Consider the following 57,671-nt stretch of genomic DNA (forward strand, 5'->3'; position numbering starts at 1 on the left):
GAATCTGAGTTCATCGATTGAACCATTTCTCCAGTTAACACTCCTGCAGCGGAAACACCGATAAAGACATCTGCCCCGACTATCACATCTGAAAGCTTTCCTTGAAGCTTTTCTTTGTTCGTCATTTTAGAAACAGATTCTTTAATTGAATTCATCCCTTCTTGTCGGCCTTCAAAAATCGCGCCCTTTGTATCACACATAATGATATTGGTTACACCCATGTTCAGCAAAAGCTTAATAATTGCGACTCCGGCAGCACCAGCGCCATTGATAACGACTTTAATTTCATTCATCTTTTTATCCACAAGCTTCAAGGCATTGACTAGACCCGCTGCGGTCACGATTGCCGTTCCATGTTGATCGTCATGAAAGACAGGGATATTCATTTCCTTTTTCAAAACTTCTTCAATGTAAAAACAATTTGGTGCCGCAATATCCTCTAAATTAATGCCGCCAAACGTTGGTTGAAGCAGCTTTACGGTTTTAATAATTTCATCAGGATCCTTCGTGTCAAGGCAAATCGGAACCGCATCAATTCCCGCAAATGCTTTAAAGAGCGCTGCCTTTCCTTCCATTACCGGCATAGAAGCCTCTGGACCAATATCTCCTAACCCCAATACAGAGGTCCCATCCGTAACAATCGCGAGTAAGTTTCCTTTAATCGTATAATCATAGACTTTTTCAGGATGTTGATGAATTTGCGAACAAGGTTCTGCGACCCCTGGCGAATAGGCTAAACTTAAATCCTTCATGCTATTTAATGGCATTTTTACCTCAACCGATAATTTCCCTTTGTGTTTTTCATGTAACAATAGAGACTCTTTTTGCAAATCACTCATTCTTAACAGCTCCTTTTCCATTTGGCTCAAAATAAAGCGTACTGAATTTTCAGTATTTTATTTCAACAATCCCTCATTTAATTTGATTTCATTATATAATGAAGGAAGGACATAAAGAAAATACATATAATCTATATCCTTTATTCCTTTTGGTTATAAGGGAAACTTATCTACTTACATAAGCAATTGTGATAAGAAAGCAAAAAAGAGTCTGAAGCCTGTATTACATAGGATAGAAACGATATGATAAAATGAAAGAATATTATGAATAAAAAACCTATAATAGAAAGTTCGCGTAACATTTGTTCATTTTAATTGGAGGGAAATTGGTTTGGATATACGTCATTTAGAATACTTTTCAGAGGTGGCTGAGCATTTAAGTTTTACGAAAGCATCACAAACACTACATGTCACACAGCCTTCAATCAGTAAAGCCGTGAAAAATTTAGAAGATCAATTAGGGGTGCCTTTATTTTACCGTTCATCTAAACAGTTAGAATTAACAGATGCGGGGAAAGCCGTTCTAATCAATGCAAGAAAGGTGTTAGAGGCCTTCAACAGCCTGACATGGGAATTAACAGATATCATGGAACTTAAAAGTGGTGAAATCAGAATTGGTATTCCCCCTATTGTTGGGGCTGCTTTCTTTTCCAAAATGATCAGCCTTTTTAAAGAGAAGTATCCACTCGTAAAAATTACCTTAACAGAAGTAGGCACAAAAAAGATTAAACAAGGGGTGGATGATGGGTCCTTAGATATAGGCTTGATCTGTACTTTTCCCACTCAGAACAGTAATTTTGAAATCATTAAAGTGCTAAAAGATCCTTTAAGGTTAATCGTCCATAAGGACCACCCTTTAGCTTCCCAAAAAAAGGTCCATTTTTCTGACCTTGCGAACGAGCCCTTCATTTTATATCGAAAAGACTTTTCTCTCTATGACCTAATTATTGAGGAATGCTCGAGGAATGATTTTCAGCCTAACATCGTATGTGAAAGTTCCCAGAAGGATTTCTTATTAGGAATGGTTGAAGGAAAACTTGGCGTTGCATTGTTGCCTAGTAAGATTTGCGATGCTATTAATAGTTCCGAAGTTGCTGTTCTCCCTTTCTATGAATCAGTGGTCAATTTGGAGTTAGGGATGATTTGGAAGAAGAATAAATATCTTTCCTTTGCGGTCAGAGAGTTTATTACAACTTCTGAGGAGTATCTTGAGGGGCAAGAAAAAGTCCTGATTAATGGGGAAAAGTAAAGCGCTTTATGAAAGGTGGTGATGTTCATTTCTTTTCATTCATTGCATTCTCTGCATTAGTTATTGCCATTGTGTCAGTTTTTTTCGCAATTAAAGGGACATACCAATTTTACTTTGTTTCTGCGCTCGGAATATACCTTTTCAGTTTTATAGCTGGTTTTTCAATCGGTCAATTGACGGTTGGATTTACGTTCATCCCCTTAACTTTGGCAATTGGATATACGTTAGGCTGGATAAAAACGAAAAAGCATAGCATGACTTTCGTAAGTTTAGGTGTTTTCATTGGGATTCTCATGGTTGTGTTTGTGGATGATGCTTGGTTATTCTTCCCATTTTGGTTTTTGATTTAATTGTGTCAAATTCTTTATAAAACTTAATTGAAACCAACAAAAAACAGCCTTATGACTGTTTTTTTGTTTGCCCTGAGTTCATTTTACTTAAAATTCTTACTGAACTCTCAATATTCGCTATGCTTACTATACAAAATTTAGCTTCTATCTAAATAGCTTGAGTTTCTATCTACAAACTAAGCAGTTCTATTTACAAATTAAGCAAGTTTATCTACACGATTTCAGCTTCTATCTACAAAATAAACAGATCAATCTACATAATTTAGCTGATTAAATCTTCAGCGGTCAATTCTATAGAAGAAATCGATAGTTTAGGAAGAGTTTATCAGAGTAAACATGGGGATTCATTCACAATAGAGTTGGAAGATATTTCTAATATAGTAAGGGGTTTTTGTAGCGGTTGGAAACGGATTCAAACAACAATTATCCTATGATAAGGATTATACCTTGTGCAACCTTTTTGTTTTTAACAAAACTGTAAAGAAGCGCAACCTCCTTATTAAATCAAGGTTTCAACCTACATCGCATAAGTAAATTTGAATAATAATACCAATGAGAAATACTACTCTCTCATCTCTATGTAACACTATGTAAACAAACTGTAATACTATTCTATTTTAACCCCTCATAGTAATAGATTTAGATACAAGCTTAACAAAGCAAATTTAAATCAACTAGGAGGACTAGAATTTTGAAAAAACTAATGACTGTATTCATAGTACTAGCATCATTCGCATTCGCTTCACCTGCTCTCGGTTACACGGTTAAATCTGGCGATACCATGAGTAAGATTGCCCGAGACCACGGATTAAGTTTAAAAGAACTGGCAGGAGCTAATCCACAAATTAAAAACCTTGATTATATTGTTGTCGGTGAAACTGTTCATACAGATGTACAACCAGTAACCGCTACTAAATCCGTTAGCACTACCGCAGTCCCTGCGGACAATGCCGATCCTGAAAAATTGACCAAACAAAGAATGGAAAACAACCAATCTGAAAAAGTTGAAGTCGGCCTTTCAGATGCTGAGATAGATTTACTAGCAAGAATTGTTCGAGCAGAAGCGCAAACAGAACCGTTTGAAGGAAAAGTAGCAGTCGCTGATGTTGTCTTAAACAGAGTGGAAAGCAGTAGATTTCCGAACACTGTGAAAGAAGTCATTTATGCACCTGGACAATTTCAACCTGTTGTAAATGGGGAGATCCATAAGCCTGCGGATGAGGAGTCCATCGAAGCTGTCTTTACCGCATTAACCGACAATGGAGATATCGCCCAGGACGCTTTATTCTTCTACAATCCTACCATTGCTACGAATCGTTGGCTAGATTCGAGAGAAACAGTTGTTGTCATTGGACAACATGTATTTAAAAATTAGTGCATCTATCAAATCTATTGGCGTTTATCGCTGGTTGATTTGATTTTACATAGATAGGTGGGAAGGAATATCGCTTCCCTCAGATGGAACCCCCAGTGAAAAAAGCACTGGGGGTAAAGTTTTTATTCTAGCTATAGGACTACATATTAAAACAGCTCTCGAGCCAACAAACGGTATACATTTAAGCGTTTTTCCTGGGAATGAGGAATGCTGCAGATCATCGCCTCATCAAACCCATATTGTTCTTGCTCTTCTTTTAATATTTGAGCAATTTCTTTTACGTCTCCAACTAAATGTAGCTTGCGGTTTTCTTTAATGGTCATTCTGTCCATTTCCGTTAATGGATAATTCTGCGCCTCTTCGGGTGTGAGTGCTTGACCAATCCGCCCCTTCATTAAGTGTAATCTTGCGATATCTTGTGGTCCGGCTTCGAATTCAGCTTCTTCCTTGGTTTCCGCTGTGGTGACCATATAGGTGACCGTAATTTCAGGTTTTTCCATAAAAGCAGAAGCCTGAAAATTAAACCTGTATGCATCTAGAATTTCAGCGCTCATTTCTCCATTAAAAAACTGAGCAAATGAATAGCCGACACCCATCTGGCCGGCGCGGACAGCACTGTTGCCACTAGAACCCAACAGCCATGCTTCTGGTAAAACAATACGTGCTGGTGTGGCAGTTGTTTTATTATATAAGCTATCCTCAGGAACCTCATCATTGATCAACTTTAAGGCAGTCTCAAATTTTTCATACATATTATGAATCATCGGTTGGCGTCCCTCAGATAAAGCATAAATGGAATGATTATCGCCTCCTGGAGCCCGGCCAACACCAAAATCAATTCTTCCGGGTGAAAATGCACTTAAGGTTTTAAACACCTCCGCTAATTTCAATGGTGAATAATGCATCATCATGACTCCACCCGTACCGATGCGAAGCTTCTCCGTTTTCGCAGCCAAATGCGACGCTGTTATTTCAGGTGCAGAGCTAGCAAAAGCTTCCGTTCCATGATGCTCAGCCATCCACATACGATAGTAACCTAGTTCGTCCGCTAGTATGGCTAGTTCTTCAGCATTTTTTAATGCACCCTCTGCTGTATTTCCTTTTGTAATGGGTGCTTGATCGAGCACACTTAATCTCATCTCTTTTACTTCCCTTCCCCAATTTAAATAGCGTTCAAATGGTTTTTGTTTCATTTACTGACGAGTTTCTTCTATATAAAATTAAGATTTTTAGGCTTAGACTACCTTTCATCATTATAATCCTTCCCTAACTGAATTTCTAAAATCCTGTTCAAAGAACCAGTCCCTTAAATCTCCAGATAATAGCTAAGTGACTGCGATTCCTATATATCCCATCTATGGGTTTGTCCTCCTAATGCTTCTTTCTGATGCTCATGGTATATTAATACACGTAGCAAATGAACAACCAAAACATGAAATGGTGAGTAATCGCGGCTCATGTTCACATGAGTTGAGGAAAGTCCAGGCTCGCCCGGTGCTGAGATGCCCGGAGTGTTCGTGCCATCTGCAAAGGTGGGCAGCAGACTTCTTGTCTGTTGACGGCGGAGAAATCATGCTAAGTCCTTTGGATATGCTGAGAGTAACCTGAAAGTGCCACAGTGACGAGTTCTTCTGGAAACGGAAGAAATGGAACGGGTAAACCCCACGAGCGAGCAACCCAAACTTTGGTAGGGGCACCATCCTGAGGGAATTGAACCAAATGGATGGATCGGTCAACATGACCGATAGTCATATGATTACACCTGTTGTGCGAGAGTGGCATCGCATGGAGCACGCAGGAACAAAACCTGGCTTACAGCCATTTCATGAGCCGATTCATTTGTTTCAGGTTTATTTTTACAAATTCACATAGAACATTTGTCTAGTAGATACATACCGTGCTAGACGGGGAGTTGGCGGTGCCCTGTTACCCGCAATCCGCCATAGCGGGGTTGAATTCCTACTTGAGGTAGCGACATGTAAGGTCTGCCTTGTGAAAAGTGGTGTTGACAATTGGGTCCTACGCAATGGAAACCTATGAAATTGGTCAGATCCGGAAGGAAGCAGCCATAAGTAGAATTTTCTATGTGCCGTAGGGTAGCCTAGTTCGAGCTAAAGTTCACAAGTAACGCTTGGTTGTTTCTATCGATAGTAGGTGCACGGTGTTACATAATGATGAAAAAGGCTAGTGTTGCGATAAAAACGCATCACTAGCCTTTTTTCGATGCAATAACAACCTTCCTGTAATTTTTAGCACATTTGGGTTTGTCTTCGTACAAGAAAGGCGAATTCTTGTGTGAATTCGCCTTGAAACTTCTTGTATTAATCTAATACTCCCCATTTACCGATCTACTTTTCAAGTACTTTATTAACACGTGGGTACTCTTTTTCTGTCTCAACAATGTTAGAGTGCTGATAGTTATATTGAGATCGATCAACGGGAACAAAAGAATCCGGAGTATAAAAGCGGAGTAAGTCCCCATTTACAACTTTATCAGAGTAATCTAGTTTTTGTTTCGCAATTTCCTGGTATCGCCTCGCCTCTTCTAGTTGCTCTTCTTCAAGAAGCATCCCTGTCTGTGAATCATAGTATTTCCCTCCTGCTAACGTATACTTCGGGCTGACGAAGTCTCCGTTACGAAATGGAATTAGACTATCATGGTCTTCAGATAATATGTCTGTTCCAAAATGAACATACTCTTTAGATTCGATGCCAAGCAGGTGAAGAAGGGTTGGAAGCAAGTCGATTTGCCCAGCATATTCGTGGTTCACTCCGCCTTCCATGCCCGGTACACGTATAAACAATGGAGTCCGCTGTAAACCAGCACTTTCAAAAGGCGTTACTTCTTTGTCGATCACCTCGGCCATTGCTTTATTGTGATTTGTTGAAATACCGTAATGATCTCCATACATAATGATAATCGTATTCTCATATAACCCTGATTCATTCAAGTATGCAAAAAATTCTTCTAATGCTTCATCTGCATATCTAGCTGTTTGAAAATAATTATCCACAGTATTATTCCCCGTCGTATGCCGGTCAAGAGTTGCCTCTTCTTGGTTGATGGTAAATGGATAATGGTGGGTAACTGTTATAAAGTTTGCATAAAACGGCTGTTCTAATGATTCCAACATAGGCATGGATTGCTGGAAAAACGGTTTGTCATGCAATCCATAATCCGCAAGATTATCAGCATCCATTTCATAATAGCTAGAATCAAAGAAATGATCGTATCCAAAGGATTTATAGATTTCATCACGGTTCCAAAAACTTCCTGTGTTTCCATGTAAGACAGCCGATGTGTACCCAAGTGGCTTTAAGATGGTCGGTGCACTATGATAGGTATTTAGGCCCTTTGTAGTAAATGCTGCACCTTGCGGCAGACCATATAACGAATTCCCTACCATAAACTCAGCATCTGCGGTCTTACCTTGTGCTGTTTGGTGGAAGAAATTATCAAAATACAAGGTGTTTTCTTCCTTTGTCAATGAATTCAAAAACGGTGTTACTTCTTCCCCATGTAATTCATAATCAATCAGGAAGTTTTGAATAGATTCCATATGAACGTAAATGACGTTCATCCCTTCCCCGACACCAAAATAATCTGGATTTGGCTCAGCAGAATTGGAGCTCGTATAGTTAATAACCTCCGTAATGTCATCACTGTTTGCAAGGACCCTTTGCGCAGAAGCTTTCGTACTTTGAACCGCATCATAGATGGTATAATTGTACATCCCCAAATATTTGACAATGTAGTTTCGGTCAAAGCCTCTTGTCAATAGTTCAGGCCTGTCTGCTTCTGCTAAAGCAAGATTCATAGTTGAGATTCCTAAACCAAGACAAAATAAAGCAATAGCCCTTCTTTTAGCAAAATTCCCAGCCTCAATCCGAACGATTTTAAAGACTAGGAGACTGATCAACACGAACACATCAAAGAAGAACAAAAAGTCATATGGCTTTAATAATGAAGCGATACTGCCACTTACATCGCCAAAGTTTTGAGTCTGTGTCAATGTAGGAAGCGTGATAAAATCGTTAAAAAAGCGATAGTATAATACATTGGCAAATACGAGAAAAGAAAGAAGAAAATATGCCACAATAAGCGAGATATACTTTTTCCTCCCCTTAAACAATAAAGCAACTCCTAAAAATAATAGGGATGAACCTAATGGATTCAAAAATAATAAAAACTTTTGCATTGTATTTTCTATCCCTAAGTTGAACTGTGTAACCTGTACGAAATAAGTTTTCAGCCACAACAAGACAACAGCAAGGATGAAAAACACAATAAATTTCTGGAGTAAAGGATGTTCTTGATTATAGGTTTCTTTCATTTTTACCCTACTTTCTTCGTAATCTTAAAATCTGTTTCATATTTGTTCAATAAACGCAAACAGATGACTTATTTCTCTCTTTTCACCCAAAAGAACGGAATTTCAAGCTCATAAAGTAGAGTTTACCACGACCATTCCCAAAAAGGAACCATTTTGATACCGTCAAATACTTCCTTCTTTAGACATAAAACGGCAGTCACCCTGAAAAAAATGACCTTCAACGTGAAAACTCATAAAAATAGCACAGAGTATGATTTCAGTCTCCTTAGAAGGACCGCGAAAAAGCCCACTACTGTATATACGTATTTATTCAAAAATAGTTTCTTTTATGTTGAAGGTAGTTTTGAATCGGTGTAGGGTAAATCAGTCTAGTCTTACTTTTAGTATCAGCCGAAATTTTACTAGTATGTGTTTTCGTTTTTATAAGGTAGTATTGTTTTAAAATTTATATAAAGATAAAATTTTAGTATCTCATCCTCCGAATATTTTTTTAGTTCCTCACAGGAATCTCTTCTGAAAAACCCGAATTTAAATAGTACGCAAATCATAAGGCTGGTGAATAGATTGATTAATAAATTTGTAATGCCCGAAGTGATTTTTGGACGGCAATCTCTTCAACAGGTTGGTGAGAGCTGTTTACGGCTTGGCGCAAAAAAGGTGTTTATTGTTTCAGATCCTGGTGTAAGTGAAGCAGGATGGTTAGATCAGGTTATTGATAGTTGCCGCGAAGCAGGATTGAGTTATTCGTGTTTCTCTGATCTCACCACGAATCCAAAGGACTACGAGGCTGAAGCTGGTGCTCATCTTTACAAAGAACAAGAATGTGACGCAATCATTGGCATTGGTGGTGGGAGTGTGATTGATGTTGCCAAAGCCGTCGCCATTCTCGCGACAAACGGTGGGAAGATCTCTGACTATGAAGGGGTCGATCGTATTGAAGTTCCCCTCCCTCCCCTTGTGATGGCAGGGACAACGGCTGGTTCAGGTTCCGAGGTTTCACAATTTTCGGTTATTGTTAATAGTGAAAAGAAAAAGAAAATGACGATTGTCTCCAAATCGCTCGTCCCCGATATTGCGATTATTGACCCTGAGACACTATCAACGAAAAGTGCTCATCTAACAGCCTCAACGGGGTTGGATGTATTAACACATGCAATTGAAGCGTACGTCAGCATCGCGGCAACTCCGATGACCGACGTTCATGCTAGAAATGCGATAAAGCTTGTTGCGGAAAATTTGCGTCCTTCCGTTGCCTCTAAGTTAAATAATGAGGCGAAGGAAAACATGGCGATGGCTAGTTTGCAGGCCGGTTTAGCATTTTCAAATGCGATTTTAGGAGCTGTTCATGCGATGTCACACTCGATTGGTGGGCGTTATCCGATGCTACATGGAGATGTCAATGCCGTCTTGCTCCCGTATGTGATGGAGTTTAATCTCCTAGCAGCTCCTAGAAAGTTTCAGGAAATCGCCAAACTCCTCGGTGAAAATATCGAAGGGCTCTCTCCTTCCGAAGCTGGTAAAAAGGCCATTGAGAATGTGAAACAGCTGTCTCTCGATATCGGTGCCCCTCAAAGGCTATCTGAGATGGGGTTTGAGGAAGAAATGATTGCGGCAATTAGTGAACTTGCCTTAAATGATGCTTGTATGATAACCAATCCCCGGGACATTAGTGCTGCTGATGTCGAAGCTTTACTGAGAAAAGCGTTATAGGGGGGAGAATGTCGGATGCGAAACAGAGAAGAAATGATTACGTTTTTAACAGGTGTTCAATCTTCAAAGCGAAATTATTATACAGAGTTAAAAAAGACCGTTAGTGAGCTACAAAAGAAAAATACCCAACTTGAAATCATCAATGACGTGATGAAAGGTTTTAACATCGAAATGTCTATGGATGATATGTTGAAAAATGTTTTTGAAAAACTGCAAACCATTTTTTCGATTCATCAGATTAGTCTTTCGGTTGTCGAGGGGAGAAATCTGGTTCGTACAAATGTCTTTCCCTCCCCCGCTGAACATTTCATTCCGTTAGGACCGATTCCAGATAAAAACTCGTTATACTGGCATGTTGTCCGTTCTGGTAAGCCGCTTTTTTATCGAACTTCCGATGAACACACGTGGAGGGAAAATGAATCGTTGAAAAAAATTGGGCTAAAAAGCTTGTTCTTATTTCCATTAGTCAACAAAGGAAAAGTATTCGGCCTCCTTGCGATTGGAAGTAAAACGATGGATGAGCACACTCCCTCTGACCTCACCTTTTTTCAGCAGCTTTCTGATCAAGTGGCCGTTTGTATGGAGAACGCCCGCCTTTACAACGAAGTCCTTGAAACGAAAAAGCATTGGGAAGAAACGTTTCAAGCGGTATCAGAGGCCATTTTTACCGTCGGGGTGGATGGAAACATCCTTCAAGCCAATCTTGCAGCTTACCAATATTTCCCTGAAAACAGTAAGCTTTCTGGACGACAGGTCGAGGAGCTCCTTTTTCAAAAAGAGGACAACCCTTTCCGCACTTCAATGATAACAAAAGCACCCTCAACTGCGGAGATAAATCTTCGTGATAAAGTCTGCGAGTGTTATTCCTACCCTGTCTTTGATGATGCGGATCACCTCTATGCAGGGATTATCTATATTAAAGATGTAACAGCCAAAAGAAAAATCGAAGCTCAGCTGATTCAATCTGGAAAACTCGCGGCGATTGGCGAAATGGCTGCAGGTGTAGCACATGAGCTAAACAATCCGCTTACGGCCGTAATGGGAAATGCACAGCTATTGTTACGAAAACTCGATCTAAGTGATCCCCAGCACAAACTGCTCGAAAACATCTATGAATGCGGGAAACGAAGCAAAACGATCATTCGCAATCTCTTAACGTTTTCGCGACAGGAAGAGGTCCTTTTCGAACAGTGCTCCATGAATGAGGCAGTACAACAGGTGTTGGGATTAGTAGGCAATCAATTGAGAAAGATGATGATTGACATTGAAACCGACCTGGATGATTCCCTCCCGTTCATCGAAGGGAGCAACCAACAAATTGGGCAAATCATCTTAAATTTACTATTAAATGCGAAAGATGCCTTAGAAGATAGTGATAAGTCTAATAAAAAAATTCACATACATACGGGCAGGGAAACAATCGAAGGCGTTCAATCGGTCGTCTTAACTGTTACTGACAATGGAACCGGCATGGAGGAAGCACTTGTTGCCGATATTTTCCATCCCTTTTTTACAACGAAAAACGCAGTAAAGGGAACCGGACTTGGGTTATCTGTAAGCCTTGGCATTGCGGAAGCCCACGGCGGAACTTTAAAAGCCGAAAGTAAACTAGAATGTGGTAGTAGCTTTAAGCTAATTTTACCCATACCGTCCTCTATTAATCTGTCTAGCCTATCATTGCGCTAGACTTAAAGAAAGGAGTAAGCGATGGCAAACATTTTAATCGTCGATGATGAACAAGAAATTGGCCATTTCCTCAGCTACCTTTTAAGTGAAAAAGACCATATTGTGACCATTTGCATGAGTGGAGCCGATTATGAACGTTGTGTTACGGAGCAAGAATTTCAACTTGCTTTCCTAGACGTCAGATTACCTGATCGTAACGGTCTTGAGATTCTCCAGCATCTAAAAAAAGTTCAGCCTATGTGTAAGGTGATAGTCATGACCGGCTATGCGAACGTTAAAACAGCGGTTGAAGCCATAAGGTTAGGTGCGAATGATTTTATTGAAAAGCCTTTTGATGATATAGAAGACATTGAAAAGCTCGCAGACGAACTCCTTGAAAATGGGCCAGTTCCATCGCTGAGTTGTGCCAGAGAAATCGCTTCAAAAATGGATTGTTTTATCGGAAGTAGCAAGGAAATGAATCAACTATTTACTCTCGCCTACAAGTTTGCTCAGAAAAATATCACGGTTTTAATCGAGGGAGAGACTGGAACAGGAAAAGATGTGCTGGCCAACTTTATTCATCAAGCGAGCCGACGTGCGGATTACCCTTATGTTCCTGTCAATTGTGGGGCCATTACAGAAAGTCTCCTAGAAAGCGAGTTGTTTGGTCATGCGAAAGGTGCGTTCACTGGTGCCGCCAAGGACCGCAAAGGCTATTTTGAGCTAGCGGGAAAAGGGACCTTGTTTTTAGATGAAATTGGCGAAGCCTCCCTCACCACCCAAGTGAAGCTTTTGCGGGTACTTGAAACAGGCGAGTTTATCAAAGTAGGCGGAGAAACGACGCAACGCAGCCAAGCAAGAGTCATTGCCGCATCCCATGTCAACCTCCACGAGGCAGTTGAACATGGTTCTTTTCGGGAAGATCTTCTTTATCGCTTGGATGTAGTAAAGCTAAGAATTCCGCCATTGCGTGAGCGGCTTGAAGATATTCCCGCTTTTATTGAGTATTATTTAAACCAACTAGAACTGGACCTTTCGTTTGCGCCAGAAACAATTGATTGTTTATGTCAATATGAGTGGCCTGGAAATATCCGCGAATTAGTAAATGTCATTAATCGTGCCGTCGCCTTAGCAGAGGGGGAAAGTACAAGAATTACTCCTCATTACTTGCCAGCCAAGTTTTTCACCGCGCCTTCGTTAGCCAATAAGGTGGAAAGCGAAAAACCGGAAATAGAGTTTGATGATTACTTAAGAATTTGGCAACAAGATATTCTGGAGATGTGGAAGCAGGATAAAGACACATCACTCCCAGAGCTTCTTGATAAAATTAAAGCCTTTGAAACGGAGGCCACACATGCCTTTATCCAAAAGGCGCTTAGAAAAACGGTTGGCGACCGGAAAGAAGCAACAAAGAATCTTGGCATTAGCATGCGCAGGCTTCGGTATTATTTGAATGAGAAAAAGAATACAAGAGAAAGAGAGCCAATGTTAAAAGATTAGTTATACTGTATGAAAGTAAAATAGTAAAGCACTGCGATCACAGTCGCAGTGCTTTTTAGATTCTTCCCGAACTATTTTTAAAAGAGTGATTAGGTTTAGTTCATTTTCAAAACGACACGGCCGTTAATTTTACCTGCTTCCATATTTTCAAACACTTCATTGATGGAATCAAGCGAAACTGCTTCAATTTGCGAACGAACTTTTCCACGTGCGGCAAAGTCAAGTGCCTCTTGCATATCTTTTCTAGTACCAACAATCGAGCCTTTTACTGTTACTCCGTTTAGGACCGTATCAAAGATTGGAATTGGTAGCTCATCATGTGGCAGACCAACGACGACTAACGTTCCGCCACGTTTAACCGATTGATAGGCTTGTTCAAAGGCTTTTTTCGTTACAGCCACACTTACCGCTGCCTGAACCCCACCAACTGCTTCCTTGATTGCTTCAACTGGATCTACGCTTCTTCCATTTACCGTTAAATCAGCGCCTAACTCTTTTGCTAATACTAATTTTTCATCTTGAATATCAACAGCAATGACATTAAATCCCATCGCTTTCGCATATTGAAGAGCGATATGCCCAAGACCACCGATTCCATAAATCGCTACCCAGTCTCCTGGTTTTGCTTCAGAAACCTTCAATGCCTTATAAGTAGTAACGCCTGCACAAAGGATTGGAGCTACTTCAACAGGGTCTAACCCTTCTGGAATTCTCGCAACATAATCTGCTGGTGCTTTACAGTATTCCGCATAGCCACCGTCCACTGAGTAGCCACCATTTTCTTGATCGAGACAAAGGGTCTCTCGCCCACTTAAACAATATTCACATTCTCCACAAGCAGAAAACAACCAAGGAATCCCAACACGATCGCCAACTTTCAGCGATTTTACCCCTTCGCCCACTTCTTCAATAATTCCGACCCCTTCATGACCTGGAATTAAAGGTAACTTGGGTTTAATTGGCCAATCTCCGTTAGCAGCATGTAAATCTGTATGACACACACCACAGGCTTCTATTTTTACCAGCACCTCGCCAAACTCTAATGTTGGTTTTGGAACTTCTTTTACTTCAAGCTTTTGTTTGAATTCATTGACCACGGCCGCTTTCATGCTACCCTTTTCGACTTTTTGCTTCACTTCATTCTCAACCTGAGTTTTCATACTTCCCATTCCCCCTATTGTTAAATTCACTTTATCTAGATGCAACTTCCGTGCCAACTATTAAAATAGGGAAAACGCTTACTAAACATGGGATAAGTCTTGCTCGACAGCCGAAAAATTGGCCAGATTGACCGATAAAACGGTCAATCTGGCCGAGAGCTGTTATATCGGCTTCTCCTCTTATCTCAATTGAACTTTCGTTTTCATAAAAAAACAGGCCAACTCCTTGCTTTGGGAGTTTGACCTGTTCAAATTTCTATTTTTTATAATTAAAAGATTGGAGCTTCTCTTAGCTAGAAATTATCTCTCAGCTTCAAGCTTCTGCTCCTTTTCTTGATCTGTTTTAAATAAGTTTTTTGAAACGGCATTTAATTTATTCAAAAACCGATTGAATCCAAAGCCTACAAAGAATGCAATGCTGATTTGGCCATATGGCGCGTTTTCGAAATCGACAAATTCAATTAGGAAGATCCCACTCTGGATTAAAGTCACGGCAATTACAGCGGTCCCCGTCGCAAAAATTGGATAAAAGATGTACATAATCCAAACACGGTAGTTCGTTAAATTGTCCCTCATATAATGCGAGCAAAACATATACAAATGGCGTAAGGAACCGCCAATTGATCCTGCAAAGAAGTAGTACAAAAAGATTTCGATATCTGAAATGATGGGAAACACCTTCTCCAGTTCTCCCGTCCAAAGAGCACCTACTGCCAAGAAACTACCGAAAAATAATAGGGATAGATACGTAAGGATGACCACTTTTAACCATTTAGGCATTCCAGCACCCCCGGTAAAGATACACTATCTTATGTAGAAGGAGTGAAAACGTTAAAAGACAGCAAGGGAATTGGCGAAATTCATCTTGGAAAACAATTTCTCGTATACAAAGATGCAATGCATTGAACTTTTATAAACAGATGAAAAAAACCTCCCATTAAGAGAGGTCTTCTAAAAGTCGTGGGCCATTCTCCTGGTCGACCCACTTCAATTCTATTTTTACCTGACTATCCTGAACCTTCGTATCCGTAACCTGTCCTAAATAAAGATACTCATGATTAGGCAACCTCACACCAATCAGTTCTTTGGCGGTGAACGCTAATCCTTCAACCGATAGTGTGCAGCCATGATCTCCTATCTTGGTTAACGATGCTTCCTTCATTTTCCCAGGAGGAATCGCCTCCGGCTTCAACCTCATTGTTAAATCTTGTTTGGGGTCCATTGTTGGATCAATGATTACTATTTGGCAATTCCTATTCACTTCACGCTGTGGCATTCTCTTCATTTCTTTCCTAGCAGGTGAAAAAATATCTTTTAGAAATGTCAACAACACATACAGGACACCTGTTCGATTCTTGTATTTAAACATACTTTCAGGCGGTATGGCACCGTACACTTCTTTTACCCAGAATTGATAATCACTTTCTTCCATATCATGAAACCGAATCCCCAACTGGTACCCTTTTCCAAACGTGTCATAATAAACAATTTGTCCTTTCAATCTATGAGTGCCCGTCGTTCCATGAATGATGACGATGATCTCTTCCGAAAAAGCTTTTAGACTTCCCACAAACAGCCGACATCCTGTTTCACTTATATCTATGGTAGCCCCACTACTAAGTAAATCGTTATCGAGAATATCTATAAGTAATCTTTTCTTGAACCTCTCTGATTTCCTAACTTTTGGCTTTTCCCTTGCTAATAATAAAACTGGAATACTAATCATCACATTATATAAAGCCCAAAATAAGTTGATTAGGGTTCCATCCCTTAATTGGTCTTGTGTTTGCTTGAGCCCAAGCACAATGGCAAATATCCCGATAAAAATAATCACGAGGTGGGGAACCAAAAAGGGAATGTTCACTTTAGCCTTGGTGGTGGTGACCCCCTTATTCGTTACCTTAAAAGGGATTCCTTTTTTAGCAAACGTTTCAACAAGCACCGCCCAGGCCAAAAAAGGAGCAACCGAGATTTCATAAATACTGCTCCATGTCCGTTTTAAGCGATTTTCAAGCAGCATCCTTTCGGCAATAAGTGCAAGGATGAATTGTGGGACCCAAAACATTAACATTCCATCCAGAGTTGCCACAAGAGCTGGGATTCCAAAGAGCAAATAGACAATTGGGGCAAAGATGAATACCATTCGGAATACACCAAAATACCAATATAAAAAATAACTAACATACACCAAACGTTGGACGACACTAAGCCCTGGCAATGTAATCGGATTCCACTTACGCATCGTTTGGATCGTTCCGCGTGCCCAGCGAATGCGTTGCTGAAGATAATCTTGTAACGTCTCAGCTGTGAGACCTTGAGCCAATACTTCATTATGAAAAATGGTTTTATATCCTTTGGTTTGGATGAGCATTCCTGTTGCCATATCTTCGGTGATCGTCCCTGTTGCAAAACCACCAATAGCCTCGATGGCACCTCTTCGAAAGATGGTATTACTTCCGACATAAAGGGTGGAGTTCAAACGACCGACTCCACTTTGAATCGTTCGCATAAATAGGTCTTGCTCATTTGGAATGTTTTTACCTTGGCCAAGATTATATTGAAAAATATCATCGTTGTAGAACGATTGTGGTGTTTGAACAAAGGCAACTTCACTGTCTTCAAAGTACCCTAATGTGTGTTTCAGAAAGGTCGGTTTTGGCATCATATCCGCATCAATTGTAACGACTAACTCTCCATTCGTTTTAAGCAATGCGTTGTTTAAGTTCCCTGCCTTTGCATGGATATTGGTTTCTCTTGTGATATACCCTACACCTAGTGTAGACGCCAAGTTCTTCATTTCTATTCGGTTGCCATCATCACAAATCCAAATGGAGAAGCATTCTTTTGGATAATCTATGTTCTGACACGCGACAACCGTACGCCTTACAATGTCAACAGACTCATTATAGGTGGCGAGAAGAATATCCACATGTTTCTTTGTTTTTATTTTAGGAGGGATTGGATGATCATTCGGTCTGTATATGATGGAAAAAAGCAGGGTATTTTGAATGGCCAAAGTAATTTCAGAAACAAGAAGCAAAATCCCTGGGATTAACGCGATTCCAGCTGGTAACGTAAAGATTGTGCGCCACCCAATATACATCCATATTGCGATTAGGGTTATTAGAATGATGATTTGCTTTGCAATTCTCATAAAATTACACCATACTTCCGGAATGTCTATGTTTGGATATGTAATAGCTCGATAAGTTCATTTATTATAATTTGTGTCTGATGGTCAGTAATATACTGGAGAATTTCCATTACCTGTCTACGAAGTTCCTTATTTTCCAAGGCTCTTTTCTCAGACTTTGTTGCTTTTCAATACCATAACTTATCTATAAAAAGAAGATTGTGGAAGGTTTCTTCCTTTCATTATAAATAGATTATTAAAGATATGGCTGTGGTGCCCTAGGCTGTTGATTTCCGCTCAAGGCACTTCGCTCCAATCAACGGTATGTAACAATAAAAGAAAAAACCACACATAAAAGAATAACTTTTACGAGTGGTTCAATTGGGTTCTCTCTACCTATTGTTTCTGTTACAATTCTCTACTTCGCAGCATCCAATTCAGGTGTGCGGATAACTAACACATCGCATTTAGCTGTACGGATAATTGCTTCCGTTACCGAGCCTGTTAAGAAACGTTCAACTGCATTTAGGCCTGTTGCACCACAAATAATGACATCAGCCTCTACTTGAATCGCGAGTTTATTTGTGATGATGGTCTTTGGTGAGCCGTATTCAATGACTGACTTAACGTTTTGAATGCCTTCAGCCTCAGCTTGCACTTTATATTTTTTAACAAGTCCTCTGATTGCTGTTGGACACGCTCTAAGATCGTACGATCAAAAGCCTCGTAGGCACGATTTTCAATTACATTTACGATGTTTAATACAGAGCCAACATTGCGTTTCGCAACATCCACTGCTTTGCTTAATGCATACTCAGATTGTACCGAGCCGTCTACGCTACTAAAATACTTTTATATTGATTTGCCATAATCGATTATCTCCTTCGATGCATCTCATTTTTTGCATAATGTTGTACGCTTTTCAGTGAATCCTACCGTCATGCTCCTATTCGCGAACTGCTTTAGTCGCTTTCACTGTAACGGTAGAGTTTGCCTTTACTTGGCTTGGTTTTTTCGTAAACAAAGCAAGAATAAGGCCTACGATGGAAATTCCAGTTGTAAAGTAGAACGCATATTTGACGCCAGCAGCTAATACTTCTGGCTGTGTAGCATTAGGAAATTCTACTAAATAACCAGATTGCCCGGCTGTGAACACTGTAATGGCAACCGCCGTACCTGCAGCCCCAGCTACCTGGTTTAAGGTATTCATTGCCGCTGATCCATCTGCATATAACTCACGAGGCAATTGATTCAATCCATTTGTTTGGGATGGCATCATCACCATTGTAATTCCAAAGAAGAATAGCATAAAGGCTACGATGACCTGCCAAGTAGGTGTTTGAGCTGAAAGAGTCGCTAGAAACATGATATTTCCAAGGATAACAAACACAAATCCTGTAATAACGAAACGACGAGCTCCAAATTTATCAAATAGTGTACCTACAATTGGTGACATAATAAAGTTGACAGCATTACCATGAAGTAAAATTAAACCAGCCATCGCTGCACTAAAGAGTAAAGCCCCCTTTAAGTACATTGGCAGTAAAATAGCCGTGGATAAAATCATTAAAATACCAAGGAACATGATGGCTGTTCCAATTGTAAACATCGGGTACTTAAACACACGTAGGTTGACCATTGGTTGGTCCATCTTCATTTGACGAAGACCAAACACAACAAGAGCCATAATTCCTACCAGTAATGGTCCCCATACCTTAGGAGATGAAAAGGCTGTTTCCGCCATTGTACTCAAACCAAAGATTAATCCACCAAACCCGATCGTTGATAACAGAATCGACATCACATCGATTTTAGGTTTGGTAATTTCCGAAACGTTTGTAATGATTGCTGCTGCAACAACCGTTAATAGCACATATAAAATTGCACTAATCCAGAAAATATAAGACCAGCCTAACGTACTAATAATAACCCCAGAAAGAGTTGGTCCTAAAGCAGGTGCTAAGGTAATAACTAGACCCATAATTCCCATTACGGCTCCACGTTTTTGAATCGGGAAAATAAGTAAAAGCACACTCATCATGACCGGAAGGATAAGTCCCGTTCCAATTGCTTGTACAATTCGACCCATGATTAACATGATAAAATCTAAAGATAAAGCTGCTAGGATCGCTCCCACTAGCGAGATCATAAGTCCTCCAACAACTAATTGTCTAGTCGTAAACCATCTCATTAATAACGCTGAGATCGGGACTAAAATCGCTAAGACTAGTAAATATCCTGTTGTTAGCCACTGCGCCGTTCCTGCTGTAATTGAAAATTCGTCCATTACATTTGTTAATGCCATGTTTAAGGCAGTTTCTCCAAATAAACCAATAAAAGCTCCGAACATTAAAATAAAGGCCATTGCCTTTGGCTTTCTTACTTGAATATGAGTCTCCATACACTTCTCCTTTATCCTTCATTCATTTTACTTTGTAGTCGAAAATTTGATGATCATATCAATTTATAAAAACATTCATGATTTCAATTACGACAATACCAATCAGCTGAAAAGGTTCATGACAATCTAATATTCAGCTGGATACTAGATTCTTTTCCGGAGTACACCTCCACATACTTTCGGGCCGTTTATTACTATATCAGTAGTATTTTAAAAATGTCAACCTAGTTGACAAAATTTATTTTATAGGGTATCATCAACTTAGTTGACAATTTTTTTGAGGGGTGAAAATATGTTTAATATTGGCGATTTGATTATCTATTCGGGTCATGGTATTTGCCAAATTGATGATATTTGCGAAAAAACCATTTCAGGAATCACTAGAGATTATTACGTATTACACCCAATGGAAAATAACCCTCCATTAACCATTAGTACTCCAGTAACGAACAATAAAGTGGTCATGCTAGAACTGATTCAGAAGGAAGAAGCACATAAAATCCTAGAGTCATTTAAAAAACCAGGTGTCAAGTGGGATGACAATCCGAATACACGGTACAATATTTATTCAGAGCTGATCAATACAGGCGAACGTAATGAAATAGCAAAGGTCATCAATACGTTAATGTGTAAAAAAATTGAAGCTGAACGTAAGGAAAAAAAACTTTATGAACGCGATCAAAAGTTGTTGAACGCAACACAAGCAATCCTCTTTAAAGAATTGTCCATTACTTTGGGAACTACATTTGAAGAGATAAACGAAAGAATTTTGAAGGTAATACTCGAAACTAGTATTTAATATACATATCTACTAAAAAGAATGGCCCTATTCGAAAATCGCCTTATTCAATAGAGCGATTTTTTTTATTATCACCTAGAAAGTATCTTTCTAGGTTGTTGACAAAGGGCTTCCCCGATAAGCAGAGACAATGTCAACCTAATTGATGAAAGGAAATCGTTCTTGTATACTTATGAGTGATTAAAATGATTGGAAGTGACACGATTGAAACTTGATTATCGCCATATTGACTTAATTGACTTAATAAGTGAACGACATGGAATGCTTCGAAAACTATCAGAAGATTTATGGAACGATAACAGCGAGCTTCACATATCCAATTCTGAGTGGTACATCATGTCAAGAATCTATAAAAGGCAACCTACGATTGCAGAGGTTTCCAAAAACGTAGATATTTCTAGACAAGCAACACATAAGTTTATAAAAAATATGGAAGCAAAAAAATTAGTCGTGGTTATGAACGTTAAAAATAACAATAAAGAAAAGTGCATCGAGTTAACTGAATTTGGGAATGAGTGTTTTGAAAAAAATGAGGCACTCAAGGCATCCCTTGAGAAAAAAATTGCCGATAAAATCGGCGAGGATCAAGTAGTATTCCTAAAAAAAATCCTTAAGTCAGATTGGGGATTATAAAGACCACTTAAATGAAAACTTTTAACGTTGATGTTTGTACTAATATTTTCTTCAAACAAAAAGGGATAACAGAGTTGGAACCATCCTTTGACCTCCAACTAGTGTATCCCTTTTTTAGTTATTTGTTGAAATTATCCTGCGCTTTTGATTCTAACAAGTTTGATTACCTTCTTTTACTAATGTTTGTTTTAAGTATAAAAAAGTATGACGTTCTCCACAAAGCCGCTCTAGGCGTTCTTGCCAGGAATAAAGTTGATTCGGCTCAATAAAATGTTTAAGAATTTCATTAAAAACGTCTTTCTTCCCGTACAGACTTTGAATACTAAATTTGTTGCGAATCATGTCTCTTATCGCTAAAGCAAAATTATAATCCTGGAAAAATGCTGGATTTTCAATATAAAACATTTCGCTTGCTGGATGGAACGTTTCACCCTCATAGCCAAATACTCGCTTATAGCATTCATTCGCGATTGCCTCGAAGCTTCTATTAGGGCTTTTATACAATTCATATTCGACCAAGCTAAAATAGTAATTGATTTTCACCATGTTCAAATCGGTTAATTGATTCATCTCGGCTATCTGAACGTACTCATCTTCCTGTATATCGAAATTTTTCAAGAGGAAATCTTTATCCGTCACGATCGTTTGGAATGATTCAGCTACAGACTCAGCTGCGATGCTTGAATAAAACCGGTAGAGCTCTGGGTATTGGTATGAACTATAATATCCATCAATCGCATGCCCGAACTCATGTATTCCTGAAAGAAAAGCAGAATAGGAATCTCGTTTGTTTGTGACCAGTTTGATGTTGTTTGGATGGATATTGATGCAAAAACCACCGTATGGTATCTCGAGACTCTCAATTGAAACAGGAATTTGTTCGATACTAATTCCTAAACTTCCTGCAACATCTGCTAACACTTCTTTCATCCGATTAGAGGAAAAAGACAGATTTTGAATATGATTGAAATGAAAAGTGGAAAAGTATTGATCATAATAATGGATTTTTTCCCAACCGAATTTTTCTTTTATCCTATTTCCCCAAACTTTTGAAAAGCTTCTCGTTTGTTCTAATAAAAGGTTCATTTCCTTGATATAAGTATCCATATTCATTTCTTTTTGACTACATCTAAAATGATAGTAATTGGTATATCCCATTTCCTGAGCTAGTTTGTTGCGCTTTTGAATCAACCTTCTGAATAAATCCTCATTCTTTTTACCAATCTTTTTCGACTCCAGCAAAAGTAGCTTTCGTAGGTGACGATCAGGATTTTCAATAATATTAGCGTGAACGCTCCCAAGATTGTATTCTTTTCCATTTACAGTAAAACTACTCCCCATTAGATTGCCCTGCAACTGTTTTTGGAGTTCTACCACTTCCTTATGACTATCAAGCGCTTCTTCGTTCATCTTTGCTAAAAAAACCTCAAGTCGGCGATGCCAAACATGGTCGGCCTGTAAAACGTCCTTCCACGATAATAAGATTTCCTTCAACTCCTCACTTGTCATCAAGTTATGCTTAATTCTTTGGATCTCATCGATTCTTTGACTTTGCACTCCATGAGCATACATCTCATAGTACAACCTCTCTTCTTCCTGATAAAGTTGATCAAGCTGTTTTATTGCCTCTTCATAAGCCTGTTTCCAATCACTTAGCTTCTTTATTTGAGTTAATTGTTCGAAACCTAGATTCATGATTCACCTCACTGAGGAAGATGGGAAATGGTTTCAGGAAATAGCGCTATAAATAGCATGAAACCTATCTAATTACTTATCTAATAGCTCCGCTTGTAAAATACTATCTTTTAAAAATCTCGGTGCACTTGGATGATTCATCACTTCTTCGGTTGTTAGCCACAATACGCTTTCGACTTCGTCTGCGCTTACCGGAGCTGCCTCTCCTGAATCATATTCGCAGAGAAAAACAATATTGACGACGTTTTCTCCCTTATCACTAACAAAAGAGGTGCTTTGGACATACCTTAACTCTTCCTTTACAGCGACCCCAACTTCCTCCATCAACTCTCGTTTCACAGATCTTTCTAAAATAGCTGAGCTGTTTCCTTCAGGGTCTACCTTTCCACCAACTAAAGACAGCTTTCCCCCAGCATGATCCTCTTTTTTGCTTCTCTCAATGATTAACCACTTTCCTTGATGCCTCAATGCTCCCTCAACGTTTATGATAAACATGTTAAATCGTTCACCCGTTTTATGTATGTGTTGTTTTAAAGAATGTTAAAAATCCTCAATAAAAAGGGACAATTGAAACCTTCTCGGAAGGCTTTATTGTCCCCACTGCTTTTACATCGCTCCCATTCCCCCGTCGGCCCGATATTGGGCTCCCGTGATAAAGCTGCTTTCATCAGAGGCTAGGAATAATACCAAGTTGGCAATATCACTTGATTCTCCATAGCGCCGTAATGGAATGGTTTTCGCTAATCGTTCTTCATCTACATTAAGCCCTTCCTCTAGGTCACGAACCATGTTTGTATTAACCGGTGATGGATGAACCGAGTTCACACGTACATTCGCTTTCGCAACCTCAACAGCAGCGGCTTTCGTTAATCCTACTACTGCGTGTTTTGATGCAATATAAGGCGACAGCCTATGGCTTCCCTGTAAGCCCGAAACAGATGAAGTATTAATGACACTCCCATACCCTTGTTTCGTCATGATAGGGAGAACATATTTCAATCCTAAAAAGACGCCACGAGCATTCACGTTCATAACTTGATCAAAGTCCTCTACGCTCAAATCAACTAGGCGTCCCATTTTCCCAACAATTCCAGCATTGTTAAAAAACACATCAATCTTGCCAAACTGTTCGACGGTTTGCTTGACGTAATTCTGTACGTCCTCTACCTTCGACACATCCGCTTGAATCGCGAGAACTTGCCCAATTGATTCAAGCTCACTTTTCACCTCTTGAAGAGGTTCCTCAAATAGATCGACTAAGACAACTTTAGCTCCTTCATGAAGGAATCTTTCCGCTGTCACCTTCCCTATACCACCTGCTCCACCAGTGATTAACGCAACTTTCCCTGCTAATCTTCCCACTTTTATGACTTCCCCCCATTTCCTATTTTAATTATTTTTGATTTAAAACCGACTGATAGTGATCTTTTACAAAAGGAATAACCTGCTCAGGTGCTTCGACATGAATAAAATGCCCTGTACTCGGAATGATTTCAATTGTTGCGTGTGGGAATTGCTCGTCCCGCGTTTTATAAGCAAAACCAGATGGAATATAAGGATCATTTTCACCCCATAGAATCGTGACCGGCTTTTTAATCTGCGCAAGCTTCTGATAAGGTTCTACTAGTTGCAAATTAGCAGAACGATATAATTCTAGAATCGTATTTCGCGTTTCTTCTTTTTCAAAAATAGAGAAAAAGTCTTCAAGAATATCTTCATCTACCGACGGGATTTCCTTTTTCATATTGGTCATCCATGCTTCCTTATTGGCCATCGCTTCGACCACTCTTTCCCCCACTTCTGGAGTGCGCCATTTTCTAGCAAGCGGATGCCATCTATATCCTGGGACTAGACAAGTATCACTTATAATCAAGCTTTCCACTTTATCAGGAAAATCACAAGCCCATCGGAGCCCAATCATCCCACCCCAGTCATGAACCACCAGATGGATTTTCTCTAAGGATAGCGCTTCCATAAAATCGGTGATAAAAGCAACGTACTTCTCCCAAGTCGACGCATAAGGGAAACGGTCACTCTGTCCAAAACCCGGAAGATCAGGGGCAATTGGTCGGAACCCTTGTGAAGCAATTTCCGGAATAAGATGTTTCCACAGCATACTTGATTCAGGCACCCCGTGGATGAGTAGCACAGCTGGTGACGTTTTTGAACCCTCATCTATGTAGGAAATCTTTTGGTCGTTTAGCTGCAGTGTTTTTTTCGTTATCATTTCATTCTCTCCTTCAGACATTGCCCGGTTTTCAATATATTAAATATTTAGTTAAATTGTACCATTTTATAGGGGAAAAGTGATGAAGTATTTCTGGGTTGTCTTAGGTTTTCCATTGATATTATAAGAGGGTTGATGTCACATGTGGGGTCTATTCACTTTTTTTTCATTCTATTCGCGAAAATCACGGGTCTATTCGCATATTTCTCTCTTCTATTCACGCAAAAGACCTCCCTATTCGCATATTTCTTCCTTCTATATAACGTAATAAACTCTTCTATTCACGCAAAATACCTTTCTATTCACATAGTCAGTTTCTATTCACGTGTTTTCCCATTCTATTCGCGAAAATCTCAGGTCTATTCGCATATTTCTTCCTACTATTCACGCAAAAGACTCTTCTATTCACGCAAGCTATTTCTCTTCACTTAAAACTTGGGTAAACCTAAGGAAAAAAGACCTTTTTCTAATTTTCAAGAAAAGGTCTTTCCAACATTTTGTTATTTCTTATTAATTCTTCTTCACCGTCAAATACGATTTAGCCACATTCTGCACCACAGATGTCCAACGAGATTGAGAGTCTTTGAGCGCATTATTGACGTTATCGACACCTTCTTGATCCCAAAGACTAAGGGCAGACGACGGATTATTCTGCTCTTCGATAAAATTTGTTATTTGTTCCAGCGCCTCACCAGCTTCCTGCCCTTTTACGATGACGATAAACTCTGTACCAGTCCTCGCAGGAATGAGCAAACTCATCGCTCCTAATATGCTACTCGCACTGATGGTTCGATTGTTTTTTTCAATAATGATATCAGCATTAAATGAACCATTTAACTGGACAAATTCTAAGGTTTTTTGAACGGTAAATCCACCTTCTGGAATACGGAATCCTCTACTCATTTCCATATAAATTCCTCCTTTAATATGTGGTAAAACCCTCAATACTTCTCCTACTTAGTACGGGGTATACCATTTAAGAAAAGACAGAAACGACGTAATTAAAACACAGTCCAACACACTTTGTAAAATGGGAATTTTGTATAGTACAGATGATTTATAAGTAAATTTATCACAGCCCTTAGACACCGTATATGTTTTTGGAAGGGAACGTAACAGAGTTTTTCTGTTTAAGATTGTTAACTGTCCTTCAATTCAAAAACAAAAAAGCCTAACTCTTTGTGACGGTGAGTTAGGCTTACGTATATTGTTTGAATATGCTACGTTATCGTAGATCAATAAAGATTTCTTTTCCACATGTTTAACTTTTCCGTTTTAAAACAAAGGCAAAAATAATGGCAATCAACGGATAAAGCAAGAGAAGTCTAAAAGAACCTCCTTGTGTGAACAGAATAATGCCAGGAATGATAAAAGCTAAGCCGCTATACATGAGAGCCTTCGAGGATTTGCGCACAAACCCAATCACTAGAAACACTCCTGCTGCAATAATTAATCCCCATAAAATAATTGCAATCGAGATAAATCCAATACTCAACATGATGGAGCCTAAAAGGAAGTCACTCATCTTGTACTCCTCCTTATAATCACAACCTCAAACCCATTACAACTTCACTTTTATTATACTCCGGATTTCCAGTTTTTGTTAGTCCTTTGCGAATTATTTCCCTGTTCATCAAGCTACATTTCACTATAGAAATTCCCTCACATTTTCAGGTTCAGTTTATTGAGATGATTTCAAAAAGACTTTGCTTTCCTATTTTATTCATAGTAAAATACTTTCTTTAGAACAAAAACATTACATTTTTAAAAAGAGGGGTATTATGAATATACTATGGGATTTTGATGGAACACTGTTTGATACCTATCCATCCCTTGTCGAGGGTTTTATTCACTTAAGTGGAAGAGATCTTGCACATGAAGAAGTGTTAAAATGGTTGAAAAAGGATTCGAAAACCGCCTTTAGGCATTATGGCATTGATGAAAGTGAACGAGCAGAATACCAACGGTTACATAATGAGTACGCAAGAACTAGTAGTGTCCCTTTTGAACACCTTGAGGAAGTGTTATCCCGTGTTGAGAGCAATGTGATTGTCACTCACCGAGATAAAGAGTCGACGATTTATCTCCTTGAGAAGTTCAATTTAAGAAAATATTTTAAGGATATTGTTGCGGTTGAAGAACAAGGCTTCACAAGAAAGCCTGATAGTTCCTCCTATGAATTTGTCCTTAAAAATCATCGAATTAATTTGGTGGTTGGTGATCGAGATTTAGATTTAATTCCAGCAAGAAAATTAAAGATTAAAACCGTTGCCTTCCAAAACAAAGATATTGAAGCAGATTTTCATATTGAAAGCTATAAGGATTTTGTTCCAATGGTCCTAGAACGTCTTTAATATAATAAAGACCCCTTAGATTTTAATAGGTCTAAGGGGTTTTTATTGTAAATAAATTGTAAGCCAGTCATATCCAATAAGAACAAATTAAAACGACTATAACCTACCAGCCGACTTATAAAAAACTTTGTGTTTTTCATCGGTCTTTTGGTCTAGCCAATTGATTAAATCTCCGAGAAACTTTTCTCTACCTACTTCATCAAAGGGACGATGCCTAGCATAAGCATACTCTAGTACTTGTTTATCCTTAGAACCAACTTGTTCAAAAAACTTGTTCAGCTTTTTAGGTGGGGTGATTTTATCATCCAGACCATATTGCAATAATAAAGGCACCTTAATGGACAATGCGTTGTTCATTACCCGCTTTGATGCATGCAGCAACCCTCGTCCTAAACCTGGTGTTGCGGTGTTATGCCTAAGGCCCTCTGGGTTATACTTAGCCTGCAATGCTGGGTCCTTTGCTTGCAATTGGAAATTTCCTGATTTTGTAATACTCAAATCTGGTTTCAGCTTACCCATTAGTAGAACACCGAAGCGCTCAAAAACTGTTGGTTCATAAGAGATACCAGGGGAAATCGCTACGACCCCTGCAATTCCTTCACTATGCTTGAGAGTATAATCAAGAGCGATTACCCCGCCCATACTATGGCCAATGACGTACAAAGGTAATTTCGGCTCCTCGAGAGCAACAAGCTTTCTTAGTTCATGGATATCGCCTCTAAACTCACTCCAGCTCCGAATAAACCCTCTTTTCCCAGAGCTTTTCCCGTGACCACGTAAATCCACGGCATAAACAGTATATTTATTCTTAACCATGCTTGTGGTTAAATTCTGTAACCCACCACTATGATCACCAAAGCCGTGTATTAAAATAATAGCCGCTTTAGGCTTCGTTCTAGGTTTGATTCGTCGGTAAAATATTTCTGTTCCACCAATCCCAATATATCTTCCTTCGGTTGTTGCCATCTATGTATCCTCCAGTTGCAAACGATGTAAAATTATAATAACAATGCTGTTTATTTAGTTATTTCCATATAGTAAGTTATACAATACAGTATATTATATCGGAAACTGAATGATAATTCATATCTTATCATCACATTTTCTCATTTTAAATATGACTATTTTGTGAATTTATATTTAGGTTTTAACTTTTGAAACTTGCGTCTAAGAAGCATTTTTATGTAAAAAAGAACAGCCTCTAATCAGCTGTTCTTCTGAATTGCCTGGCAACGTCCTACTCTCACAGGGGGAAACCCCCAACTACCATCGGCGCTGAGAAGCTTAACTTCCGTGTTCGGCATGGGAACGGGTGTGACCTTCTCGCTATCGCCACCAGACTATTTGATTAAAGGATAGATATTTTGCTTGCGCAAAAATATTTATTCCTTCAAAACTAGATAATGTGTAAGAAGTAAAAGCAAAACTAAGTATCGTTGTCTAGCTACGGCTCCTAACTTCTCGGACGTTTCGATCCATCCAAACAAATCCAAAACCGGGATTTGCATGGCTGGCTCTCCAACGTCTGTCGAAGTTGAACAGTCGCCTTCGCTTTTCAATTTGGTTAAGTCCTCGATCGATTAGTATCAGTCAGCTCCACACGTCACCGCGCTTCCACCTCTGACCTATCAACCTGATCATCTTTCAGGGATCTTACTAGCTTGACGCTATGGGAAATCTCATCTTGAGGGGGGCTTCATGCTTAGATGCTTTCAGCACTTATCCCGTCCGCACATAGCTACCCAGCGATGCCTTTGGCAAGACAACTGGTACACCAGCGGTGCGTCCATCCCGGTCCTCTCGTACTAAGGACAGCTCCTCTCAAATTTCCTGCGCCCACGACGGATAGGGACCGAACTGTCTCACGACGTTCTGAACCCAGCTCGCGTACCGCTTTAATGGGCGAACAGCCCAACCCTTGGGACCGACTACAGCCCCAGGATGCGATGAGCCGACATCGAGGTGCCAAACCTCCCCGTCGATGTGGACTCTTGGGGGAGATAAGCCTGTTATCCCCGGGGTAGCTTTTATCCGTTGAGCGATGGCCCTTCCATGCGGAACCACCGGATCACTAAGCCCGACTTTCGTCCCTGCTCGACTTGTAGGTCTCGCAGTCAAGCTCCCTTGTGCCTTTACACTCTGCGAATGATTTCCAACCATTCTGAGGGAACCTTTGGGCGCCTCCGTTACATTTTAGGAGGCGACCGCCCCAGTCAAACTGCCCACCTGACACTGTCTCCCACCCCGATCAGGGGTGCGGGTTAGAATTTCAATACAGCCAGGGTAGTATCCCACCGACGCCTCCACCGAAGCTGGCGCTCCGGCTTCCAAGGCTCCTACCTATCCTGTACAAGCTGTACCAAAATTCAATATCAGGCTGCAGTAAAGCTCCACGGGGTCTTTCCGTCCTGTCGCGGGTAACCTGCATCTTCACAGGTACTATAATTTCACCGAGTCTCTCGTTGAGACAGTGCCCAGATCGTTACGCCTTTCGTGCGGGTCGGAACTTACCCGACAAGGAATTTCGCTACCTTAGGACCGTTATAGTTACGGCCGCCGTTTACTGGGGCTTCGATTCAAAGCTTCGCGTGAGCTAACCTCTCCTCTTAACCTTCCAGCACCGGGCAGGCGTCAGCCCCTATACTTCGCCTTGCGGCTTCGCAGAGACCTGTGTTTTTGCTAAACAGTCGCCTGGGCCTATTCACTGCGGCTTTTCAAGGCTTTAACACCCTAAAAAGCACCCCTTCTCCCGAAGTTACGGGGTCATTTTGCCGAGTTCCTTAACGAGAGTTCTCTCGCTCACCTTAGGATTCTCTCCTCGCCTACCTGTGTCGGTTTGCGGTACGGGCACCTTTTATCTCGCTAGAGGCTTTTCTTGGCAGTGTGGAATCAGGAACTTCGGTACTATATTTCCCTCGCTATCACAGCTCAGCCTTATGTGGTAACGGGATTTGCCTCGTTACCAGCCTAACTGCTTAGACGCACATATCCAACAGTGCGCTTACCCTATCCTCCTGCGTCCCCCCATTGCTCAAACGATAAAGAGGTGGTACAGGAATATCAACCTGTTGTCCATCGCCTACGCCTTTCGGCCTCGGCTTAGGTCCCGACTAACCCTGAGAGGACGAGCCTTCCTCAGGAAACCTTAGGCATACGGTGGATGGGATTCTCACCCATCTTTCGCTACTCATACCGGCATTCTCACTTCTAAGCGCTCCACCAGTCCTTACGGTCTAGCTTCAACGCCCTTAGAACGCTCTCCTACCGCGGACATCGTAAGATGTCCACCCACAGCTTCGGTGATACGTTTAGCCCCGGTACATTTTCGGCGCAGAGTCACTCGACCAGTGAGCTATTACGCACTCTTTAAATGGTGGCTGCTTCTAAGCCAACATCCTGGTTGTCTAAGCAACTCCACATCCTTTTCCACTTAACGTATACTTTGGGACCTTAGCTGGTGGTCTGGGCTGTTTCCCTCTTGACTACGGATCTTATCACTCGCAGTCTGACTCCCACGGATAAGTCATTGGCATTCGGAGTTTGTCTGAATTCGGTAACCCGATGAGGGCCCCTAGTCCAAACAGTGCTCTACCTCCAAGACTCTCACTTCGTGAGGCTAGCCCTAAAGCTATTTCGGAGAGAACCAGCTATCTCCAGGTTCGATTGGAATTTCTCCGCTACCCACACCTCATCCCCGCACTTTTCAACGTGCGTGGGTTCGGGCCTCCAGTAGGTGTTACCCTACCTTCACCCTGGACATGGGTAGATCACCTGGTTTCGGGTCTACAACCACATACTTATTCGCCCTATTCAGACTCGCTTTCGCTGCGGCTCCGTCTTCTCGACTTAACCTTGCATGTAATCGTAACTCGCCGGTTCATTCTACAAAAGGCACGCCATCACTCATTAATGAGCTCTGACTACTTGTAGGCACACGGTTTCAGGATCTCTTTCACTCCCCTTCCGGGGTGCTTTTCACCTTTCCCTCACGGTACTGGTTCACTATCGGTCACTAGGGAGTATTTAGCCTTGGGAGATGGTCCTCCCAGCTTCCGACGGGATTTCACGTGTCCCGCCGTACTCAGGATCCACTCAGGAGGGAACGAAGTTTCAACTACAGGGTTTTTACCTTCTCTGACGGGCCTTTCCAGACCACTTCATTTACCCCGTTCCTTTGTAACTCCATGTTGAGTGTCCTACAACCCCAGAAGGCAAGCCTTCTGGTTTGGGCTAATCCCGTTTCGCTCGCCGCTACTCAGGGAATCGCATTTGCTTTCTCTTCCTCCGGGTACTTAGATGTTTCAGTTCCCCGGGTCTGCCTTCAATACCCTATGGATTCAGGTAAAGATACTGTTCCATTACGAACAGTGGGTTTCCCCATTCGGAAATCTCCGGATCAAAGCTTACTTACAGCTCCCCGAAGCATATCGGTGTTAGTCCCGTCCTTCATCGGCTCCTAGTGCCAAGGCATCCACCGTGCGCCCTTTCTAACTTAACCTATGGACGAATTTATTCGTCTCTATTAGACAATAAGTCTATGGTTTCTCTTTTTAATAAAAGAGAGAAAAAAGCGATACAAATGTGTGTTTTACTTTTGCCTTCTTACTTACGATTATCTAGTTTTCAAGGAACAATGTTTTGAGGTGTATTGCTCCCTCAAAACTAAACAAACAAGCGTTCAACAGTGCGGATTTTAAATCCGCTTAGTACGAATCGTAAGATTCGCATTCCGAATGCCCTTACGGCATTATCCTTAGAAAGGAGGTGATCCAGCCGCACCTTCCGATACGGCTACCTTGTTACGACTTCACCCCAATCATCTGTCCCACCTTAGGCGACTGGCCCCTAGGGCAAAACTTAACTTCCTATAATGATAATAAGCGGTTAAGTTTTGCCCCAGGTTACCCCACCGACTTCGGGTGTTACAAACTCTCGTGGTGTGACGGGCGGTGTGTACAAGGCCCGGGAACGTATTCACCGCGGCATGCTGATCCGCGATTACTAGCGATTCCGGCTTCATGCAGGCGAGTTGCAGCCTGCAATCCGAACTGAGAATAGATTTATGGGATTTGCTTGACCTCGCGGCTTCGCTGCCCTTTGTTCTATCCATTGTAGCACGTGTGTAGCCCAGGTCATAAGGGGCATGATGATTTGACGTCATCCCCACCTTCCTCCGGTTTGTCACCGGCAGTCTCCTTAGAGTGCCCAACTGAATGCTGGCAACTAAGGACAAGGGTTGCGCTCGTTGCGGGACTTAACCCAACATCTCACGACACGAGCTGACGACAACCATGCACCACCTGTCACTCTGTCCCCCGAAGGGGAACGCTCTGTCTCCAGAGTTGTCAGAGGATGTCAAGACCTGGTAAGGTTCTTCGCGTTGCTTCGAATTAAACCACATGCTCCACCGCTTGTGCGGGCCCCCGTCAATTCCTTTGAGTTTCAGCCTTGCGGCCGTACTCCCCAGGCGGAGTGCTTAATGCGTTTGCTGCAGCACTAAAGGGCGGAAACCCTCTAACACTTAGCACTCATCGTTTACGGCGTGGACTACCAGGGTATCTAATCCTGTTCGCTCCCCACGCTTTCGCGCCTCAGCGTCAGTTACAGACCAGAGAGTCGCCTTCGCCACTGGTGTTCCTCCACATCTCTACGCATTTCACCGCTACACGTGGAATTCCACTCTCCTCTTCTGCACTCAAGTCCCCCAGTTTCCAATGACCCTCCACGGTTGAGCCGTGGGCTTTCACATCAGACTTAAAGGACCGCCTGCGCGCGCTTTACGCCCAATAATTCCGGACAACGCTTGCCACCTACGTATTACCGCGGCTGCTGGCACGTAGTTAGCCGTGGCTTTCTGGTTAGGTACCGTCAAGGTACCGGCAGTTACTCCGGTACTTGTTCTTCCCTAACAACAGAGCTTTACGACCCGAAGGCCTTCATCGCTCACGCGGCGTTGCTCCGTCAGACTTTCGTCCATTGCGGAAGATTCCCTACTGCTGCCTCCCGTAGGAGTCTGGGCCGTGTCTCAGTCCCAGTGTGGCCGATCACCCTCTCAGGTCGGCTACGCATCGTGGCCTTGGTGAGCCGTTACCTCACCAACTAGCTAATGCGCCGCGGGCCCATCTGTAAGTGACAGCCGAAACCGTCTTTCAGCATTCCCTCATGAGAGAGAATGAATTATCCGGTATTAGCCCCGGTTTCCCGGAGTTATCCCAGTCTTACAGGCAGGTTGCCCACGTGTTACTCACCCGTCCGCCGCTAATCTTTGGGAGCAAGCTCCCAAAGATCCGCTCGACTTGCATGTATTAGGCACGCCGCCAGCGTTCGTCCTGAGCCAGGATCAAACTCTCCAATAAAGAGTGATTAGCTCATAAAATAAAACGTTGGCTCATGCTTTTCTATATTAATAGAAGAAACATGATAAATATTGTTTGTTGACGCTTGTTTGTTTAGTTTTCAAAGAACAATTTCTTCGTCGTCGCTCAGAAGCGACATTTATTAATATATCATATCCATCTCATCAAATCATGTTAAATATTATTTTAATATAATTTATTATAATGAGTGGTTGCTGTCTCAACAGCGGATACTTAATATATAACATATTCATTATCTCGTCAACACTTTATTAAAAAAGTATTTTTAAGAAATGAATTTTCGATGCTGTCTGAAGCAGCTAAATAATAATACCACCCAACCCCATAGCAATCAATAGAAATATTTTACATTGGTATTACAAAAAATTGTAATGAGGAATAAGTGAATCCGAAGCATCCTTAATATATGAAAAAAAGAGACATTCATTTTTATAAATGTCTATATAAGCACATGTACTAATCTAGTATTATAAGAGGACATCTGACTCTGGATAATCACAATACTCAATAATCGTTCCTTCTGTATCAGCTGGATTGAGGTAGATTAACCGTCGTCCATGTTTATTTGTTCGTAACGTCTCCGGTAGTGTTCTGATTCCTTGTTGCTCAAGTTCCGATAGAGCTTTATTTAAATCCTCCACTCGATAGGCAATATGATGAACACCTTTTCCTTTTTGTTTAAGAAACCTGGCAATAGGTGAAGTGGTATTGTTTGTTGGAGCAAGCAATTCAATTCGATCTCCATTAACCTCGAGAATCACTACCTCACTCTCTACCCCCACCGCTTCACTAATATATCGATCAATCAGTTCACCATCCAAGACATTCACGTAAAACTGAATGCTACTTTCTATATCACGTACAGCAATCCCAATATGATCCATTATTTTTTTCATACCATCTCTCCTATATTAACTATTAGTAGGATTAGAATAGCACTAGAATTTGAAACTTACCATAATAGAGGCTGTTCCCGTTGTAACAAACGATTATTTTTTTAGCTATTACTATATCTATGTAGTTTTTAGCAAAGTAAGCAGAGTTCCGTCCTTGCTTTAAAAAAGGACGAAGCATAATGCTCCGCCCCCTTCAAATTAATAGCTCGGAAAGTTTGAATCGTGAATGTTTCCTGGCTCTTGTCTTTTTGTTAATTCTTCAAGAGCTGCGTACAATACTTTCATTTGTGTTTGTTTGTCATGTGGCTTCCCTAGGGAATGACCAAATTCAAAACCAACTGGATGAATGGCACGCGGAGGCCTCATTAGACTTGATTGCTCAACATCAAGTGTAATCAAAGTCGTTGGGATCCCTTGCGCTTCAATTCCACGCTGCACTGTAACTACAGTGCGATGACAAAGTGGTCAACCAGCTGTTAAGAGGACGGCATCTGCTTTAGAGCGAACAACCTCTTTTACTAGGGCTGGAATCGTTTCTTTGTTGATTTTATTTAACCTCATGGAATAGCCCATCATCGTGACGTGCTTTTCGGCAACCCCACCAAGGTCGCCATCATCGACCATTTCTCTTAACCGATCGATAGGAAATACACAATTTATATCTTCTTTCGGATAATCGGTATTATAATGGTCCTTTGGTGCTGCATGTGTAACCGTTAAGTCTTTTGCGTCAACATCACCTGGGATGATCCGGTAGGTAGCATCGCCTTCCGCTGGATCCGTGTTGTACGGTTCTTGATCTTTAAGATGTACACCGGAGGTTGAAACAATCATAATGGTGGTTTCATGCAACGGCCGTGTTACAGGTGTATATGGGATTGCTTTTCTTGATAGTTCCATACACAACCTCCCTTTACCATCTGGATTTTTCAGTTATAATCTAAAGTTTACGTAACACATCAAATAATTCTTCATTATCTGGTTGTTCACCAATCGGATGAACATCGATGTATCGAACAATCCCTTCCTTATCAATCAGGAAAAGGGCACGTTCGGATGCACCGTAGGCTGGCTCATCTGGATTTTTCCGAAGAACACCATATTTCTCTGAGACTTCACCATGTGGATAAAAATCAGAGCAAAGCGGATAGGAAATTCCACCAATTGATTTCGCCCATGCATCGTGACTGTGAGCACTATCAACACTGATACCCAAGACCTGGGTATCGAACTCTTCAAAACGAGGAAGGTCATCCTCGTAAGAAGGCATTTGCGCGCCTCAGACTGGAGTCCAATCTAAGGGATAAAAACATAAAAAAACATTCTTGCTTCCGCGGTATTCACTTAATGATACCTTGCGATTACCGTGTGCTTCTAAGGTAAAATCAGGTGCTTGATCGCCCAATTTTAGCGTACTTGTTTCAGAAGCTCCTGCTGGCATAATAACTCCCCTTTCTGGTCATAAGTCTTGCAAACAATTTCAGTATCGACCAATTTCCTTAACATTATCCGTTTTTCTCCGGCAAGTTAGCTGAAGATCGTTGTCTCAGTACATTTGATTTTAAATCAGGAGATTAAACCTACTTATTAGATTGGTGAGATAAATTTCTTCACGGCTCCCTGAAATTTTTCACCATAAATAAGAAGGAGCCAATATCGGCTCCTTCTCACTCCTTCCCTTTCTATTTTTCATTATTGATGGAAGGTTTGTCCGCCAAAATGTGATTGAGATTGGAAATGGCCTTGGTTCTGATTCATGAAAGGCTGATGCCTTTGGCTTCCAAATGATCCAGCATTGCTAGTAAACTCCTGTTGCATTTGATTACAAACATTTATTACCTCTTGGCAACGCTGAATGGCCAAATGATGATTTTGCAAACTCTGCTCGATGGAGTGTACAGCCTGTTTTTCACGTTGAAGAATTTGTTCTAACATCTGGATGTTCTGTTGCTCTTGTTGTAACATCATGCGGTATTGTTGACTTCCTTGCTGTGTTTGTTGGATTAGTTGTTGAGCAATTTGACGTGTTTGTCCTACCTGTTGGATTCCATGCTGTGTTGTATGCATTCAATCAACCCCCCCTAGAATTTTTAAAAAGGTATTACGGAGGTATTTTACGTTTTAGCCATCATCTCATTCAGTAAAAAAACGCCCAAACCCTTTAACAACAGAGAACCAAAATTCACTCCCATAAGTTCCACAATTCTCCTTCAATAAGGTAAAGATATTTGGACAATTTATTTCATGTACATAGGTAACAAAAGAGGTAATAAGGTAGGGAGTATTAAGGAAGTCGTGGAGTATCCTCCTTCCTTTTGTTAAACCTATGTCCATCGAATAATGTATGGTGAACTGCACATGCTATCTATGTTTAGGAGGTGAAGAAATTGGCTAATCACGAAAAGAAAAACAACCAACAGGACAACGCTAGTATTTCTCAGGGAATTAAAAACACTGCTGGAGCTGCTTTCCATACCGTTCACAGCGCATTAGAAACCACTGAAAATGCTGCAATGAATGCGGTTGACGCCACCACTAATGCCATTAATAACTTAACAGATGATGAAAATAATAATAGAAGAAATCAAAATAAAGAGTAACCTTTGACAACGCCATTAATTTGGCGTTTTTTTATTTCTTCGTAAATTTTGTTGCTTTTAGATATTAAAGATTAAAAGTGTTTAATAATCTTAATGGATTACTCTCCCTTCACACTCTAATGTGTTAAAATAAGAATATACGTTCTGGTGTTAAAAGGGGGGGATAAATTTAAAGATGTTGAAGAATAAAGAAGACGTCATCAAGCTAATCCAAAGCGATGAAAAAATGATGGAGATTATAAGGACTGCAAGTACTCTGAATTTACCCGACTGGTGGATATGTGCAGGATTTGTACGTTCAAAAATCTGGGACACATTGCACGGGTTTAATGAAAAAACTGAGACCCCAGATGTTGATGTTATCTTTTTTGATAACACTAACATTGATGAGAATATAGAAAAGGAATTAGAGGATACGTTGGTAAGCATAATGCCTAATATACCCTGGTCTGTTAAAAATGAAGCAAGAATGCACGTAGTTAATAATCTTCCTCCTTATACTTCTTCGGAAGATGCTATTTCAAAGTTTCCAGAAACAGCAACTGCTCTTGGGGTAAAGCTAGACAAGGAAAATAATTTGGTTCTTACTTCTCCTTGTGGAATAGATGATGTCATTAATCTAGACTTGAAACCTACTCCTCATTTTATTGAAACAAAAGAACTTGCTGCAATTTACGAGGAGCGGATTATAAAAAAGAATTGGAAGGCTATTTGGCATAATATTAAAGTCTGCCACATCTTAAACAACTGATTACGCAATGAGCCGTTTCATTTGATGAACTGGTTTTCAAAATTCACAGTGATCCTGGAAGCACTGAAGAACAGTTGATTTATCCGTTAGGTCTAAAGCACATTCCCTTAATCACAAACTCAAAAAAACGAGCAATCCTCCAATTGAAGATTTGCTCGGTTTATTTCCTAATAAGTTACCTTGCTCTAGCCTTACGTATGCCATCAACTACACTAATACCGGCGGATAAAATAAAGAAGAAAATGGCACTGCCAATAATCCATGTTTCTATTTGCATTTCCTTAATGGAAAATAGTTCGGCCAAATAAAGAATAAACTCATATTTAAATAGATTAGGATTGGTGACAATCAAAATAAATACCGCGGAAGAGATGAACTGAAGAACGGTGTTGTAGATTGCCAACCCTTTAGTCCATTGTTTTTTAACCAACTTATAAATAGCCAACCCTACCTCCAATACGACCATCACAAACACGATTGGCCAATATTGGAGCAACACATCTTGGTTAAGAGCTGGAGTAACAAAGTTCAGTTCGCCGCTTCCACCTTCATAGATTCCAAACAAATGATCCGCATAAAAATAAACCGTGGCCCAAATGGCTGTCCACAATAGTCCCCCAAAGACTTCAACCTTTGTAATGGCTTTTTTCTTAGGAATATACGTGATATGTTTTAAATCATCAACAGTCCATTTTTTCAAACCTGGTGTAGCCGGTTCGCTTCCTTTCGAATAATCTACTCTTTCAATTATTGCGAAAACAATGGTCAGCCAGAAGAATGTTTGAATTGCCACTTCAATAATTCTTGCAATCCCAAAGCCAATCATGTCGAATACCACATTCATGATGGCTTCTTCCCCATTGTATCCGATAAAAAATTCAGCAATCAACGAGATAACTGAAATAGTGGCGGCAATAGGTAAGATCATTTTTAGCAACGAAACATAGATATCAAAAAAGCGGGGACCAATGAGATGCATTGGCCGGTCCTTATAACCATAAGCTAATTTTGCTGGGTTTCCTAGTTTCTCTAGAACTTCCTTTACATCATCCTCCTGGTAATCATCAGGTAACATATCCTCAATCGTTGACCTCAATTCAAGGGCAATATCCTCACGGTTTTTTTCAGGAAGCCGCCGCGTGACTTCTTGAATATAGATTTCAATTAGATCCATCATCTTCATCCCCTTTTAACAACTGTAACAGTTGATTCGAATTCTCCATCCATTCACTTTTTAACTGTAAAAAGGTTTCTACTCCAAACGCACTTAAAACATAGTATTTTCGTGGTCTACTTTCAGATGTATCCCAGCTACTTGTCACCAACTCCTGTTTTTCTAGACGGCGAAGCAATGGATATAAGGTGCTTTGATCAATATGAATGCCAGACTCCTCTAACAATTGAACGAGTGAATATCCATACTGTGGCTTGCGCAATTGACTTAAGACAGCTAGCGTCAACGTTCCCCTCCTAAGCTCTGTTGTTAATGAATTCAATAAGGAACTCATACACCCACCTCTTTTCTGAATAAACTATGTGTCGTACAGTATATGTTTTATACTATGTAATATACAGTATTATAGTTCCAACATCAATATGAATTGTTTAATATTATAAATTCGGGGTGATTAGTACATAAAAAAAGGCTGCTCTCGTAAGGATGGTTGTTAAAATTGTAAAAATCTTAAAATTGATTTTTACTACCTAAAGCCGATTTTAACGCAAGATAAGCGATTTTGTACGTTATATTAAGTTTGCAAGCTCTTTTCTCATGGTTAAAAAGCTACCTGCAGCGTACAAAGCTTAATCGATTCTATTTTGTATCCAAAAAGCAACAATGTTTGAGAAAAGAGCCTAAAAAAAGACCAAACCGGATAAACGATTTGGTCAAAATAAACGTTTTATTCAAATTGAATGACTTATTCAAATAACGGGCTAACGGCCTTTTCATTGTGGATACGATCAATCGCTTCTACTAGTAATGGTGCGACGGATATGGTGGTTACTTTTCTACTTTCTTTTTCTTTAGGCAATTGTATAGTATTCGTCACCACTACTTCTTTAATCGGTGATGATTCAATTTTATAGATAGCATTTCCTGTGAAAACCCCGTGTGTACAGCCGGCATAAACAGCTTTTGCTCCGTTTGCGGCCAAAGCTTTTGCTGCTAACGTAATCGTTCCACCTGTATCAATTAAATCATCAATAATGATGGCATTTTTTCCAGCTACATTCCCTAGAACATCAACTGTTATCTCGCTGTTTTCTGTGTTTTTTCTTCGATCAATAAGTGCAAGGGGTGCATCCAAGAGGTTAGCCATTTTCCTTGCTCTACCGATACTTCCACTATGTGGGGCCACAACGACTGCATCTTCTAAGTCTTTATTCATAAAGTACTGTCCAAGGATTGGAACACCTATGAGATGTTCGACGGGTATTTCAAAGAATCCTTGTATCGCAGCAGTATGAAGATCCATGGTAACAACTCGATTTGCGCCCGCGACTTCTAAAAGATCGGCAACCAATTTGGCGGTAATCGGTTCGCGCGAACGTGCCTTTCGATCTTGTCTCCCATACCCATAATAAGGGATGACGACATTGATCCTACCAGCAGAAGCTCTTTTCAAGGCATCAATCATAATAAGAAGCTCCAAGATATTTTCATTAACCGGTGAAGAAGTGGACTGAAGGATAAAGACCTCTGTTCCACGTACACTTTCTTCAATATGAATCTGAATCTCGCCATCACTGAACTTAGATACAGAAGACTTTCCTAGCTCACATCCCATAAGCTTGGCCATTTCTTTCGCGAGCTTTTGATTAGAACTCAAGGCAAACATTTTAAAATCAGTGTTTAGTTGAAAATTCACTATGTTATCCTCCACACAATATGTATTTCTGATATAAATACTGCAACTATGTTATTCCATCAAATTAACAACATGTTAGACAAACACAAACCAGAACGGGCAAAAGTGTCTGCTCATTTTTCAAATAGAACCACTCAAACAGTTATTAAAATAATGGAGTTTTCATCATTCATCCATTTTAACACTAATAGTACCAAAAACCTACTCAATTAAGATAATCTAATATCCTGAAAAAAAGAAAAAGGACTGCAAGGTCGTCAGTCCCATCAATACTCAAATATAATTTAGTTTTAGTTGGATTTTTATTTGTTATTGTTAACAGTACAGGATCTTGTTATATCGACCCTTTAGCTTTTAAATACTGGATGGCATTTAGGGCAAACCCTAATATTTCGCGAGATTGAAATGCGTTATCTTTTAACCCAATGGCTTCAGAAAATTCTTTATAATAATCATACAAATTCCCATCATCACCGTATGGAAACGATAAATAGTGAAACCCATATTTGTTGTGAACCCTTACAACAGAGTAGACCAGTAAAGCATTCTGAAAATCCGATTTCGTGTTTAATAAATAGATGCCCTCTACCTCAAGTATTTTACCAGAACGATCTGTTGCTGTTAGCAGCCCATCGGCAATTTTTAAGTAAACACAGCCTTTTGTTGTAGCTAAGTCCTTCACATCGATATATTCTTCATCCATACATAAGATGTTTTTACACTCTTGCTTGCTTAAGAGGATCGTCTCTTTACCGGTTTTATAATAATAAGCGGTAACAAGGATTGCTGGCAAAACAGCGTCACTTACCTTCTCTGCATGGTCTTCCCCAACAACCTGAATTACCTTTTCCTTCACGTAACGTAAATCAGTGGCATTCGTAAAATCTAATTTCGCTGCCAGCTTTTCATAAAAATCACCCATCGCTAAAAGGTCCCAGTTGCTTTTCATTGCATCAAACTGACGGTTCCTCGCCATAGCTACAACCCCTCCTACAAATTTTCACTCCTCTTAGGAAGCAAGCGGACGGTTCTTTGCTTCCGTTTCTGCTTTTAGGGTTCTCCCGCCTTCTTAAAGGCTTCTACACTAGTAGGGTAAGAACCTTCAAGTATCTGTAAAAAAGCCCTGTAATATCTGAGTATATTTTCGTTTTATTTTAATTATGCTTTTTAGAAGGAATCTAGTCTGGAGGGAAAGTAGGAAATTGACTTATGAGAGAAAGTCAATTTTTATCATAGGTCATCCTACCTCAAAGCAAACAAAATGCAAAAAGGCATCCACAGTTGTGAATGCCGATCTATTATTTACTTAGTTGAACATCATCTTTTCACATAAAGTCGTTCCCCTTTTTTATATAAAAACAAAAAATTCATAGGGAAAACTTCATTCAATAGTTGTTGGGTCAACTCTACATGGACGATATGGTGAATTTCATCATGCTCTAATACCTCAAAGGTAAAAAGAATCGGATCTTCTTTAAATGCCTTACGTAAATTTCCCTCTATCAAATCATTCTTTTCGTTAATCCAGCGATAAAGCTCCTGCCAATTGGTTTCGATGAGCTCGGCAATGGTTTCCTTCACTTCGACCACAAGCCAAGAATGAGTCGACTCGTTAAAAAATTGTTCCACACTAGTGGACATCTGCAGGATGACCCGTAAATCCTCTGTTGCCATCTCTTTGTGCTGAGAAATAAAATCCGAAAGTGTCTCATATTTTGATATTTGAAAAGGAATGCCTTCTTCCTCTGCTGATAAACATAGATAAGCCACGTTTTGTGCGATATGGTCGACATACGAAAAAAATTGCTTTTCTGCTCTCTTTGTTAAAGTTTGAAAAAACTTCGTTTGGATGTCCTGTGTATCAATTCCCATGAGCCCCTCCCAATTTCCAAGCGGAAAAAAGGCTGAACAAAAATAGCGTTCAGCGTTATTTTCTTTATCTATATACTGGGCTAGCAGGATTCGAACCTGCGAATGACGGAGTCAAAGTCCGGTGCATTACCACTTGGCTATAGCCCAATGTAGGGATAGTATATATAGGTGTACTGGAAATTATGCACAATGCCGCCAATCCGATTAAGCGGGTGTTATCGCAGTTCTTAAGAGAGTCCTCCCCCACCCTTTTCCTCAAAACATAACGCTAATTTTTGGATTAACTCTTTGTGGTTCACCAACCAATCTTGTATTGGAAGGACGGCAAAGTAAGCAGCTGGTTTTAACTCAACGTATAAACATTCATCATAGAGCAAGCTGATACTCAAATCCCTTTGAGGTTTCATTTCTTTTTCCATAAGCCGATTCGCTAATCCTGTGTATATTTCTTGACCATATACATCAAAAGACCTTTCAATCGCAAACCGTCCAGCAAAGCTCCCCCACCAAACTTTAAAGGATAAATAGAGTTCATTGTATACATTTAAACTTTGATCATTTTCAGCAAATAAACTCTTATAAAATATGGTTTTCTCATAGAAAATGGTTTGGTCATGAATTGGATACTCGGAAATTCGCTTTGATACTTGACTCCAAACCTCTTTAAAACTCATTTCAAAGTCTTTTCGAAACTCACACTTTGAAGGGATGTAGGGGTATTTTATTTGTTCCCTACTTTGATTTTGATTAATAAAGATATTTTGGATATAGATCAAAAAATTTAATGAGTAGGAAGCTTCTGTTCTCATTAGCAATGTATTTCCCATGTAATGCACTCCTTATTGGGCTACTTTTAAGTATTACAATAATGGAGATTTTTTTCAACGCTTGTTCAACTATAATAACCATGTTGCCTGGGATTAATAGTTCACTAAATCTCTGATAACCAAAAACACTGAACCCAAAAGAGTTCAGTGTTTTTTGATGTCGTGCTGTATGTACTGGGCTAGCAGGATTCGAACCTGCGAATGACGGAGTCAAAGTCCGGTGCCTTACCGCTTGGCTATAGCCCAATGTAGCAATTAGATTATGTAGGCAAATCACATTTTATACAAAAAAAATAAACCTGGCGGAGTTGGAGGGATTCGAACCCTCGCACGCTTGCACGTCTACTGCATTTCCAATGCAGCCCCTTCGGCCACTTGGGTACAACTCCAGTATTTAATTTTGGTGGAGCCTAGCGGGATCGAACCGCTGACCTCCTGCGTGCAAAGCAGGCGCTCTCCCAGCTGAGCTAAGGCCCCATATTTTTAGGCAATCCCACTTATGCCGTTCTCCCAAGATGTTTTATCAACCCGCTAACTCGCAGGTGGGTTTCCGCATCATGATTTCTGCTATCCTACACAAGTAGGCGCAGCATCCATCACTCCATATAGGAATCCCGAATAAATAGTACGGTTAAAAACATAAAAGGCTAACGTACACGGCAGGACTGACGTAAATTCTGATGCCGGCTAAAGGACTTTCACCCTCTAGCACGGCGTATTTGGTGGAAATGATGGGAGTCGAACCCATGTGCAGAAATATCGCCACTTATACGTCTACGAGTGTAGTCAGTTACTTAGGTTTCGCTTGCTTCTTTAGCCTACTGACTGGCATGGAAGCCGCTAGTCTGGTTGTTCTCTTCCTTTTTCCTCAGACGGAGAAATCCGGCGTAGTCCACTAAGTTTGAGTCCCTGCCCCTACCACATGGACGATGGAGGGAGGAACCGCTATCGACTGTTTTTAGGCAGCGAAAGCGAAGTTGTTTTGTTGTTTGCCAGTTATAGGCGTTGACGTTTTCACGTGGCCGATCCCCACGACTCGCAATATAAGCTCAAACTATTCCTGTCGATACCAGGACATCCCCAGATAGAATGGCGGAGAAGGAGGGATTTGAACCCTCGCGCCGGTTGCCCGACCTACACCCTTAGCAGGGGCGCCTCTTCAGCCACTTGAGTACTTCCCCATTACTTTCGAATAGCAAAAAATTACTTTTGAAAGACGATGTCGTGAATGTGTATCACGTATCGTGTGAATACAATATATCATGGGTGGAAACCTCTGTGTACCTGTAAATTTTTGTAACTTTGGGACCTTTATCCTATTTAAAGCAATTGGGACAGGTAACTTGACTCGTTAGTAAGTAACGGACTTTGATTCGTTGTGAATAGCTGTTTCGACTACGAATAAATGACGGATGACAACCTGTCCCTCCCCCTTAAACCTCAGCAATCCCTTTAAAAAGCTCAACGGCTGTTTCAATGAGTTCATCACGGAAATCATATTCAAATGTATGGATGGGCGGATACTGTTCGCCGTTTCCAATGAAAACCATGGCACCCTTTGTGAGTTTCGTATAATGACCAAAGTCCTCAGAAGCACGAAATGCTTCTGTCATTTCAGACAGAAAAAGCCCCTTTACCTGGCACACCTCCCGAACCTTGTCCACACTTTCCTTGTGATTTACAGTCTCCGGAAACTCATCGGTAAAAGAAAAGCTCACTTTTAATCCGTATTTCTCAGCCTGCTCAAACGCTAAAGCTTCAAGGTTTTTCTGAAGTTGATCTAACTCTTCTTCATATAAAGCGCGGATCGTTAACAGCAAGTTTCCTTTACTTGCGGCAATTCCGAAAGCTCTTTCGCCTATATCAACTTGAATCACCGTACAGAGCAGCAATCCTTTGTTTTTACCTGAGGCAGTGAACTCTGGAATTTTCTCAATAATCTTTGCTATCGCAAACGCAGGGTTAACGCCTGTTTCTGGCTGACTTGCATGAGCAGGAGTACCCTCCATGTGGATTGTCATCCCCTTTGAGGCACAATGTGCGGTCCCATCAATGACATTCACAGACTTAAACGGCATCCCGCTCATGTTGTGGTAAGCAAAGATTTCGTCAATATTGTTTTCTTCTATAAAAGAAGCACACTGGATTGCACCATCTCCTGTCTCCTCAGCATGTTGAAAAAGGAAGAAGATGTTATGTTCGGCGCCCTTTTGATCGACTTCCAGGGCAAAACCAGCAAGGCTAGCACAATGCCCATCATGGCCACATTTATGCGAGACGCCCGGGAACTGCGAACCATACGGGAGTTCAAGCGTTTCGTCAATTGGGAGTGCATCCATATCGGCACGAAACGCCAGATTTTTTTTACCCTCCCCGGAATGATAAACACAATAAAACCAAGAGCCTTTATCAACCAGTTCAAGGTTTGTATGGACTTGAAGAAATTCCATCAAATGCTGTTTCGTCCATACTTCGTGATTAGAAAGCTCCGGATGCTGATGCAATTCATGTCGTAGCTGTTTGACCAAATCTAGATTTTTACTTTCCATAAACTCTTAATCTCCTAACATCATGGATGTGACAAATTGCCCAAAAACAACTTTTTACTAAAATACCCTGATAGCCTTCTTACTTGCCTCTATAAATCTTGTTAATTTCTAATAATTATAATACATTTTGTATATTTATCCAGACTATTTATAAAAAAAACACATGTCATTTCAACATGTGTTATCGTTTTTATCCATTTAGGAATCTCACTCAAACGCTTTTATGAATGATCAAAAGCCTACACTCCGTCTTAAAGAAAAATATCCATACTATCTACTAAATTATAATTCTTTGCTTCCTCTAACAAATCCTCTTTGATCATTTTCGCTAGCTTTAGCCTACTATTATCTATCGTGCGAATGAGATCTAGGCCAGAGCGATGCTCCATAGCCGGGAACTGCTCGATGATAATCTCTTGATATTCTGGTTCATCAATGACGCCAAGGTCAAGAAGGTCATCTTCCCGATCAATCACGTTTTTTGCGGCACGGATAATCGCATATAAGCTAAATAAGCCTGTAAAGTATTTAGGAGCACCATCAATTTTGAAGAAAATGCTGTGGCTTCCTGAATTTCTAATCAAAAAGGACGTTTGAATAAACGACTCTGCAAAGACAGTATTCTTATGTACGTTCCCAACTATTTCGTACACTTTCCCTTTATGTAACCCATGAAAATTTTTTCTCAGTAATTCTTCCTTTGTTATATACTCGATTTCTCCATACATGGTGGGCACCTCACTCTTTTTATATAATTGATTAGTAGAAAAATTGAAGGCGCTATTCCCTTTCTATCCTTCAAATACACCTTCAAGTAAAAATAAATACAAATTATCCCCTTAATTTGCCTATCCCACCTGAGACATCTGGGGCTTCTACTAAGATAGTTTATTCATTAAATGGTTCAAAATGTCAAGGTTTATTTAAAATTATCTTAAATAGGAAAAATGACACCTTGAAGAAAGATGCTTATTTTGAAGGGCCTTTTGAACATTCAATATAAAAGTGCAGGAACTACCTATTTTCACTTATTTAGTAAAATATTCTCTAAGGTCTGTCCATCCTTTTGATCTAAATTCCAATAAACCTCATCTTTATTATTGCAAAAAATTATACAAAAAGGACACTGATGATACTATAGCTATTCGTTTTCTTTGGCAAGAGAACAACTCCCAACATAAAGAATTTATTTTTATTATATAAAATTATCTATCAGACCCATAGCTTTCTTCCTTAATTAAGATTGTTTCTGACTTTTTTTCTCATGATTCCATTTCTTTTTTCAATCTATCTTTAAATTTTCTTGTTTATGGAAAGACTATTTTCACACCTAGATGGAAACACAAACACCCCGTGTATAAGCATGCACGGGGTCCTTTTCATGAAACATCATGGTTTTACAACCATTCATGCGAAAACAACTTTATTAAAGAAGGCTGTTTTCGTAAAGATCGTTGTTAAAATTGTAAAAATCTTAAAGCCGATTTTTACTACCTAAAGCCGATTTTAACGCAAGGTAAGGGATTTTGTACGTTATAGTAAGTTTGCAAGCTCTTTTCTCATAATAAAAAGCTATTTTGCAGTGAAACGAAGCTTTATCCATCCTATTTTGTATCCAAAAGCAACAAAGTTTGAGAAAAGAGCCTTAAAGTAAAGGAAAAGTACATATGTTCCTGATATGGTTTAAAAGAAGCGATTTTCATTATATAATCGTATCTAGAGAGAAAAAATTGGGGGGGAAGTGTAATGTCAGTCAATTGTTTATTAGAACTAACACCAGGGAATTCCTTTGAGGGGTTTTGCCTTGTAAAAGAGGTTAAACCGGATAAAACCAAAAAAGGCGATCCGTACTTAAATGTGACGGTTGCAAAAAAACATAAAATGATAGCCTGCAAGCTTTGGAACAATGGGTTTGGAGGGAGAACGGTTGAAGAGCTATTAACCGTTTTTACAAATGGTGCAATGTTGTATATGTCTGGTGATGCTTCTGAATATAATGGACAAGTTCAGATGACCATTAACGGCTTCCGTTTAGCCGAAAATGGCGAGGTAGATGTTAGTGAATTTATTGAAGCTGCCCCTGAATCTGTGGAAAGCATGGAAGCTGAAATTCGGTCCTACATTGATGACATCAAGATTCCCATCTTACATCAAATCACGTCTGAATTATTCGAGGACCATAAAAAGCTGTTTATGCACCATGTAGCTGCAGTGAAAATGCACCACAATTTTAGAGGTGGCCTTGCTTATCACACTCTTTCCCTGTTACGAATCGCCAAAAATATTTGTGACCAATATGGCGAGGCTGTAAACCGGAGTAAAATGTATGCCGCTTTAACTTTGCATGATATGGGAAAAATCATTGAGATGACAAAGGATTTTACTGCCCCAGAATATACACTCTTTGGTCAATTCTTAGGACATATCCAAATTGTAAACCAAATGATTGACCGGAAACTTGTCGCCATCCGCAATGAGCGCTCCGTTTCCTTAGAAGAAGTGACCGTTGTGTATGAACTCATGAATATCATTTCCAGTCACCACGGTCCGCTAAGCAATGGCTGGGGAAGCACAGCAGAACCCATCACATTAGAAGCCCATCTATGCCATATGATCGACAACATCGACGCGAAAATCAATATGATTTCCAAGGCAACGGCAGATATGAAAGAAGGCGAAGTTCAAAAGGTTTGGGGACTTGGGAAGGTGTATAAGCCGAAGTAGGCCGAATAGGAAGGAGCGGAGGGACACTGTTGTCCCTCCTATGATTGTTAGAATTGATGTGTGATTGTTTTTAACTCAATATAGTCTTCTATGCCTTGTCTTCCGCCTTCACGCCCAATTCCACTTTCTTTTATTCCTCCAAAAGGTGACTGGACAGTAAATGGGTATGGATCATTAATCCCTACCATTCCATATTCCAATTTTTCTGCCACTCTTATTGCTCGAGATGCATCTTTTGTATAGAAATAAGAAGCTAACCCATAATTGATATTATTTGCTTTCTGTATGACCTCTTCTTCTGTTGTAAAACGAATCAGTGGTGCAACAGGGCCAAAGGTTTCTTCATAGGTAATGACCATTTCTTCGTTTACATCCCCAAGCACAGTCGGTGGATAGAAGCTTCCTTTGGCGAACTCTTTCCCATCAAGTGTTATGCCTCCACATAGTAATTTCGCTCCTTTATGGATCGCATCATCAACCTGTTCAACCACCTTAATAACTGCAGATGGATTTACTAATGGCCCGATTGCAGTAGACTCTTGTAAACCATCACCAATGACCAATTCATTTGTTTTTCTAGTGAATTTCTCTGAAAATTCATTATAGATGCTGTCATGTACATAGATTCGATTGGCACAAATACACTGTTGACCAGCTGAGGTGAATTTACTTTTAATAGCTCCTTCAACAGCCAAATCAATATCGGCATCATCAAATACAATAAAAGGTGCGTGTCCTCCTAACTCCATGGAAACACGCTTCAGAGTATCTGCAGATTGTTTAACAAGGACTTTTCCTACCTCTGTTGAACCCGTAAAAGTGATTTTCCGAACTGCTTCATTCTCCATAATAGTTCCTATTATTTCTTTTGTGCCGCCAATTAATAGATTGATAACTCCTTTTGGGAGACCCGCTTCATCCATTATTTTCACAAGTTCTAGAGAGGAAAGGGGAGCTTCTCTTGATGGACGTAAAATAACTGTACACCCTACCGCAAGTGCTGGACCCAATTTTCTTGCGCCCATTGATAAAGGGAAATTCCAAGGTGTAATGGCAGCAACTACCCCTATAGGTTGTTTCATTACAGAGATTCGTTTGTTCGTTACTGGTGCTGGAATGATTTCCCCATAAACACGACGTGCCTCTTCCGCAAACCATTTGAAAAAGGCAATTGCGCTATCAACCTCACTCCGTGCATTTACAATTGGCTTCCCCATTTCTTTTGTAATCGTTTGAGCTAAATGTTCTTTCTTCTCAATCAGCTTGTCAACAACCTTATTTAAATAAACGGACCTCTGATCGCCTGATAGTCCTGCCCATAAAGGAAAAGCCTCCTGCGCAGCCTGAATGGCGTACTTCGTTTCCTTTTCCCCTACTGTATATACCTCACTGATTGTTTCTCCGTTTAAGGGATTTGTGACCCTTAGTCTCTCATTACTCGTAATCCACTCCCCATTAATGTACATTTAAGATGGTCCTCCGGTTTCATAAATTTTTAATATTCATAAATTGATAGAGACATAAAACAGCTTATCCGTTCAAATAATAGCGTTATTTTTCAGTCGTTCAATCTCCTCTTCACTGTATCCAAGCTCTTGCAGAACTTCGTTCGTGTGCTCTCCCATTAAAGGTGGATGATATCGGGCGCTCGTTGGGGTCTCAGAAAATTTCACAGGAAATGCAGGCACTTTTAAATTAGGAATGTTCGGGTGTTCAACCTCCATCATAGCCTCTCGTGCAATCACCTGTGGGTGTGTTAGAACTTCGTCAATCGTTTGAATCGGACCGCACGGAACTCCGACTTTTTCTAGCCTCTCGATGATTTCGTGGCTATCCATTTGTGATATTCTTTGCGCTAAAGTCTGTTCGAGTTCATTTCGGTATTTTACCCGGTCATAATTAAAGGTATATTTCTTATTCATTAATAGGTCATCCCATTCTAAACCAATGCATAACTTTTTCCATAACCCATCATTGGCAACGGCTATGATAACCTCCCTATCTGCTGCGTGGAAAGCTCGATACGGCACAAGGGACGCATGAGCGGTACCCATTCGGCTCGGATAAGTTCCTTCAGCAAAGAAACCCGTTGCCATATGGTTTAATAGCGCTACTTGACTGTCTAATAAACTGACATCCAAATATTGCCCTTTCCCAGTTTGCCTTACACCATGAAGTGCACTCGATATGGCAAGCGCCGCGAACATTCCTGTTGATAGATCCGCGATCGACATTCCTGCCTTTACTGGTTTATCTTCTTCACCCGTTATACTCATCAAGCCCCCAAAGCCTTGCATGAGTACATCGTAGCCTGGACGGTTCTTTTCTGGACCGGTTCGACCGAATCCCGATATCGCACAGAAAATCAGTCTTGGATTGATATCTTTTAGGGCATCATATCCTAGACCTAGCTTCTCCATTGTTCCTGTCCGGAAGTTTTCAACCACCACGTCTACGTCTTTGACTAGACTTTCTACAATCTTTCTACCTTCCTCGGATTTTAAATCAAGCGTAATGCCTTTTTTATTTCGATTGGCAGCAAGATAATAGCAACTTTCCTCATTCCATTTAGGCGGAATAAACTTTCTAGATTCATCGCCGATTATTGGTTGTTCGACTTTAATCACCTCTGCTCCCATATCAGCAAGCAACATGGTCGCATATGGTCCGGCTAATGTTCGTGATAAATCTAAAATTTTGAATCCTTCCATCGGTAAATTCACCTTAACAGTCCTCCAAAGGTCACAAAATAGTAACACCTAGCCTAATGGCTCTTACTAAAAATGTAATTCCCCCTACTAACTACGAGCTCGACTTACCTTAAAGGATCCTAATCCAATACTGATCATTTCCCCGCTCTCGTTGAAAAGGCGTGCCTCCATACAAGCTACACTTCGGCCATTTTGAACCATCTCTGCAGTAGCATAAATGGTTTCGTCTGCTCTAACTGCTTTGATAAATTGTGAGGTTAATGAAACGGTTGCATAAGACGCTTCACCAATGAGCAGTTTTAAATTGATGCCCATGACGGCATCTAACAGAGATGTAACGACTCCACCATGTAAAATGTTGTTGCCATTTAACAAATCGTTCGTTACTTTTAATTTGATCCTTGCCTGCTTTTCTTCTATCGAATCTACTTTTAACCCAATCAAATTCCAAAAAGGCATTTCCTCATATCTCGCTATTAGACTCACTTTATATCCACGCCTTTCTGCTTCTGGTTTTTTTACCCGCAATCTTTGAAAAAAAACGCAGATAAATCAGCGTTTTTCTTCAAGATTGACTATTACGTTTTTTCACTTCCTCTAATAAAATTGGGATTCCCATTAATAAAGTATGAAAGCCTTGAGCGGAGGTAAGTTGGTAAACTTCTAAAATTTCCTCTTTCGTTGCCCCGTATTTCAATGCATTCTTCAGATGTACTTGAATCCCTTTTTCGAATAAATGGGTTGTAGACGAATCAATCGCAATATAGATGAATTCAATTACTTTCGGCTCTAATACCCCTTTTTTCCAAGGTCCTGTCAAAAAGTTCGTATAAGCCTCAAAGAATTTCTCATCCATTTGAAGTAAGACATCTCGAAAGTCGTGCCAATAGCCCATTTGTTCGATAAATTCGGCCTTTAGTTGCCGCTGTTTCTCAGAAAGGTCCACTCCCTTTTCTGGATCGATAACGTCAAACTCCTCAACCATTAACGGAACACCGACAGCACAAGTATGCACCCCTAGAATACTCACAATCTTTAAAACTTCTAGTATTTCTTCACGACTTGCCCCAAGGCGTAGTGCATTCTGGATATGAATTCTTGTCGCTGGACTGGATAGATGGGTAGGAGAAGAACAAATCGCGATATTAATGAGTTCTTTTATCTTTGGTTCTAGGACTCCTGTCTTCCATGGAACCGAGGTGAAGTCTGAATATATTTCAAAAAACTCCTCATCAAGGTGTAATAATTGCTCACAAACTTCATTCCAATACCCATTCACATTCACATCCATAAAGGCTTTCTTTAGCTCCGACTGCCTTTCATTATACTGTGTCACCATTCAGTCCCCCACTATTCCCATTCCTGTGGAACGTTGCCTACTTTTCTTCTAAAATAAAGCATAGGCTCCTGTTCATTTTTATTTAAATCGATCACTTCTCCTAATAGAATATAATGATCGCCAGCATCGATCTGTTGAATCTTTTTACATTCAAAAGTGGCAAACACATTCTCTAGTACAGGTAGATTGTTTTTGGAAAGAGCCCAAGGGTGCTTAGAGAATCGATCTTGTTCGGATTTACTAGCGAATGTCCAGCAAACCTCCTGTTGATCTCCAGCTAAAATATTGACTGCAAATTTTTCAGCTTTTTGAAACACTTCGCAGCTTCCAGCATTTTTATCAATACTCCATAGAACCAAGAGCGGGTCAATGGATACAGAAGCGAACGAGTTTACCGTTAAGCCAATCGGCTTATGATTTCCGTCTAATGTCGTCACGACGGTTACTCCTGTTGGATAACTCCCCATGATATCTTTAAATAATTGTGCTGGTTCACTTTTTACTGCCATAGAAATTCTCCTCCTTGTATTAAGCAATAAAGCTATGATTCTATTACATCGCAACTTGATCAAAATACTCTGCTAGCTTATCGCGTAAGCCTCCATTCCCAAACCTGACTTTATTCTTTTCGTTCCTATCATTTAATAGGATAAAGTTTAGGATGGCTTTTCTTCGCTTTAAAATGTCTACTAAACCTTTGTTGTAAAACCATTTATCAATCTCGTTGTATACGCCACGGTTTATGCCAAATTCATCTTTACACATTTTTTGAAAAGAATAGTCTGTCAAATGAACACTATATTTTCCATTCTCCATACGCTACCCTCTCCTTCATGCATTAGTAATTTCCTATGACACTGTGTGGTTGCATCTTTCACCAAAGTCTTTTGCTAAAACCATCAATTGTTCTTGTATTTCTGGATTATTTAGATGATTCTGTTGATTAAAATCGTTTGAAGTCACAAACACATTGGTAGGAAGCGCATTCATTTTTAAATAATGAATGATCGGTTTTAAATGCTTCTCAATCGCCTGACTATGTTCAGGATTTCCACCATTCGCCACTAATGCAATCGGCTTCGCTTCAAGACTCTGTACGGGGACTAAGTCTAAAAGGTTCTTCAGTGCACCTGGAATGGAACAATGTAGGATAGTGGTACCTAGAACATAACCGTCAGCTCCGTCAATTTTGCTTATAATCGCTTTAGTATCATCGTTATACTTATCTAGTGGCCTACCATCACAGAACTCTAGCTTGAAATCTTTTAAATCAATCATTTCGATTTCAAATTCTGGGTACTGTTTCTTTATTTGGTTTACTAGATACTCTATCACTACACTCGTCTTTGAACCCACTAAAGTCCCGCTTATTCCTAATATCTTCAAGTTTTCCCCTCCATTCATTCAAAGTCTGATTGACTCTTTCTAAGTGCTTTTTAGATTAAACCACCGGCGCCCCAGAAACATAAATGACCTGGCCAGTCACATAGTCGGCCTCTTCTGATGCTAGGAATAAAATGACGTTGGCTACATCTCCCGGTTGTCCGACTCTCCTAATGGGATTTCGGTTGATCATGTTCTTTTTATATTCAATAAAGTCTTCGATTCCACGATTCTTAGCCAATGCCTCCGAGACCTTACTCATCTCCGTTTCAATAAACCCTGGGGCCACTGCATTCACGTTTATTCCATTTGGCCCCAATTCAATCGCGAGCGTTTTCATCATTCCTTGAATTCCCGCTTTAGCTGCAGAATAGTTGACACGGCCAGGGGCCCCTACTGCCGCTTGAGATGAAATCATGACAATCTTTCCGTGACCTTGTTGCACCATATACTTTTGTACGGCTTGTGAACAAATAAAACTTCCCTTTAAATTCACATCTAAAACGAAATCCCATTCTTCCTCAGTCAACTGACCTATTAAATTGTCTTTCAATGCTCCTGCATTATTTACTAAAATATCTATTTTTCCAAACTCACGATGAATATGCTCCATACAGCTTTGAACTTCTGTCCGATTGGTTATATCTACATGAAAGGTCAAACACTCACCCTTAGTCTGCTGAATCCAAGAAGCTGTCTCCGTTGCTCCTTGATCATTCACATCTAGTACAGCGACCTTTGCTCCATTTTCAGCAAACTTTATTGCAGTGGTTGCGCCAATACCCTGAGCACCGCCGGTAATGATGACTACTTTATCCTTAAACCGCATTCGCCTCTACTCCTAAACCTCTTGATTATTAAACCATTCAATGGCACCTTTAAGCCCAAGCTCTTTAATTTTCTTATGAACAAGCTTAATTCCATCAGCCGTATGAATAATGGCATCCTGTTCCGGACCAAACATGACACCCGTTCTGAATCCTTGTAATTCCATCATGCGATTATGTGCTTTTTTCTTTAGCTTTAAGATATCTAGCGGAGTCTTTGCAATTCCACGAGCAATTTTCAATGTTTCTTCTTCTAGGATCTCTTTGCTAAAGCATTTTGCGGCAAATCCATAATCAGTTGCTTCTTTCCCGGTAATCCGGCTGCCAGCCGTTAAATCGAGCATTTTTGCACGCTGTGGTCCTACATGCCATCCCCAGTAAATTCCTACAAACCCTCCACCTAGAGGTAAGGAAGGAAACCCGAACGTTGCCTCTTCATCGGTAATGACAATATCACAACAAGCAAGGAGCTGCGTCCCACCAGCAAGGGCAAACCCTTGTACTTGTGCAATAATTGGTTTTGGGTACTCCCAAACCCTTAACCAACGTCTAGTAAAGGCTTCTAAATTATCTCTATCCTCTGTAACCGATGGCTCTTTGTATTTGCCTACATCATAACCAACACTAAAGGCACGCCCATTTCCTTTTAATATAACAACACTGATGCTATCATCTTTTTCGATCTCCTCTAAGGCTATATCCAAATCATTGAGTAAATCTGCATTTAAAGCATTTAATTTTTCAGGTCTATTTAAAATGACGTAAGCAATTCTTCCAACCTTTTCAATAAAAACACACTTTTCAGACATTTAAACATCCATCCTTTTTTTTTGATATTTTTTTTAGAATGATAGATCGCCTTTTAACAAACTTCTTGCAATGGTACGTCGATGAATCTCTGATGTACCGTCTGGAATTCTCATAAGGCGAGCCAACCGGTAGCCCTCCTCTAATTGAAGCTCATTTGAAAGCCCCATTCCTCCATGAATTTGAATGGCCTTGTCGTATACCCGGCCCATCATTTCTGTGCTATAGGCTTTCACCATCGAAATTTCTTTCGTAGGGGTTTTTTTGCTATTTTCAATTTTCCATGCACAGTGCAAGGCCATATTTCTTGCGGCATAGATATCCATCGCCATTTCCGCTAACATATTTTGGATGGTTTGATGCTCTTCAAGCGCCTTGCCAAAGGTCCTACGGATTTTTGAATACTCAACTGCCTTATTCAATGCCCATTGTGCAGATCCGATACACTTTCCGCTCATTCCTAAACGCCCGTTATTGATACCATTCATCGCTTTCCCAAACCCTTGGTCCAATTCACCGATGATGTTTTCCTCGGGAACTCGAAGATTATCGATACTGATAATGGTCGCATCACCGCCTAATGAGCCCATTACTGGAATGACGGAATCAACATGAAATCCTTCTGATTTGGTTTCAACAAAGAAACACGTAATCCCACCTTTTCTTTGAGCCTGCAATTCAGGGTTGGTTACTGCAAACAACATACAGTAATCAGCATAATGAGCATGAGAAATCCATTGTTTCGTTCCATTAATCACGTACTCATTGCCGTTCTTTACTGCCTTGGTTTTAATCCCCCAAACATCCGATCCAGCATCTGGTTCCGTTAATCCGAAACATAGTGTATTTTCACCAGAGCCAATGCCTTCGAGATGTTTATCTTTCAGTTCTTGTTTTAATCCTTTTAAGACCGGTGTTAAGCCGTTTGTAAATGGGGATGGAATAACTACATGTTCGATTAGTTTACGATTTGGAAAGTGTTTTCCAATAGCTTCATTGACTAATAGAGAAGTCATCGGTCCAAAGCCGGAGCCACCAAGTTCCGGATCACCAAACATGGTGTAGTAGCCTGCTTTAGCTGACTCTTTGCGAACTTTTCTTCGTAATTCTTCCACTTTCGGATGACGGCGGCCGTCTTCTAAATAATAATTTCGTTCATTGTAAAGCAATGTATGGTTTTCTTCCTCTAAAGGGATGACCACTTTATTAATAAATTGGATAATCCCCTTAATGATTTCTGCTGTATCTTCTGGAATAGTAAAATTCATTTCGCTCTCTCTCCTTATTTTTAAAAATCATCAATAACCTAAGAATGAATCACTTGTTTTTCTAGTGTCATTAACCCATCCGCCACTTTAATGCCATGACCTTTTTCAAAGACCATGACAGGGTTTAAATCTACTTCTAATAGCTTTTCTTCATGGGCGACGATAAAATGACTAAATTGTGAGATTAAGTGACTAAGTTCTTCCACGTCATAGGGTGGTTTCCCTCGATAGGATTGTAGGATTGCGCTTGCTTGTAATTCTTGAATCATTTTCTCTGCTTCAGTAGTCGATACAGGGGCTTTCCTCATCGAAACATCTTTTAACAATTCAATATAAATGCCGCCCATCCCGACCATGACAATTTGACCGAAGATTGGGTCCTTCTTAGAGCCAACAACCATTTCCACCGAGTCTTTTCTCAGCATTTCTTGAACCAATACTCC

50 protein-coding genes, 5 tRNA genes, 3 rRNA genes, 4 other RNA genes and 1 pseudogene (2 of these 63 only partly in view) are annotated in these 57,671 nt (G+C 40.3%); 14 read left to right on the plus strand and 49 right to left on the minus strand.

Annotated elements, in window-relative coordinates; all coding sequences use genetic code 11:
* Positions 1–839, minus strand: the 5' portion of a protein-coding gene (locus LG336_RS14700) for an NADP-dependent malic enzyme (RefSeq protein ID WP_404328258.1). It extends 376 nt beyond the left edge of the window; only the first 839 of its 1,215 coding nucleotides appear in the window; its start codon is at positions 837–839; the stop codon falls past the left edge of the window.
* A gap of 331 nt (positions 840–1,170) precedes the next feature.
* Here LG336_RS14700 and LG336_RS14705 point away from each other — a divergent pair, with 331 nt between their 5' ends.
* From LG336_RS14705 to LG336_RS14715, 3 genes are all read left to right on the plus strand, one after another.
* Entirely contained in the window at positions 1,171–2,088 is a 918-nt protein-coding gene (locus tag LG336_RS14705) for a LysR family transcriptional regulator (protein WP_404328259.1), read from the plus strand.
* 8 nt (positions 2,089–2,096) lie between these two features.
* A complete protein-coding gene (locus LG336_RS14710; RefSeq protein ID WP_404328260.1) occupies positions 2,097–2,438 on the plus strand; it encodes a hypothetical protein in 342 nt (113 codons plus the stop codon).
* A gap of 691 nt (positions 2,439–3,129) precedes the next feature.
* The gene (locus tag LG336_RS14715) at positions 3,130–3,813 is read left to right on the plus strand and encodes a cell wall hydrolase (RefSeq protein ID WP_404328261.1); all 684 of its coding nucleotides are present in this window, start codon (positions 3,130–3,132) and stop codon (positions 3,811–3,813) included.
* Between the two features lie 146 nt (positions 3,814–3,959).
* Here the strand turns inward: LG336_RS14715 and LG336_RS14720 are convergent, their stop codons facing one another.
* Complete coding sequence (locus LG336_RS14720) at positions 3,960–4,952, minus strand: LLM class flavin-dependent oxidoreductase (protein WP_404333171.1); 993 nt, start codon at positions 4,950–4,952, stop codon at positions 3,960–3,962.
* Between the two features lie 297 nt (positions 4,953–5,249).
* Between LG336_RS14720 and rnpB the strand changes: the two genes are divergently transcribed.
* Positions 5,250–5,633, plus strand: an RNA gene (rnpB, locus tag LG336_RS14725) — RNase P RNA component class B.
* A 75-nt stretch (positions 5,634–5,708) separates the two neighbouring features.
* An RNA gene (gene ffs / locus LG336_RS14730) (signal recognition particle sRNA large type) lies at positions 5,709–5,975 on the plus strand.
* 186 nt (positions 5,976–6,161) lie between these two features.
* On the opposite strand, the gene LG336_RS14735 is transcribed toward ffs, so the two are convergent.
* Complete coding sequence (locus LG336_RS14735) at positions 6,162–8,147, minus strand: LTA synthase family protein (RefSeq protein ID WP_404328262.1); 1,986 nt, start codon at positions 8,145–8,147, stop codon at positions 6,162–6,164.
* A gap of 582 nt (positions 8,148–8,729) precedes the next feature.
* On the opposite strand from LG336_RS14735, the gene LG336_RS14740 reads away from it, so the two are divergent.
* Genes LG336_RS14740 through LG336_RS14750 form a run of 3 tightly spaced genes read left to right on the plus strand, consistent with a single transcriptional unit; the run spans position 8,730 to position 13,025 of the window.
* Complete coding sequence (locus LG336_RS14740; RefSeq protein WP_404333172.1) at positions 8,730–9,857, plus strand: iron-containing alcohol dehydrogenase; 1,128 nt, start codon at positions 8,730–8,732, stop codon at positions 9,855–9,857.
* A 15-nt stretch (positions 9,858–9,872) separates the two neighbouring features.
* Complete coding sequence (locus LG336_RS14745) at positions 9,873–11,543, plus strand: ATP-binding protein (RefSeq protein ID WP_404328263.1); 1,671 nt, start codon at positions 9,873–9,875, stop codon at positions 11,541–11,543.
* 21 nt (positions 11,544–11,564) lie between these two features.
* Entirely contained in the window at positions 11,565–13,025 is a 1,461-nt protein-coding gene (locus LG336_RS14750; protein WP_404328264.1) for a sigma-54-dependent transcriptional regulator, read from the plus strand.
* A 95-nt stretch (positions 13,026–13,120) separates the two neighbouring features.
* Here LG336_RS14750 and adhP read toward each other — a convergent pair whose 3' ends face one another.
* The 5 genes and pseudogenes from adhP to LG336_RS14775 all read right to left on the minus strand — a co-directional run bounded on the left by adhP (position 13,121) and on the right by LG336_RS14775 (position 19,719).
* Positions 13,121–14,134, minus strand: a complete 1,014-nt coding sequence (gene adhP, locus LG336_RS14755) for an alcohol dehydrogenase AdhP (protein WP_404333173.1) — start codon at positions 14,132–14,134, stop codon at positions 13,121–13,123.
* Between the two features lie 351 nt (positions 14,135–14,485).
* On the minus strand, positions 14,486–14,965 hold the full coding sequence (locus tag LG336_RS14760) for a hypothetical protein (RefSeq protein WP_404328265.1): 480 nt from the start codon (positions 14,963–14,965) through the stop codon (positions 14,486–14,488).
* Between the two features lie 157 nt (positions 14,966–15,122).
* A complete protein-coding gene (locus LG336_RS14765; RefSeq protein ID WP_404328266.1) occupies positions 15,123–17,339 on the minus strand; it encodes a glycosyltransferase family 2 protein in 2,217 nt (738 codons plus the stop codon).
* 397 nt (positions 17,340–17,736) lie between these two features.
* A pseudogene (locus LG336_RS14770) lies at positions 17,737–18,113 on the minus strand (universal stress protein).
* Positions 18,114–18,264: 151 nt separating this feature from the next.
* Positions 18,265–19,719: a DHA2 family efflux MFS transporter permease subunit gene (locus LG336_RS14775; protein ID WP_404328267.1), complete on the minus strand. Its 1,455-nt coding sequence runs from the start codon at positions 19,717–19,719 to the stop codon at positions 18,265–18,267.
* Between the two features lie 292 nt (positions 19,720–20,011).
* Here LG336_RS14775 and LG336_RS14780 point away from each other — a divergent pair, with 292 nt between their 5' ends.
* Both LG336_RS14780 and LG336_RS14785 read left to right on the plus strand, forming a co-directional pair.
* Positions 20,012–20,518, plus strand: a complete 507-nt coding sequence (locus LG336_RS14780) for a CarD family transcriptional regulator (RefSeq protein ID WP_404328268.1) — start codon at positions 20,012–20,014, stop codon at positions 20,516–20,518.
* A 261-nt stretch (positions 20,519–20,779) separates the two neighbouring features.
* Entirely contained in the window at positions 20,780–21,151 is a 372-nt protein-coding gene (locus tag LG336_RS14785; RefSeq protein ID WP_404333174.1) for a winged helix DNA-binding protein, read from the plus strand.
* Positions 21,152–21,301: 150 nt separating this feature from the next.
* Here LG336_RS14785 and LG336_RS14790 read toward each other — a convergent pair whose 3' ends face one another.
* From LG336_RS14790 to LG336_RS14815, 6 genes are all read right to left on the minus strand, one after another.
* Complete coding sequence (locus LG336_RS14790) at positions 21,302–22,846, minus strand: M3 family metallopeptidase (protein ID WP_404328269.1); 1,545 nt, start codon at positions 22,844–22,846, stop codon at positions 21,302–21,304.
* A 72-nt stretch (positions 22,847–22,918) separates the two neighbouring features.
* On the minus strand, positions 22,919–23,341 hold the full coding sequence (locus tag LG336_RS14795; RefSeq protein ID WP_404328270.1) for an NUDIX hydrolase: 423 nt from the start codon (positions 23,339–23,341) through the stop codon (positions 22,919–22,921).
* Between the two features lie 111 nt (positions 23,342–23,452).
* Positions 23,453–24,208, minus strand: a complete 756-nt coding sequence (locus LG336_RS14800; protein WP_404328271.1) for an SDR family NAD(P)-dependent oxidoreductase — start codon at positions 24,206–24,208, stop codon at positions 23,453–23,455.
* Positions 24,209–24,239: 31 nt separating this feature from the next.
* On the minus strand, positions 24,240–25,073 hold the full coding sequence (locus tag LG336_RS14805; protein ID WP_404328272.1) for an alpha/beta fold hydrolase: 834 nt from the start codon (positions 25,071–25,073) through the stop codon (positions 24,240–24,242).
* A gap of 510 nt (positions 25,074–25,583) precedes the next feature.
* Positions 25,584–25,982, minus strand: a complete 399-nt coding sequence (locus tag LG336_RS14810) for an HPr family phosphocarrier protein (protein WP_404328273.1) — start codon at positions 25,980–25,982, stop codon at positions 25,584–25,586.
* Between the two features lie 352 nt (positions 25,983–26,334).
* Positions 26,335–26,598 carry a hypothetical protein gene (locus LG336_RS14815; protein ID WP_404328274.1) on the minus strand — a complete coding sequence of 88 codons (264 nt, stop codon included), beginning with the start codon at positions 26,596–26,598 and terminating at the stop codon, positions 26,335–26,337.
* Positions 26,599–26,854: 256 nt separating this feature from the next.
* Between LG336_RS14815 and LG336_RS14820 the strand changes: the two genes are divergently transcribed.
* Positions 26,855–27,427 (plus strand): HAD hydrolase-like protein, encoded by a 573-nt coding sequence (locus tag LG336_RS14820; RefSeq protein ID WP_404328275.1) that lies wholly within the window; start codon positions 26,855–26,857, stop codon positions 27,425–27,427.
* 96 nt (positions 27,428–27,523) lie between these two features.
* Here LG336_RS14820 and LG336_RS14825 read toward each other — a convergent pair whose 3' ends face one another.
* From LG336_RS14825 to LG336_RS14865, 9 genes are all read right to left on the minus strand, one after another.
* Positions 27,524–28,393 carry a lysophospholipase gene (locus LG336_RS14825; protein WP_404328276.1) on the minus strand — a complete coding sequence of 290 codons (870 nt, stop codon included), beginning with the start codon at positions 28,391–28,393 and terminating at the stop codon, positions 27,524–27,526.
* A 258-nt stretch (positions 28,394–28,651) separates the two neighbouring features.
* Positions 28,652–28,767 (minus strand): 5S ribosomal RNA (gene rrf, locus LG336_RS14830).
* A gap of 220 nt (positions 28,768–28,987) precedes the next feature.
* Positions 28,988–31,925, minus strand: a 23S ribosomal RNA gene (locus LG336_RS14835).
* Between the two features lie 259 nt (positions 31,926–32,184).
* Positions 32,185–33,783: ribosomal RNA gene (locus LG336_RS14840) — 16S ribosomal RNA — on the minus strand.
* Together the 16S, 23S and 5S rRNA genes form the textbook arrangement of a ribosomal RNA operon.
* A gap of 488 nt (positions 33,784–34,271) precedes the next feature.
* The gene (locus tag LG336_RS14845; RefSeq protein WP_404328277.1) at positions 34,272–34,700 is read right to left on the minus strand and encodes a VOC family protein; all 429 of its coding nucleotides are present in this window, start codon (positions 34,698–34,700) and stop codon (positions 34,272–34,274) included.
* A gap of 198 nt (positions 34,701–34,898) precedes the next feature.
* Complete coding sequence (locus LG336_RS14850; protein WP_404328278.1) at positions 34,899–35,099, minus strand: hypothetical protein; 201 nt, start codon at positions 35,097–35,099, stop codon at positions 34,899–34,901.
* 66 nt (positions 35,100–35,165) lie between these two features.
* Positions 35,166–35,600 (minus strand): glycine/sarcosine/betaine reductase selenoprotein B family protein, encoded by a 435-nt coding sequence (locus LG336_RS14855; RefSeq protein WP_404328279.1) that lies wholly within the window; start codon positions 35,598–35,600, stop codon positions 35,166–35,168.
* A gap of 40 nt (positions 35,601–35,640) precedes the next feature.
* Positions 35,641–36,141, minus strand: a complete 501-nt coding sequence (locus LG336_RS14860) for a redoxin domain-containing protein (RefSeq protein ID WP_404328280.1) — start codon at positions 36,139–36,141, stop codon at positions 35,641–35,643.
* 251 nt (positions 36,142–36,392) lie between these two features.
* Positions 36,393–36,767, minus strand: a complete 375-nt coding sequence (locus LG336_RS14865; RefSeq protein ID WP_404328281.1) for a hypothetical protein — start codon at positions 36,765–36,767, stop codon at positions 36,393–36,395.
* A gap of 320 nt (positions 36,768–37,087) precedes the next feature.
* On the opposite strand from LG336_RS14865, the gene LG336_RS14870 reads away from it, so the two are divergent.
* Positions 37,088–37,300 carry a hypothetical protein gene (locus LG336_RS14870; RefSeq protein WP_404328282.1) on the plus strand — a complete coding sequence of 71 codons (213 nt, stop codon included), beginning with the start codon at positions 37,088–37,090 and terminating at the stop codon, positions 37,298–37,300.
* 175 nt (positions 37,301–37,475) lie between these two features.
* Positions 37,476–38,051, plus strand: coding sequence for a nucleotidyltransferase family protein (locus tag LG336_RS14875; RefSeq protein ID WP_404328283.1), 576 nt, complete (start codon positions 37,476–37,478; stop codon positions 38,049–38,051).
* Between the two features lie 175 nt (positions 38,052–38,226).
* Here the strand turns inward: LG336_RS14875 and LG336_RS14880 are convergent, their stop codons facing one another.
* From LG336_RS14880 to LG336_RS14950, 15 genes are all read right to left on the minus strand, one after another.
* On the minus strand, positions 38,227–39,225 hold the full coding sequence (locus LG336_RS14880; protein ID WP_404333175.1) for an HAAS signaling domain-containing protein: 999 nt from the start codon (positions 39,223–39,225) through the stop codon (positions 38,227–38,229).
* Positions 39,212–39,559, minus strand: a complete 348-nt coding sequence (locus LG336_RS14885; RefSeq protein ID WP_404328284.1) for a PadR family transcriptional regulator — start codon at positions 39,557–39,559, stop codon at positions 39,212–39,214. Before LG336_RS14885 ends, LG336_RS14880 begins: the two co-directional genes overlap by 14 nt.
* Positions 39,560–39,970: 411 nt before the next feature.
* A complete protein-coding gene (locus tag LG336_RS14890; RefSeq protein ID WP_404333176.1) occupies positions 39,971–40,924 on the minus strand; it encodes a ribose-phosphate diphosphokinase in 954 nt (317 codons plus the stop codon).
* A 331-nt stretch (positions 40,925–41,255) separates the two neighbouring features.
* Positions 41,256–41,897 carry a hypothetical protein gene (locus LG336_RS14895; RefSeq protein ID WP_404328285.1) on the minus strand — a complete coding sequence of 214 codons (642 nt, stop codon included), beginning with the start codon at positions 41,895–41,897 and terminating at the stop codon, positions 41,256–41,258.
* 341 nt (positions 41,898–42,238) lie between these two features.
* Positions 42,239–42,793, minus strand: a complete 555-nt coding sequence (locus tag LG336_RS14900; RefSeq protein ID WP_404328286.1) for a hypothetical protein — start codon at positions 42,791–42,793, stop codon at positions 42,239–42,241.
* Positions 42,794–42,868: 75 nt separating this feature from the next.
* Positions 42,869–42,940, minus strand: a tRNA-Gln gene (locus LG336_RS14905).
* A gap of 80 nt (positions 42,941–43,020) precedes the next feature.
* Positions 43,021–43,620: a hypothetical protein gene (locus LG336_RS14910; RefSeq protein ID WP_404328287.1), complete on the minus strand. Its 600-nt coding sequence runs from the start codon at positions 43,618–43,620 to the stop codon at positions 43,021–43,023.
* A 174-nt stretch (positions 43,621–43,794) separates the two neighbouring features.
* A tRNA-Gln gene (locus tag LG336_RS14915) sits at positions 43,795–43,866 on the minus strand.
* A gap of 54 nt (positions 43,867–43,920) precedes the next feature.
* A tRNA-Ser gene (locus LG336_RS14920) sits at positions 43,921–44,009 on the minus strand.
* Positions 44,010–44,021: 12 nt separating this feature from the next.
* Positions 44,022–44,097, minus strand: a tRNA-Ala gene (locus tag LG336_RS14925).
* A 9-nt stretch (positions 44,098–44,106) separates the two neighbouring features.
* Positions 44,107–44,289: non-coding RNA, 6S RNA (gene ssrS / locus LG336_RS14930), on the minus strand.
* Between the two features lie 51 nt (positions 44,290–44,340).
* Positions 44,341–44,702: a transfer-messenger RNA gene (gene ssrA, locus LG336_RS14935) on the minus strand.
* Between the two features lie 8 nt (positions 44,703–44,710).
* Positions 44,711–44,801 (minus strand) — tRNA-Ser (locus tag LG336_RS14940).
* A gap of 252 nt (positions 44,802–45,053) precedes the next feature.
* A complete protein-coding gene (locus tag LG336_RS14945) occupies positions 45,054–46,169 on the minus strand; it encodes a M20 family metallopeptidase (protein ID WP_404328288.1) in 1,116 nt (371 codons plus the stop codon).
* A 251-nt stretch (positions 46,170–46,420) separates the two neighbouring features.
* Positions 46,421–46,897 carry a hypothetical protein gene (locus tag LG336_RS14950; protein WP_404328289.1) on the minus strand — a complete coding sequence of 159 codons (477 nt, stop codon included), beginning with the start codon at positions 46,895–46,897 and terminating at the stop codon, positions 46,421–46,423.
* A 1,018-nt stretch (positions 46,898–47,915) separates the two neighbouring features.
* Between LG336_RS14950 and LG336_RS14955 the strand changes: the two genes are divergently transcribed.
* A complete protein-coding gene (locus tag LG336_RS14955; RefSeq protein WP_404328290.1) occupies positions 47,916–48,893 on the plus strand; it encodes a 3'-5' exoribonuclease YhaM family protein in 978 nt (325 codons plus the stop codon).
* A 47-nt stretch (positions 48,894–48,940) separates the two neighbouring features.
* On the opposite strand, the gene LG336_RS14960 is transcribed toward LG336_RS14955, so the two are convergent.
* The 11 genes from LG336_RS14960 to LG336_RS15010 all read right to left on the minus strand — a co-directional run.
* Positions 48,941–50,359 carry an NAD-dependent succinate-semialdehyde dehydrogenase gene (locus LG336_RS14960; protein WP_404328291.1) on the minus strand — a complete coding sequence of 473 codons (1,419 nt, stop codon included), beginning with the start codon at positions 50,357–50,359 and terminating at the stop codon, positions 48,941–48,943.
* A gap of 72 nt (positions 50,360–50,431) precedes the next feature.
* Positions 50,432–51,604, minus strand: coding sequence for a CaiB/BaiF CoA transferase family protein (locus tag LG336_RS14965; protein ID WP_404328292.1), 1,173 nt, complete (start codon positions 51,602–51,604; stop codon positions 50,432–50,434).
* A gap of 87 nt (positions 51,605–51,691) precedes the next feature.
* Complete coding sequence (locus tag LG336_RS14970) at positions 51,692–52,090, minus strand: PaaI family thioesterase (RefSeq protein WP_404328293.1); 399 nt, start codon at positions 52,088–52,090, stop codon at positions 51,692–51,694.
* A 79-nt stretch (positions 52,091–52,169) separates the two neighbouring features.
* Positions 52,170–52,943: a carboxymuconolactone decarboxylase family protein gene (locus LG336_RS14975; RefSeq protein WP_404328295.1), complete on the minus strand. Its 774-nt coding sequence runs from the start codon at positions 52,941–52,943 to the stop codon at positions 52,170–52,172.
* A gap of 11 nt (positions 52,944–52,954) precedes the next feature.
* Positions 52,955–53,452 carry a flavin reductase family protein gene (locus LG336_RS14980; RefSeq protein WP_404328296.1) on the minus strand — a complete coding sequence of 166 codons (498 nt, stop codon included), beginning with the start codon at positions 53,450–53,452 and terminating at the stop codon, positions 52,955–52,957.
* A 43-nt stretch (positions 53,453–53,495) separates the two neighbouring features.
* A complete protein-coding gene (locus LG336_RS14985) occupies positions 53,496–53,759 on the minus strand; it encodes a hypothetical protein (RefSeq protein WP_404328298.1) in 264 nt (87 codons plus the stop codon).
* A gap of 33 nt (positions 53,760–53,792) precedes the next feature.
* The gene (locus LG336_RS14990; RefSeq protein ID WP_404328299.1) at positions 53,793–54,329 is read right to left on the minus strand and encodes an NADPH-dependent FMN reductase; all 537 of its coding nucleotides are present in this window, start codon (positions 54,327–54,329) and stop codon (positions 53,793–53,795) included.
* A 55-nt stretch (positions 54,330–54,384) separates the two neighbouring features.
* A complete protein-coding gene (locus LG336_RS14995; RefSeq protein WP_404328301.1) occupies positions 54,385–55,155 on the minus strand; it encodes an SDR family NAD(P)-dependent oxidoreductase in 771 nt (256 codons plus the stop codon).
* A 12-nt stretch (positions 55,156–55,167) separates the two neighbouring features.
* Complete coding sequence (locus LG336_RS15000; RefSeq protein WP_404328302.1) at positions 55,168–55,962, minus strand: enoyl-CoA hydratase-related protein; 795 nt, start codon at positions 55,960–55,962, stop codon at positions 55,168–55,170.
* 33 nt (positions 55,963–55,995) lie between these two features.
* Positions 55,996–57,228: an acyl-CoA dehydrogenase family protein gene (locus LG336_RS15005; protein WP_404328303.1), complete on the minus strand. Its 1,233-nt coding sequence runs from the start codon at positions 57,226–57,228 to the stop codon at positions 55,996–55,998.
* Positions 57,229–57,266: 38 nt separating this feature from the next.
* Positions 57,267–57,671 carry the end of an acetate--CoA ligase family protein gene (locus LG336_RS15010; RefSeq protein WP_404328304.1) on the minus strand. 1,707 nt of this gene lie beyond the right edge of the window, so the window shows 405 of its 2,112 coding nt (coding positions 1,708–2,112); its start codon lies beyond the right edge, outside the window; the stop codon is at positions 57,267–57,269.

The sequence above is a fragment of the Mesobacillus maritimus genome, assembly GCF_044803185.1.
Taxonomy (GTDB): Bacteria; Bacillota; Bacilli; order Bacillales; family Cytobacillaceae; genus Mesobacillus_B; species Mesobacillus_B maritimus_B.

What these genes read in the sequence shown, in the direction of transcription:
- LG336_RS14710 (WP_404328260.1), top strand. Translation starts at nt 2,097, where the DNA reads ATGAAAGGTGGTGATGTTCATTTCTTTTCATTCATTGCATTCTCTGCA.
- LG336_RS14720 (WP_404333171.1), bottom strand. Translation starts at nt 4,952, where the DNA reads ATGAGATTAAGTGTGCTCGATCAAGCACCCATTACAAAAGGAAATACA.
- LG336_RS14735 (WP_404328262.1), bottom strand. Translation starts at nt 8,147, where the DNA reads ATGAAAGAAACCTATAATCAAGAACATCCTTTACTCCAGAAATTTATT.
- LG336_RS14740 (WP_404333172.1), top strand. Translation starts at nt 8,730, where the DNA reads ATGCCCGAAGTGATTTTTGGACGGCAATCTCTTCAACAGGTTGGTGAG.
- LG336_RS14745 (WP_404328263.1), top strand. Translation starts at nt 9,873, where the DNA reads ATGCGAAACAGAGAAGAAATGATTACGTTTTTAACAGGTGTTCAATCT.
- LG336_RS14750 (WP_404328264.1), top strand. Translation starts at nt 11,565, where the DNA reads ATGGCAAACATTTTAATCGTCGATGATGAACAAGAAATTGGCCATTTC.
- adhP (WP_404333173.1), bottom strand. Translation starts at nt 14,134, where the DNA reads ATGAAAGCGGCCGTGGTCAATGAATTCAAACAAAAGCTTGAAGTAAAA.
- LG336_RS14760 (WP_404328265.1), bottom strand. Translation starts at nt 14,965, where the DNA reads ATGCCTAAATGGTTAAAAGTGGTCATCCTTACGTATCTATCCCTATTA.
- LG336_RS14765 (WP_404328266.1), bottom strand. Translation starts at nt 17,339, where the DNA reads ATGAGAATTGCAAAGCAAATCATCATTCTAATAACCCTAATCGCAATA.
- LG336_RS14775 (WP_404328267.1), bottom strand. Translation starts at nt 19,719, where the DNA reads ATGGAGACTCATATTCAAGTAAGAAAGCCAAAGGCAATGGCCTTTATT.
- LG336_RS14780 (WP_404328268.1), top strand. Translation starts at nt 20,012, where the DNA reads ATGTTTAATATTGGCGATTTGATTATCTATTCGGGTCATGGTATTTGC.
- LG336_RS14785 (WP_404333174.1), top strand. Translation starts at nt 20,780, where the DNA reads ATGCTTCGAAAACTATCAGAAGATTTATGGAACGATAACAGCGAGCTT.
- LG336_RS14790 (WP_404328269.1), bottom strand. Translation starts at nt 22,846, where the DNA reads ATGAATCTAGGTTTCGAACAATTAACTCAAATAAAGAAGCTAAGTGAT.
- LG336_RS14795 (WP_404328270.1), bottom strand. Translation starts at nt 23,341, where the DNA reads ATGTTTATCATAAACGTTGAGGGAGCATTGAGGCATCAAGGAAAGTGG.
- LG336_RS14805 (WP_404328272.1), bottom strand. Translation starts at nt 25,073, where the DNA reads ATGATAACGAAAAAAACACTGCAGCTAAACGACCAAAAGATTTCCTAC.
- LG336_RS14810 (WP_404328273.1), bottom strand. Translation starts at nt 25,982, where the DNA reads ATGGAAATGAGTAGAGGATTCCGTATTCCAGAAGGTGGATTTACCGTT.
- LG336_RS14815 (WP_404328274.1), bottom strand. Translation starts at nt 26,598, where the DNA reads ATGAGTGACTTCCTTTTAGGCTCCATCATGTTGAGTATTGGATTTATC.
- LG336_RS14820 (WP_404328275.1), top strand. Translation starts at nt 26,855, where the DNA reads ATGAATATACTATGGGATTTTGATGGAACACTGTTTGATACCTATCCA.
- LG336_RS14825 (WP_404328276.1), bottom strand. Translation starts at nt 28,393, where the DNA reads ATGGCAACAACCGAAGGAAGATATATTGGGATTGGTGGAACAGAAATA.
- LG336_RS14845 (WP_404328277.1), bottom strand. Translation starts at nt 34,700, where the DNA reads ATGAAAAAAATAATGGATCATATTGGGATTGCTGTACGTGATATAGAA.
- LG336_RS14855 (WP_404328279.1), bottom strand. Translation starts at nt 35,600, where the DNA reads ATGGAACTATCAAGAAAAGCAATCCCATATACACCTGTAACACGGCCG.
- LG336_RS14865 (WP_404328281.1), bottom strand. Translation starts at nt 36,767, where the DNA reads ATGCATACAACACAGCATGGAATCCAACAGGTAGGACAAACACGTCAA.
- LG336_RS14875 (WP_404328283.1), top strand. Translation starts at nt 37,476, where the DNA reads ATGTTGAAGAATAAAGAAGACGTCATCAAGCTAATCCAAAGCGATGAA.
- LG336_RS14880 (WP_404333175.1), bottom strand. Translation starts at nt 39,225, where the DNA reads ATGGATCTAATTGAAATCTATATTCAAGAAGTCACGCGGCGGCTTCCT.
- LG336_RS14885 (WP_404328284.1), bottom strand. Translation starts at nt 39,559, where the DNA reads ATGAGTTCCTTATTGAATTCATTAACAACAGAGCTTAGGAGGGGAACG.
- LG336_RS14895 (WP_404328285.1), bottom strand. Translation starts at nt 41,897, where the DNA reads ATGGCGAGGAACCGTCAGTTTGATGCAATGAAAAGCAACTGGGACCTT.
- LG336_RS14900 (WP_404328286.1), bottom strand. Translation starts at nt 42,793, where the DNA reads ATGGGAATTGATACACAGGACATCCAAACGAAGTTTTTTCAAACTTTA.
- LG336_RS14910 (WP_404328287.1), bottom strand. Translation starts at nt 43,620, where the DNA reads ATGGGAAATACATTGCTAATGAGAACAGAAGCTTCCTACTCATTAAAT.
- LG336_RS14945 (WP_404328288.1), bottom strand. Translation starts at nt 46,169, where the DNA reads ATGGAAAGTAAAAATCTAGATTTGGTCAAACAGCTACGACATGAATTG.
- LG336_RS14950 (WP_404328289.1), bottom strand. Translation starts at nt 46,897, where the DNA reads ATGTATGGAGAAATCGAGTATATAACAAAGGAAGAATTACTGAGAAAA.
- LG336_RS14955 (WP_404328290.1), top strand. Translation starts at nt 47,916, where the DNA reads ATGTCAGTCAATTGTTTATTAGAACTAACACCAGGGAATTCCTTTGAG.
- LG336_RS14960 (WP_404328291.1), bottom strand. Translation starts at nt 50,359, where the DNA reads ATGTACATTAATGGGGAGTGGATTACGAGTAATGAGAGACTAAGGGTC.
- LG336_RS14965 (WP_404328292.1), bottom strand. Translation starts at nt 51,604, where the DNA reads ATGGAAGGATTCAAAATTTTAGATTTATCACGAACATTAGCCGGACCA.
- LG336_RS14975 (WP_404328295.1), bottom strand. Translation starts at nt 52,943, where the DNA reads ATGGTGACACAGTATAATGAAAGGCAGTCGGAGCTAAAGAAAGCCTTT.
- LG336_RS14980 (WP_404328296.1), bottom strand. Translation starts at nt 53,452, where the DNA reads ATGGCAGTAAAAAGTGAACCAGCACAATTATTTAAAGATATCATGGGG.
- LG336_RS14985 (WP_404328298.1), bottom strand. Translation starts at nt 53,759, where the DNA reads ATGGAGAATGGAAAATATAGTGTTCATTTGACAGACTATTCTTTTCAA.
- LG336_RS14995 (WP_404328301.1), bottom strand. Translation starts at nt 55,155, where the DNA reads ATGCGGTTTAAGGATAAAGTAGTCATCATTACCGGCGGTGCTCAGGGT.
- LG336_RS15000 (WP_404328302.1), bottom strand. Translation starts at nt 55,962, where the DNA reads ATGTCTGAAAAGTGTGTTTTTATTGAAAAGGTTGGAAGAATTGCTTAC.
- LG336_RS15005 (WP_404328303.1), bottom strand. Translation starts at nt 57,228, where the DNA reads ATGAATTTTACTATTCCAGAAGATACAGCAGAAATCATTAAGGGGATT.